The following is a 53,515-nucleotide window of genomic DNA, read 5'->3' on the forward strand; positions in this document are numbered from 1 at the left end:
TTGCGGCGGGCATTGCACTGCTGGAGCAAATGCTGCCGATTGCCAACCGCGCCACGCGCGAGCCGGTCAGCGCCCGGCACCTGACAGTGGGTCTGCAGTGCGGCGGCTCGGACGGCTACTCCGGCATCAGTGCGAACCCCGTGTTGGGCGCGGCGGTCGACCTGCTGGTGCGCCAGGGCGGCACGGCCATCCTGTCGGAAACCCCCGAAATCTACGGTGCCGAACACTTGCTGACCGCCCGAGCGGCGTCAAAAGCCGTGGCCGACCAGCTCATGGCACGGCTACAGTGGTGGGAGGCGTATACCCAAACCCACGGCGCCGACATGAACAACAACCCCTCGCCTGGCAACAAGGCCGGAGGCATCACCACGATTCTGGAAAAGTCGCTGGGCGCCGTGGCCAAGGCGGGCAGCACCGGTCTGATGGCGGTGTACGAATACGCCCAGCCCGTGCGTGCGCAGGGCTTGGTGTTCATGGACACGCCGGGCTACGACCCGGTGTCTGCCACGGGCCAGGTGGCGGGTGGCGCCAACCTCATTTGCTTCACCACCGGGCGTGGCTCTACCTACGGTTGCAAGCCCACGCCTTCGCTCAAGCTGGCCACGCATTCAGCGCTGTTCCAGCGCATGCGGCTGGACATGGACTTTGACGCCGGTACCGTGGTGGAAGGCACTCAAACCATTGCCCAGGCCGGGCTGCGGCTGTTCGAGCTCATGCTGGCCACGGCGTCTGGCCAGCCCACCTGCAGCGAGGCCAACGGCCTGGGCGACAACGAGTTTGTGCCCTGGCAGCTCGGGGCCGTAATGTGAGCGCGTTCGACGTATTGACCGTGGGTGAGGCCATGGCCTTGCTGGTGGCGCAAACGCCGGGACCATTGGCAGCGGTAGAGCACTTCAGCCGGGCCAGCGCGGGTGCCGAACTGAATGTGGCCACGGGCCTGGCCCGCCTGGGCTGGCGTGTGGGCTATGTAAGCCGGGTCGGGAAAGACCCGTTTGGCGACTACCTGCTGGCCACGCTGGACCGCGAAGGCATAGACCGCAGCCATGTGCGGGCGGATGCCCGCCACCCCACGGGGTTCATGCTCAAGTCGTGTGAACCCAACGGACGCGACCCGCAGATTGCCTATTTCCGGCAAGGCTCGGCCGCCAGCCATTTGGGGCTGGACGATGTGCCTGCGGAGGGGCTGCAGGGCCTGCGCTGGTTGCACCTCACGGGCATCAGCGTGGCCTTGTCGGACAGCGTGCGCGCGCTGGTGCAGGCGCTGGTGCAGCAGGCACGGGCCGCAGGTGCGGCCGTGTCCTTCGATCCGAATCTGCGGCCGCGTCTGTGGCCCTCGCAAACCGCCATGGTGTCCGGCCTCAATGCCTGGGCCACACAGGCCGATTTGGTCATGCCGGGCCTCTCCGAAGGCCAGCTGCTAACCGGACAGACAACGGCACAGGACGTTGCCAGCTGGTACCTGGACCGGGGCGCCAAGCAGGTCGTCATCAAGCTCGGCCCGCACGGCGCTTATGTGGCCGATGCCACGGGGCGTGCCACGGTGCCGGGCTTTCGGGTGCCGCATGTGGTGGACACGGTGGGGGCGGGTGACGGCTTTGCCGTGGGCGTGCTCAGCGCGCTGCTGGACGGCCAGAGCCTGGCAGATGCGGCGCTGCGCGGCAACGCCATTGGTGCGCGTGTGGTGCAGTTTGTGGGCGATAGCGAGGGGCTGCCGAATCCGGCGCAGCTGGCCCAAGCCTTGGAAGCGCCACGACGCAGTCCCGACGGCGCTTAGCCGCGCTGGGGTTCACGGCGCTTGCCACTATATTGGCAAGCTGCACGTGCATAACCAACCCTGCGAACCCCATGAACCTGCGTTTTGTAGAAGCCTTTTACTGGGTCGCTGCGCTCAAGAGCATCACCCTGGCGGCGGAAAAACTGTTTCTCACCCAATCGGCCATGTCCAGCCGCATAGCCACACTGGAGGATGAATTGGGCGTGCTGCTGCTGGACCGTAGCGGCAAACAGTTTCGGTTGACCGCTGCCGGTACCCGATTCCTGGTGTTTTCCGAAAAGCTGCTTGCCCTGCAGCGTGACGCCAAGGCGGAGATGGGTGCTGGCACCGTGACGGCAGTGGCCCTACGCATTGGGGCCATTGAATCGGTGCTGCACTCCTGGCTGATCCCCTGGTTGGAGAAGATGCGGACCGAACACCCGGGCTTGGAGCTGGAGCTGACCGTGGAAACCACGCCCATCCTGACCGACCAGATCCAGCGCGGTGCCCTGGACATGGTGTTTGCCGCGCTGCCCGCATCGGACGATGGTGTCCGAAATCACACATTGCCCTCCATGGAGATGGTGTTTGTGGGCAACCCTGCGCTGCACAAAAAGAAAAATTACCGCCTTGAAGAGCTGGCAGACATGGAGCTATTGACCTTCCAGAAGGGCTCGCAACCCCATGTCACGCTGCAGGACCTGTTCCGCCAGCACCGACTGGAACCCAAAAAGGTGCACGCTATTTCCTCCATCTCGGCCATGGTCCAGTTGGTCCAAGGGGGGTTTGGCGTGGCCTTGCTGCCGCGCATCGCGGTGCAACGGCTGGCGGGTTACGCCAAGCTCAAGGTGCTCTCGTGTGACACGCCACTCAAGGCCTTGCCCATCTATTTGAGCTATCGCACCGACCCCACAATTTCGACCGTGGAGCTTCTCGTGAAGTCGGCCGTAGTCTTCGCTGGCGGCAAACCGCTGGGGTCGGCAGGCACCAAAAAGGTCAGCAAGGCCGCTGTCAAAACAAACAAAATGGTGCATAAGGGTTAATACTTATCATCGAAAAATTCGATGGCTTAAGCGAAAAATTTCTCGTTTGATACCTCGGCTAGCAGCCGCCACACTCCGCCCCATGTCATCACATCATCATGTTTTACCAGGAGTGTTGGAATGAAACGATCCATGAAAGTCCGCTTGGCGGCGGTGTTGCTGGGCGCAGGCATCAGCATCGGCGTGCAGGCGCAACAAGAGGTCAAGATCGGGGTGCTGTACCCGTTGACCGGGCCTGGCGCGGCCGTCGGTGCCGAGTTGCGCAGTGCGCTGGAGCTGGCCGCTGACATCATCAATAACGGCGCGCCTGGCGTGCCCGAGCTGCCGCTGTCGGCCGGCAAGGGCCTGCCCAACCTGAAGGGCGCGAAGATCAAGCTGGTGTTTGCCGACCACCAGGCCAACCCGCAGACTGGCGCGTCGGAAGCCGAGCGCCTGATCACCCAGGAAAAAGTGGTCGCCCTGGTGGGTGCCTACAACAGCGCCGTGACCGCCACGGCCAGCCAGATTGCTGAGCGCGCCGGTGTGCCCTTTCTGAACCCCGAGTCTTCATCCGCATCGCTGACGCAGCGCAACTTCAAGTGGTTCTTCCGCACCACGCCGCATGACGACCTGTTTGTGCACAACGCCTTTGAGTTTTTGAAGGAGCTGGAAGCCAAGAAGGGCATCAAGCCCGCCGTGGTGGCTTCCCTGAACGAGAACGGCCTGTGGGGCACCGAGACCACCAAGCTGCAGACCAAGCTGGCCCCCGAGTACAAGCTCAACATCGCTAAGCAGGTGATGTACCCGGCCAAGACCACGCAGCTGACCTCCGAGGTGCAGACGCTGAAGGCCGCCAACCCGAACCTGGTACTGCAGTCGTCCTATACCGCCGATGCCATCCTCTCGATCAAGACCTACAAGGAATTGGGATTTTTGCCGGACATGATTCTGGCGAACAACGCGGGCTTTACCGACACCGACTTCGTCAAGACCCTGGGCAAGGACGCGGACTACGTGATCACCCGCGAAGTCTGGGCGCTGGACCTGGCCTCGCGCAACCCGCTTATCAAGCAGGTGAACGATTTGTTCAACAGTCGCTACAAGATCAACTTCACCGGCAACTCTTCGCGCACCTTCACCGGGCTGATGGTGATGGCCGATGCGATCAACCGCGCCGGCTCCACCGAGCCTGAAGCCATCCGCCAGGCGCTAGTGGCCACCGACATGCCGGGCAACAAACTCATCATGCCCTGGAAGGGTGTGAAGTTCGATGCCACCGGCCAGAACACCCTGGGCCAAGGCATCCTGACGCAGATCATCGACGGCAAGTACCACACGGTGTGGCCTTTCAACCTGGCCTCGCGCGAGGTGGTGTGGCCCATGCCCAAGTGGGACCAGCGCAAGTAAGCGCGCAACCCGCGCCCCAGGCCTTTGCCCTGATTTGAAAGAGAAAAATGACCACGGACATTCTGTTGCAGACGCTGGCCTCGGGCATCCTGATCGGACTGATCTACGCCCTGGTGGCGATCGGTCTGACCATGATCTTTGGCGTCATGGACATCGTGAACTTTGCGCACGGCGAGTTCCTCATGCTGGGCATGTACTCGGCCTTCTGGATGTTCTCGCTGTATGCGTTGGACCCGCTGCTCACGTTGCCCCTGACGGTGCTCATGCTGTTTGCATTTGGGGTGTTGCTCTACAAGCTGGTGATTGTGCGCATTGTCAATGCACCCATGCTGTCGCAGATCTTTACGACCTTCGGCATCATGATCTTGTTGCGTGGCGTGGCCCAGTTCCTCTGGAAACCAGATTTCCGCTCCATTGAAAACTCGTCGGTCAGCGGCTCGGTCAAGCTGTTGGGCATCCAGCTTGGTACTCCGCAGCTCGTGGCCGGTTTGGGCGCCATCGTGGTCACAGGGCTGGTCTATTTCTTCTTGAACCGCACCCGCCTGGGCGCCGCACTGGAAGCCACGGCCTCTGACAAGGAAGCCGCACGGCTGATGGGTATCGACTCCCACAAGATGTTCTCGCTCGCTTGGGGCATTGGCGCAGCCTGTGCCGGTGCCGCAGGTGGCTTGCTGGCTACTTTTTTTCCCATCTTCCCCGACGTGGGGGCCAGCTTCATTCTGCTGGCCTTTGTGGTGGTCAACCTGGGCGGCTTTGGCAGTGTCACGGGTGCCTTCTGGGCCGGCATTCTGGTCGGCGTGATCGAGGTCATGGGTGGCTTGCTGCTCGGGCCGCAGTACAAGACCGCCATCGTGCTGGTGCTGTTCCTGGGCGTGCTGATGTTCCGCCCGCAGGGCCTCATGGGCAAGGCATGAAACACATGAAACCTCTTCTCTTTCTTCTGCTCGCCATTGCGACGGCGCTGGCGGTGCCCGCACTCGTGGATGCCTCTCACCTCAACACCGTGATCCTGGTGCTCATGGCCGCCCAGCTGGGTGTGTCGTGGAACCTGGTGGGCGGCTACGCCGGTCAGGTGTCTCTGGGCCACGCTGCGTTCTACGGGCTGGGTGCCTACACCTCCACCGTGCTGCTGATCAACTTCGGCCTCAACCCCTGGCTGGGTGTGCTGGCCGGTGGTGTGGTGGCAGTACTGCTGAGCCTGGCGTTTGGCTGGTCGTGCTTCCGGCTCAAGGGCCACTACTTCGCCATGGCCACGATTGCCGTGGCCGAGCTGGTGCAGATCTTCTTCACCGAGTGGGAATATGGCGGTGCCGCTGTGGGCCTGTATGTGCCCATGGACAAGCAGGGCTGGCTGTGGATGAACTTCGCCACCAAGCTGCCCTACTACTGGCTGGCCCTGGGCCTGCTGCTGCTGACGCTGGCGGCCAACTGGTGGATCGAGCGCAGCTACCTGGGCTACTACTTCCGCGCCATCAAGGACGAGCCCGATGCGGCCCGCAGCATCGGCATCAACATCGCCCGCTACAAGCAGGTGGCCTTGTCGGTCAGCGCCTTCTTCACCGCACTGGGTGGCAGCCTGTATGCGCAGAAAGAGCTCTACATCGATCCCAACTCCGTGCTCTCCACCGCCCTGTCGGTGAAGATGGCGCTGGTGGCGATTCTGGGGGGCGTGGGCACCTTGCTCGGCCCGGTGGTGGGTGCGGTCATCCTTACCAGCATCGAGGAGTTCTCACGCATTCTGTTCGGCGGCAGCGGGCGCGGCACCGACGTCATCATCTACGCCAGTCTGATCATCGGCGTGGCAGTGTTCTACCCCACAGGCATCCTGGGCTGGTGGACTGCGCGCAAGGAGCGCCACGCCGCCCGTGCTGATGCGTCGCGCCAGATTGCGGCGCACGCGGCCTCGGCCAGCAAGGAAGGTGTATGAGCCTGCTCCAAGTCAACCAAGTCAGCAAACGCTTTGGTGGTCTGACCGCCAACCAGGATGTTTCGTTCAGTGTGGACGCGGGCACCGTGGTGGGTTTGATAGGGCCCAACGGTGCGGGCAAGACCACCATGTTCAACTGCGTGGCGGGCTACTACGTGCCCAGTGCCGGCAGCATCACACTGGACGGCCGCAACATCGGAGGCCTGCCGCCCGAGGCCTGTGCCCGTGCCGGTGTGGGCCGCACTTTCCAGGTGGCGCGCACCTTCACCAGCATGACGGCCTGCGAGAACGTGATGGCCGCGGCCATGCTGCTGCAGCACAACGTGGCCAAGGCGCGCAAGGCGGCCGTGGAGTGGCTGGCCTTTGCCAATCTGCAGCGCTTTGCCGACAAGCCTGCCGCCAGCATGACCATCAGCGAACAGCGCCGCCTGGCCGTGGCCCGGGCGCTGGCCATCGAACCCAAGATCTTGCTGATGGACGAGGTGATGGCGGGTCTGAACCCGTCTGAAGTGCGCGAGGCGGTGGACGTGGTGCTGAAGATCCGCGACCGCGGTATTGCCTGCCTGATCGTCGAGCATGTGCTCGAAGGCATCATGCCGATTGCTGACAAGATTGTGGTGCTGGACCGCGGCATGAAGATCGCCGAAGGCACGCCCCAACAGGTGTCGAACGACCCTGTGGTGCTCACCGCCTACCTGGGAGACTGATGATGCTGGAAATCACCAACCTCAAAGTCTGCTACGACGACGTGCTGGCCATCTCCGATGTCAGCCTGAAAGTCGAGCCCGGCAAGATCGTGGCCATGGTCGGCGGCAATGGCAATGGCAAGTCCACCACGTTGCGTGCGGTGGCGGGCTTGAATGCCGCGGCTGCCGGCAGCATCACCTTCAACGGCCAAGCCATCCACCGCATGCCCGCCCACCAGCGCGTGCCGCTGGGCCTGTCGCTGGTGCCCGAGGGGCGCCGCCTGTTCCCCGGGCTCACGGTGCTGCGCAACCTGGAGCTAGGCGCCTACACGCGCCAGGACAAGCACGAGGTGCAAAACAGCACCGAGGAAATGCTCACGCTGTTCCCCATCCTCAAGGAGCGCGCCACGCAGCTGGCCGGCACCATGAGCGGTGGCGAGCAGCAGATGCTGGCGATTGCCCGCGGCCTCATGGCCCGCCCCAAGCTGCTCATGCTGGACGAGCCCTCCTGGGGCATCGCGCCCAAGTTTGTGACCAAGGTGCTGGACGTGATCCAGCAGGTCAACGCCACGGGTGTGTCCATCCTGCTGGTGGAGCAGAACCTGCAGAAGGCCTTGGGCATTGCCCACTATGGTTACGTGATCCAGACCGGGCGCATCGTGATGCAGGGCAGTGGCCAGGACCTGCTGAACGACGAGCGCGTCAAGAAGGCCTACCTCGGCCTGTGAAGCCCCACTTTTGACGAATGGAGTTTTGATGACCACCCCCTTCACCACCCCGTCTGCCGTGCGGCAGGCCAGCCGCAGCGGCAGCTTTGTGCAGCCCACCGCGGGTTGCGCGCCCGGCTTCATCCAGGCCAACATGATGATCGTGCCGCAGGCGCAGGCGTTTGACTTCCTGCTCTTTTGTCAGCGCAACCCCAAGTCCTGTCCGCTGGTGGAGGTGCTGGCGCCGGGCCAGCTGGAACCCGCCTGCGCACCCGGTGCCAACATCGCCACCGACCTGCCCGGCTACCGCGTGTACCGTGATGGCGTGTTCACGGAAGAACGCAGCGACATTGCTGCGCTGTGGCAAGACGACTTCGTGACCTTTCTGATCGGTTGCAGCTTCTCGTTCGAGTCGGCCGTCATCCAGGCGGGCATACCGCTGCGCCATGTGGACCAGGGGCGCAATGTGGCCATGTACCGCACCAACCTGCCGTGCACCCCGGCGGGCATCTTCCAGGGCCCCACGGTGGTCAGCATGCGGCCCATCAAGAGCCGCGATGTGGCCAAGGTGGTGGAGGTGTCGGGCCGCTTTCCGCTCGCCCATGGGACGCCGCTGCACGTGGGCAACCCGCAGGCGCTGGGCATCCAGGACCTGGCGCACCCCGACTATGGCGATGCGGTGGACGTCCTGCCCGACGAGGTGCCGGTGTTCTGGGCCTGCGGGGTCACGCCCCAGGCCGTGGCCCAGGCCAGTGGCCTGCCGCTGTGCATCACCCATGCGCCGGGCAAGATGTTCATCACGGATATCCAGGGCTGAGCGTGTAAGCGGGCACAGTCGCTGGCCGGTGGGCCAGCCCCCTTTAACCCCCGGAGTTCGCCATGAAACACCTTTGGAAAACTGCACTCTGTGCAGTGTTGGTCACGCACGTCCCTGCGCTGCAGGCACAGCCATCTGCACCCACCGTGTGGAAGCTGGCGTCGGGCTACCGCGCCGAGTCCTTCCAGACAGAAAACCTGCTGCAGTTCGCCCGTGATGTAGAGGCCGCCACGCGCCAGCAACTGCGGGTGGAGGTGGCGCCGAATGGCAGCCTGTTCAAGCTGTCCGAGATTCGCCAGGCTGTGGAAGACGGCAAGGTGGAGGCGGGCGAAGCCATCATGACCGGCATGGTGCAAGCCCTGCCGCTGGCCGGGGCCGATGCGATTCCCTTTGTGGTGGGCTCCTACCAGGACGCCCAGCGCCTGTGGCAGCTGCAACGCCCGGTGCTGGAGCGGCAGCTGGCCCAGCGCGGCCTGCGGATTCTGTACGCCGTGCCCTGGCCGCCGCAGGGCTTGTACGCCACGCGGCCCATCAAGACCGCGGGCGATTTCAAGGGCCTGCGCATGCGCACCTACAACCAGACCACGGTGCGTATTGCCGAGATGCTGGGTGCCAGCTCGGTGGACCTGCCCATGGCCGACGTGGGCCCGGCCATCCAGGACGGCCGGGTGGACACCATGATCACCTCGGCGGTGACCGGCGTGGAGAACCAGGTTTGGGGCCCCATCAAGTACTACTACGACATCCGCGCCTGGTTCCCCAAGAACCTGGTGTTTGCCAACGCCAAGAATTTTGACGCGCTGGCCCCTGCTGTGCAGGCGCAGGTGCTGAAGGCCGCCACTGCGGCCGAACAGCGCGGCTGGGCCAGCAGCGAGGCCGAGGCCCGCAAGGCCGTGCAGACCCTGCAAAGCCACGGCATCAAGCTGGACCGCCTGCCCAGTGAGCTGGAGTACGAGCTTCAGCGCATGGGCGAACGTTTTTCCCGGGAATGGGTGCGCACTGTGGGCCACGAGGCCAGCGCCATCTTCGTTCCGTATTACTTCCACTAAACCACAGCCGTACGACTATGCAATACCAAAACCCCACCGTGGACACCAAACGCTGGCAATTCTGGATCGACCGGGGCGGCACCTTCACCGACATCGTGGCCAAGCGCCCCGACGGTTCGCTGACCACCCACAAGCTGCTCAGCGAAAACCCAGAGCAGTACAAGGACGCGGCCGTGGCCGGCATCCGCCATTTGCTGGGCCTGCAGCCCGGCGAGCCGGTGACGCCGGAGTTGGTGGAATGCGTGAAGATGGGTACCACCGTGGCTACCAATGCGCTGCTGGAGCGCCGCGGCGAACCCACGCTGCTGGTGACCACCCGCGGCTTCCGCGACGCGCTGCGCATCGCCTACCAGAACCGCCCGCGCCTGTTCGACCGCCACATCGTGCTGCCCGAGCTGCTGTACAGCGCGGTGGTGGAGGCGCAGGAGCGCATGGGTGCACAAGGTGAATTGGTCCAGGTGTTGGATGAGGCGCTATTAAAACAGGAGCTGCTCGCGCAATACCAACGGGGGCTGCGCAGTGTTGCGATCGTATTCATGCACGGCTACCGGTTCACCGCGCATGAGCAGGCCGCCAAGCGCCTGGCAGCTGAGGTGGGCTTCACGCAGATCAGTACCTCGCACGAGACCAGCCCGATGATGAAGTTTGTGAGCCGGGGTGACACGACGGTGGTGGATGCCTATCTGTCGCCCATCCTGCGCCGCTATGTCGAGCAGGTGGCGCACGAGATGCCGGGCGTGAAGCTGTTCTTCATGCAGTCCTCGGGCGGGCTGACGGATGCCAATGTATTCCAGGGCAAGGACGCCATCCTCAGCGGTCCGGCCGGCGGCATTGTGGGCATGGCACGCACCGCGGCCATTGCCGGGCATGAGAAGGTGATTGGCTTTGACATGGGCGGCACCAGCACCGACGTGAGCCACTACGCCGGCGCCTTCGAGCGCGAGTTCGAAACCCAGGTGGCCGGTGTGCGCATGCGGGCGCCCATGATGAGCATCCATACCGTGGCGGCTGGCGGCGGCTCGCTGCTGAAGTTCGACGGCGAACGCTTCCGCGTGGGGCCGCAGAGCGCAGGTGCCAACCCTGGCCCGGCCAGCTACCGGCGCGGCGGCACGCTGGCCGTGACCGATGCCAATGTGATGCTGGGCAAGGTGCAACCGCGCTACTTCCCCAAGGTGTTTGGCCCGAACGCCAACGAGGCGCTGAGCCTGGAGGCCGTGCAAGCCCAGTTCGCCGTGCTGGCCGACCAGACCGGCCGCCAGTCCGAGGAAGTGGCGGAGGGCTTTATCGACATCGCCGTGCAGCAGATGGCCAATGCGATCAAGAAGATCTCGGTGGCGCGCGGCTACGACGTGACGCGTTACACGCTGCAGTGCTTTGGCGGTGCCGGTGGCCAGCATGCGTGTCTGGTGGCCGACGCGCTGGGCATGACGCAGGTGTTTGTGCACCCGCTGGCCGGCGTGCTCAGCGCCTACGGCATGGGCCTGGCGGACCAGAACGTGATCCGCGAGCAGGCGGTGGAGCTGGCCTTGCAGGAGTCCAACCTGCTGAGCATCACCGCGCGGCTGCAGGTGCTGGCCGGCGCGGCCGAGGCCGAGCTGCAGCGCCAGCAGGTCAGCGCCGGCGCCATCCGCACCCAGCGCCGCGTGCATGTGCGCTATGACGGTAGCGACACCGCACTGGTCGTACCCTTCGGCACGGTGGCGCAGATCCAGGCCGGCTTTGAAGAGGCCTACCGCCAGCGCTTTGCTTTCCTCATGCAGGGCAAGTCATTGGTGGTGGAGGCCGTGTCGGTGGAGTCGGTGGTGGCGGGTGACGCGCCCGCCGAGCCGCGCCACACGCTGCAGGCAAGCCGCCCGGTGCCCAGCCGCGAGACGGTGCGCATGTACTCGGGCGGCCAGTGGCACGACGCGCTGCTGGTGGTGCGTGAGGATCTGCGCCCTGGTGACCAGATTCCCGGCCCGGCCATCATTGCCGAGAAAAACGCCACCACCGTGGTGGAGCCCGGTTGGACCGCCCGTGTGACGGCATTTGACCATCTGGCCCTGGAGCGCATTGCGCAACGCGCTATCAAATTCGCAGCAGGTACCACGGTGGACCCGGTGCTGCTGGAGGTGTTCAACAACCTGTTCATGAACATTGCCGAGCAGATGGGCCTGCAGCTGCAGAACACCGCCTACTCGGTGAACATCAAGGAGCGGCTGGACTTCAGCTGCGCGCTGTTTGATGCCGACGGCAACCTGATCGCCAACGCACCGCACATGCCGGTGCACTTGGGGTCAATGGGCGAGAGCATCAAGACCGTGATGCGCGAGAACGCCGACACCATGCGGCCCGGCGATGTGTATGCGCTCAACGACCCTTACCACGGTGGCACGCACCTGCCCGATGTGACGGTGATTACGCCTGTCTACCTGGATGGCCAGGTGGCCTTCTATGTGGGTAGCCGCGGCCACCATGCCGACATCGGCGGCACCACGCCTGGCTCCATGCCGCCGTTCTCCACCCGCATCGAGGAGGAGGGCGTGCAGATCAACAACTTCAAGCTGGTGGATGGCGGTGTGCTGCGCGAGGCCGAAATGGTGGCGCTGCTGCAAAGCGGTGAGTTCCCAAGCCGCAACCCGGCGCAGAACCTAGCCGACATGCGGGCCCAGATCGCCGCCAACGAGAAGGGCGTGCAAGAGCTGCGCCGCATGGTAGCGCAGTACAGCCTGCCCGTGGTGCAAGCCTATATGCGCCATGTGCAGGACAACGCCGAAGAATCGGTGCGCCGCGTGATCTCGCGCCTGAAGGATGGCCAGTTCACCCTGCCGCTGGACAATGGCGCGCAGATCCAGGTGGCCATCCGCGTGGACGCGGCCAGCCGCAGTGCCGAGGTGGATTTCACCGGCACCAGCCCGCAGCAGGTCAACAACTTCAACGCGCCCACCGCGGTGTGCATGGCGGCCGTGCTGTATGTGTTCCGCACCCTGGTGGACGACGACATTCCGCTCAACGCCGGTTGCCTCAAGCCCATCCATGTCATCATCCCGGCTGGCTCCATGCTCAATCCCAACCCGCCGGCCTCGGTGGTGGCGGGCAATGTGGAGACTTCCACCTGCGTGACCAACGCGCTGTTTGGTGCCCTGGGCGTGCTGGCCGGCGGCCAGTGCACCATGAACAACTTCACCTTTGGCAACGCCCGGCACCAGTACTACGAAACCATCAGCGGGGGTAGCGGTGCGGGCGAGGGGTTTGACGGCACCAGTGTGGTCCAGACCCACATGACCAACTCCCGCCTGACGGACCCCGAGGTGTTTGAGTTTCGCTTCCCGGTGCGGTTGGAGAGCTTCGAGATCCAGCCGGGTTCTGGCGGTGCAGGGCGCTGGAAGGGGGGCAACGGCGGTGTGCGCCGGGTACGGTTTTTGGAGCCCATGACCGCTAGCATCCTCAGCAATGGCCGGGTGCACGGCGCCTTTGGCATGGCCGGTGGCCAGCCCGGGCAGGTGGGGCTGAACCGCGTAGTGCGCGCCGACGGCCGGACCGAAGACCTGGGCCACATTGGCCAGGCCGAGATGGCGCCGGGCGACGTGTTCGAAATCCACACGCCGGGGGGGGGCGGGTTTGGTGTTGCGCAGGATTAACGTGGCGCCAGGATGGCCATGGTGATGCGCGAGACGCAGTTCAGCTCGCCTGCATCGTTGCGCATGTCGATCTGCCAGACGTGGGTGGTGCGGCCTATGTGCACCGGCCGTGCCACACCAGTGACCCAGCCGCTCTTCACGCCCTTGAGGTGGTTGGCGTTGATGTCCAGGCCTACCGCGTTATGGTCCGGCGGCGCGGCGAGGTTGGCACCACACGAGCCCAGCGTTTCCGCCAACACCACCGACACGCCACCGTGCAGCAGGCCAAGCGGCTGGTGCGTACGCGAGTCTACCGGCACCCTCGCGACCAAAAAATCATCGCCCACCTCCAGAAACTCGATGCCTAGATGGGGCACGGCCGTGTTCTCGCTGATGCGGGTCAGGATCTCGATAGAAGCCGGTTTTTGCCAAATGCGCATGGGAGTGTTCGCCTGAAGGTGGAGATGGCTTCACTATAAACACGGCCGCGCAGCGGCGCTGTCATCCCCGCGGCAGGGTGCTTTACAAACGGTTGCAAGCTGGTTTCTCACGTTTACGCACTTTTGCCAGCCCGCCACGCTGGCTTTACAGCCCCTCGCCACCATGAAGGCTCATTCACTTTGAGACCTTCTCATGAAAAAACTTCTCCTGACCACGTTCGTACTGGGCTCCATCGCGGCTTCCTCCGCCTTCGCGGCTGGCCCCAATGATCTGTCGGGCTTCAGCATCGGCACCACGGCCGAGTTCTCCCGGGGTGCGTCCAACGCCACCGACGGAACATCTGACACCGGACAGAGTACCGCCCTGGGTCTGCAGGCCCGCTATGACTGGTCTCTGGCCCCCAACTTTGCCTTGGGGCTGGGCGCGTCCTACAGCTCGGGTGTCCACCAGGCTGGTACTTATGCCAGCGGCGCCGCAGCCACCATCAACAACCGGTACTCGCTGGACATCATTCCCACCGTGGCCCTGGCCAACAACTTCCAGCTCTACGGCAAGGTGTCGTCCATCTACGGCGCAGCGTCGGCCGATGACGGTGCCAACACCGCCAACGTACAGGGCGTGGGCTACGGCCTGGGTGTGCGCCAGATGCTGGACAAAAACATGTACTGGCAGGCTGGCTACGACGTGAACCAATTCAGGGACGTGAGCTTCTCCACGGGCACCACCAGCAGCCTGAAGGAAAACGTGCTTTCCATCGGCATTGGCTACAAGTTCTGACGCCAACCGCGCCTTGCGCGGCCCCGGGGGTGAAAATTGGTATAGATTCGCGGTTTCCCGAAAAAGCTTGCTATGACCGAACCCACTCCCCGCCCCGACCTGCCAGACCACCTGTCCATCGACCCGCGCAGCCCCCACCACGTGGCTGCCGTGTTTGAACACGATATTGGCATCCGCTTCAACGACAAGGAGCGCATGGATGTGGAGGAATACTGCATCAGCGAAGGCTGGGTCAAGGTGCCCGCGGGCAAGACCGTGGACCGCAAGGGCAAGCCCCTGCTGATCAAGATCAAGGGCAAGGTCGAGGCGTTTTACCGTTAAGCGACTCGTTGCCGCCAGCCTCACTCAGCGGCGGAACTTGCCCGACGCCGAGATGATGGACAGGTCGGCAAAATCCAGCCCGGTGTGGTCGGTGGGGCTGAAGCTCAGCGTCAGTCCACCCAGGTCAAATTTGCCCAGGGATTCGAGTGCGGCCTGCAGCTTCTCGCGCGTGGGTTTGGGGCCGGCGCGGCGCAGGGCCTCCACCAGCACCTTGGCCGATGCAAAGCCCTCCAGCATGGCGGGGCTCACCTCCAGAATGTCATGGGCCTTGGCCAGTTGTGCGGCCTCTTGCACCAGTGCGTAGTTCAGCGATTGCGGCAGCACCTGGCTCACGATCACGCCGCGCGCGTTGTCACCCAGCAGCTTGACGAAGCCACTGGATGCGTTGTTCGACAGGGTCAAAAACTGCGCGCTGCTGCCCGCGTCTTTCATGGCCTTGATGCCGTCCACCACCGCGGTGCCTGAACCAATCACCATGATGGCCTGCGGCGCCAGCTTGGCCATGGCGGGGGCTATCTGCGTGAAGTCGGGTTTGCTGCGGTCAAACTTGGCCACCGCGGCGGCTGTGAGCTTGGCCGTAGTCAGGCCCTTCTGCGCGCCCTCCAGGCCGTCGGAGCCAAAGCTGTCATCCACGTGCACCACGGCAATGCGCGTCACGCCCACGGCGGCCAGGTGGGCAATGGCCCGCTCGGCTTCGCGCTGGTAGGTGGCACGCACGTTGAACACATGTTTTTTCAACGGCGTGTGCAGCACCATGGCGCCGGTGGAGGGTGCCAGCAGGGGCACACCGTGCTCGTCCAGCAGGGGGATGATGCCTTCGGTGTGGGGCGTGCCACGTGTCATGAACAGCGCCAGCACCTGGCGCTGTTCAATCAACTCGCGCGCATTGGCCGCGGTCAGCTTGGGGTCGAACTTGTCGTCTAGCGTGATGAGCTCGATCTTCTCGCCCCCCACACCGCCCTTGGCGTTGATGGCGTCCAGGTAGAGCTGTGCGCCGAAGCTAGACTCCTTCACCGTGGCGGCCACCGCACCGGTCACCCCCACGGTTTGGCCAATGCGGATTTGCGCCATGGCCGCCACGGTGGCGGTGGCCATGCAGAAGCCCAGAAGGGCAGAGCGAAAGGGGGCCATAGCGCGCTCCTGAAGTAGGGGCTACAACATGCCGAGCATGCGGGGGAACCACAGACTTAGGCCGGGCCAATAGGTCACCACGCCGAGGAAGCCCAGCATGGCCAGCAGCCACGGCCAGACGGCCACCGTCAGCTCGGTAATGCCCATCTTGGTAATGCCCGACGCCACGTACAGGTTCAAGCCCACTGGGGGGTGGCACATGCCTACCTCCATGTTCACCACCATGATAATTCCGAAGTGCACCGGGTCAATACCCAGCTTCATCGCCACCGGGAACAGGATGGGTGCGAAGATCAGCACGATGGAAGAAGGCTCCATGAAGTTGCCCGCCAGTAGCAGGATCACGTTCACTGCCAGCAGGAAGGTGACCATGCCCAGACCGTGGCCCAGCATCCAGTCGGCCAGGGCCTGCGGGATGTTTTCGTTGGTCATGATGAAACTGAACAGTACCGCATTGGTGATGATGTACAGCAGCATGGCCGACATGTTGGCCGAGTTCAGCAGCACACGGGGCACGTCCTTGAGTCGCATGTCCTTGTAAATGAACACAGCCACAAAGAAGGCGTACACGGCGCTCATGGCGGCGGCTTCGGTTGGTGTGAAGATGCCGGTGTAAATACCACCCATCACGATCACGATCAGCAGCAGGCCCCATACCGAGGCACGGAAAGCCTTGGCCCGTTCGCCCCAGGTGGCCTTGGGCAGGCGTGGGTAGTTGAACTTGCGTGCGCGGTACCAGGTCACTCCACCCAGTACACCGGCCAATGCCAGGCCGGGAATCACGCCGGCCATGAACAGAGCGCCCACCGATGTGTTGGTGGCCACCGAGTACATCACCATCACGATCGAGGGCGGGATCAGGATGCCTAAAGCGCCCGAGGTGGTGATAACGCCGGCGCCAAAGCTCTTCGGGAAACCGGACTTCACCATGGCGGGCAGCAGGATGGAGCCAATCGCCACCACGGTGGCCGGGCTGGAGCCCGACACTGCGGCAAACAGGGCGCAACCCAGCACACCCGCCAGGCCCAGGCCACCGTACCAGTGGCCCACCATGCTGGTGGCAAAGTTGATCATGCGCCGTGCCACACCGCCGTGGGTTAGAAAGTTACCCGCCAGGATGAAGAACGGGATCGCCATGATCTCGAACTTCTCGATGCCGGTGAACAGCTTGAGCGCTACCGATTCCAGTGGCACATGCGTGAAGCCGAACAGAAACGTCAGGACCGTGAGGCCCAGCGAGATGGAGATGGGCATGCCCGTGAGCATGAGCACCATCAGCAGGACAAAAATGATGGCTGCGTTCATGCAGTCTCTCCTTCCAGGCCGTCCACATGGCCGTGGTCGTGGTGGGGCAACTCACCGGTTTTCAGAAAATTCACCATGACTTGCAAGAAGCGAAAGCACATCAGGCTGGTACCCAGCGGAATGGCGCTGTAGACCATCCAGGTGGGCCATTCCAGGTCGGGCGTGGTGGGGCCTTCAAACAAGCCGTCCATCGGTTGGCCTAGGAACTTGAAGATGGCATGGTGCGCCCCGTTCTCCCAGACAAAACCCGCACCCAGTGCGGCCACAACGCCCGTGAACAGTGCGCCTGCGGCCAACCCAATCACCACAAACTTGCGGCGGTTGGCATCGCTCAGGCGGTTGATGAGCACATCCACGCCCACGTGAATGCCGGTGCGCACGCCATAGGCCGCGCCAAACTTGGCCATCCACACAAACATGATGATGGTGAGCTCTTGCGCCCAGGTCAGGTTGATGGACAGCAACCAGTCTTGCAGGCCGGGAATGGCCAGCCCGGCGGCATAGCGGTGCAGCACCGCCACAAAAATGATGAGCGTGGCCGCACCCATCAGGAAGGTGACCAGCCACTCTTCCAGGTGATCGAGGAACTTCATGGTGTGCAGCGCTTACAGCTTGGCGGGGTCGAAGCCGGTTTCCTTGTACACCTCGTCCAGCGTTTCCTTGCCCACGCGTTCCGCCATCTTGGCGTGCACAGGCACCAAGGCTTTCTTGAAGGCCATGCGCTCTTCCTTGGTGGGGATGTAGACCACGGTCTTGCCGCTCTTCTTCACGCCTTCCAGCGACGCATCGTTTTCCTCCTGGGCAATCTTGTTGGCATACACAGTGGTCTCTTTCATGGCCTGTTCCAACTGGCCGCGCACATCGGCCGGCAGGCTGTCCCAGAACTTCTTGTTCACGATGACCGCGTAACCCAGGTAGCCGTGGTTGGTAAGGGACAGGTGCTTTTGCACCTCATGCATCTTCTGCGTGTAGAAGTTGGAGATGGGGTTCTCGGTGCCGTCCACCACGCCAGTCTGCAGCGCCTGGTAGACCTCGGAGAATGCCATCACCTGTGGAATGCCGCCCAGAGCACGCACTTCTTCTTCCAGCACCTTGGAGGACTGGATGCGCAGCTTCTTGCCTTTGAGGTCGGCCGGGGTCTTGATGGGGGTATTGGCCGAGAACGACTTGAAGCCGTTGTCCCAGAAAGCCAGACCCTTGATGCCGCGCGGCTCCAGTTTGGCCATCAGGTTGGTGCCTACGGGCCCTGTGGTGACTTTGTGCAGGTCGGCGGTGTCGTCAAAGATGAAGGGGAAGTCAAAGATCTCGAATTCCTTCACACCCAGGGGGCCGAACTTGGCCAGCGACGGGGCGAGCATTTGCACCGCACCGATTTGCAGTGCCTCTAGCTCTTCCTTGTCCTTGTAGAGGGCGCTGTTGGCGTACACCTCCACCTTCACCTTGCCCTTGGTCAGCTCGGCCGCCTTCTTGGCGAAGAATTCCGAGGCCTTGCCCTTGGGCGTATCGGCGGCCACCACGTGGCTGAATTTGATGACGGTTTGGGCGCTCACGGCGCAGCCTGCGGCCAGCAGGGCGCTGGCCAGAATGAGTTTGAGTTTCATGGTGTCTCCTTGTGGAATCAATGTCAAAAACGAACCGGCGAAGGTTAGTCATGACGCCGCAAGGAGGTAACTGTGGCGTTCAACAGCTAGGGTTTACCCGGTCTAGGCTTGGGGCAAGGCCGCGCGCACCGCGTCCAGCCAGGGCTGGCCGATGCGCCGCGCCAGGTCGGCATGCACTGGCATGACGGCGGTTTTGAATCGCAGGCGTTGCGCGGCAGTGGGCGTGTGGATGCGCACGGCGCCGCTGACATGCAGGGCGGCCAGGGCCTTGTCGTTGTGGGCATCGGCAATGTCGTTGCCAAAGGCCAGGGCCTCGCGCAGCGCCTCTTGCACCAGTGCCCGGTCGGCCGCGGGCAGGCCCAGCCAGAAGCGCTGGTGTGCCACCACGGCGTAGCCCAGGTAGCCGTGCTCGGTCAGGCTCAGGTCGCTTTGCACGGCCTGCATGCCCTGGGTGTAAAAGTTGGAGACCGGGTTTTCGGTGCCATCCACCACACCAGTTTCCAGCGCGCGTCGAGTCTCACTGAAGGGCAGGGTGATGGGCCAGGCGCCCAGCGCCCGCATTTGCTGCGCAATCACGCGCGACGACTGCACCCGCATGCGCAGGCCCGCAAAGTGCGCCGGCTCCAGCAGCGGGTGGTTGGCGCTCATGTGCTTGAAGCCGTTGTCAAAGTAGCCCAGTCCCAGCAGCCGTTGGCGGCTCAGCCCTTCCAGCAGGCGCAGGCCCACCGGTCCCTGCGTGATGTGGCGGACATCGGCCACGCTGTTGAACAGGAAGGGCAGGTCAAACAGCTCGAACTCGGGGAAGCCAATGGGACCGAATTTGGACAGCGAGGGTGCCACCATGTCGATCGCGCCCAGCTGCAGTGCCTGCATCTCATCCTGGTCGCCATACAGCCGGCCCTGCGGAAAAATCTGCACACGAATGCGCTGCGCAGTGCGCTCTTCCACCAGGGTGCGAAAACGCTCCAGCGCCATGCCCTTGGGCGTGTCTTGTGTCACCACATGCGACAGGCGAATGGTGGTGCCCGCGGCGGCCCGGCCACGCAGCGGTGTGGCCGCTGCAGCCAGACTGACAGCCGTTTTCAGCCACTGGCGGCGGCACAGATCGGCGGGCGGTGACAGGGCAGGCATGGCCGCTATTATGCGAGTGCACCCCACTTTCCACCCATGCCCGATCACTCACCAGACCCCACCTTCGATTTCGCCCTGCTGCGAAACGACAGCCAGGGCGGCCCTGGACGCAATCCCTGGCCGGGCCTGTGGTTGCTGGGGTTTCTGGCGCTGGTGGTGGCTTCGGTGGTGGCGCTGGTGCTGTACCTGCAGCACTTTGAAACCGAAGAAGATGCGCGCCGCCAGGCGGCTGACGCCCAGTGGTTGGAGCAGAGCGTGCAGTTCCATTTCCGTCGCCTCGAAGAAGACCTGCGCGTAGCGGCGCGGCAGTCGGTGGACGTGCAAGGCGGCCTGCTCTGGCGTGAACCCGGTGTGCTGCTGGACCAGGGCTGGGTGGGTGCCGTGCAGACGCCCGTGCCCTCGCGCTGGCTGGTTGATGAGCGCACCCATGCGCAAAACGCCCAGGCCTTGGCCACCATGCAGGCCACCACGCGCGGCCTGCGCCGCTCGGCCTATGCGGGTCCCATGCTGGAGGCCAATGGCGCCATCACCGACACCGTGTGGCTGGGCGTGCCCTACTTCGAGCGCGGCCAGTTTGTGGGCAACTACGTGGCGGCACTGTCGCTCAACGAGGCGGTGCGTGCGCTGGTGCCAGACTGGTTTGCGAAGGACCACCGCGTGCGGTTGGTGCTGGATGAAGGCGTGCCGTCCGTGGCTCCGGCGGGGCTGCGTCCTTACCGCGCCGCCATGAACCTGGCGGGCTCCGATGTGTTTCTGGAAGTGACCCCGGTGCAGGAGCAACCTGCTACCGTGCCCCGCCTGTTCCTGCTGGTGGCCATGGTGTTTCTGGGGGGCATGCTGGTCAGCCTGTGGGCGCTGCGGCGCGACATTGTGAAACGCCAGCAGGTGCAGGCGCATTTGCAGGCCGAGGTGGCTCTGCGCACGGCCATGGAGAACTCGGTCACCATTGGCTTGCGTGCCTGGGACCTGGGTGGCCGGGTGCTCTATGTGAACGAGGCCTTTTGCCGCATGGTGGGCTATGCGGCACGGGAGCTGGTGGGCGAGTCGGCTCCTATGCCCTACTGGCCACAGGACCATAGCCGCCTGCAGCAGGTACACGACCACATCCTGGAGAAAGGCACACAGGGCCAGGGCATTGAGGTGCAGTTTCAGCACCGCAGCGGCCATCTGATCGACGTGCTGATCCACGAGGCACCGCTGCACGCGGCCGATGGCACGCACCTGGGGTGGATGAGTTCGGTGCTGGACATCAGCGAGCGCAAGCGCGCCCAGCGCCTGGCTGCGCAGCAGCAGGAGCGGCTGGAAGCCACAGGACGCCTGGTGGCTGTAGGCGAAGTGGCGTCCACGCTGGCGCATGAGCTGAACCAGCCGCTGGGCGCGCTGAACAGTTTTGCCACCGGCCTGCTGAACCGCCTGCACGCGGGCAGCATCAGCCCGCAGGAGACGGTGCCTGTGATCACCCGCATGGCGGGCCTGGCCGAGAAGGCCGGGCGCATCATCCAGCGCGTCAACGCGATTGCACGGCGGCGCGAGATTTCGCTGCAGCGGCTGGACCTGGTGGCCGTGCTGCAGCGTGTGGTGCCCGCGGGCGTGGACGCCGTAGGCCCGGTATGGATAGAGGCTGATGAGCTGCTGTTGGAGCACTTGGTGAACAACCTGGTGGGCAATGCGCAGGAGTCTGCGGCCCAGGGCAGCGTGCCTGCGCAAGTGCAGGTGCGTGTGCAGGCCGATGCGGCCCGGCAGGTAGCCGTGCTCAGCGTGGCCGACTCGGGCGCGGGCGTGCACGAGGAAGACCGTGAGCATGTGTTCGAGGCCTTTTACAGCACCAAGGACGGTGGCATGGGCATGGGGCTGGCGATCTGCCGCTCCATCGTCGAGGCGCACCATGGCCGCATTGCCGTGGACCGCGATCCGGTGCTGGGCGGCGCCCGCTTCACGGTAGAGCTGCCCCTGGCGGCACAATACAGGCCCGAGACAGACACCCCATGACCAGCGCAGCCATCCACATCGTTGACGACGATCCCGACGTGCGGGACGGTTTGGCGTGGCTGTTTGACTCGCGCGGCCACAAGGCCGCCACCTGGGACAGTGGCCCGCCGTTCCTGGAGGCCACCAAGGCCCTGCACGGCCAATGGCCGCAGGCCGTCGTGCTGTTGGACATCCGCATGGCGCCCATGACCGGGCTGCAGGTGTTCGAGCAGCTCAAGGCCCAGGCTTGCCCCTGGCCCGTGTTGTTTTTGACCGGCAATGGCGATGTGGGCATGGCCGTGGCGGCCGTGAAAAATGGCGCCTGGGATTTTCTGGAAAAGCCTTTTCAAGACAACGTGCTGGTGGATCGCGTGGAGCAGGCCCTGGCCGCCGCGGCTGCCGATGGCGACGCCAACCAGGAAGCGCACCGCCTGCGCTACGCGCTGGCGTCCCTCAGCCCGCGCGAGCGTGAGGTGCTGGACCAGCTCATCCTGGGCCACTACAACAAGAACATTGCCGATCACCTGGGCATCACCCCGCGCACGGTGGAGTTCCACCGCGCCAACATCTTTGAGAAGATGGGCGTGAGCTCGGCCATTGAACTGGCCCACAAACTGGGCCGTCTGCAGCCCATTGTCAAACCGCAGGCCTAGCGCGGCGCCCGCGGTCCCCGTACAAACCCCAGTGGTGTGACTGGCACGGAACTGGCTAGTATCGACCTATAACTTGACCAATTGGTTAGGTTGTGAGCGATGAATCGGTGGCCGTGACCTATTTTGGTGCGGCCATGACCCAACCCACTGCGTGTCAATGAACCATTCCGAAGCACTGAACGGGCAGCTCGCCCCCCCGCCCGCTGGCACGCCAGCGCGCAAAGCCGTGGAAGTGCGCAATGCCAGCGTGGTCTACCAAACGGCAGACACCCCGGTCCACGCCCTGAGCGACATCTGTTTCGATATCCACGAAGGCGAATTTGTCTCGCTGATCGGCCCCAGCGGCTGCGGCAAAACCACGCTCATGCGCGTGATTGCCGATCTGGAACACATCAGCGCCGGTGAAGTGCTGGTCAACGGCGTGAGCCCGCACGATGCCCGCCTGGCGCGCGCCTATGGCTACGTGTTCCAGGCGCCAGCGCTGTTCCCCTGGCGCAACGTGCTGGCCAATGTGACGCTGCCGCTGCAGATCCAGGGCAAAGGCAAAGCGGAAGCCAAGCGCATCGCCATGGAGCACCTGGAGCGCGTGGGCCTCAAGGGCTTTGAGGGCAAGTACCCCTGGCAGCTCTCGGGCGGCATGCAGCAGCGCGTGTCGATTGCGCGTGCGCTGTCGTTCGAGCCCAAGATTCTGATGATGGACGAGCCCTTTGGCGCGCTAGACGAAATCACGCGCGACCGGCTCAACGAGCAGCTGCAGCAGCTCTGGCAGCGCGAACGCCGCACGGTGGTCTTTGTGACGCACAGCATTGCCGAGGCGGTCTACTTGTCCACCAAGATCGTGGTCATGTCGCCGCGCCCCGGGCGCATCGTCAAGGTGATTGACTCCACGCTGCCGAACGAGCGCCACCTGGGCCTGCGTGACACGCCGGAATTTGTCGCACTGGCCCATGAAGTACGTGAAGCCCTAGCCGATGGCCACCACTAAAACCCTGACGCAACGCATCTTCCACGACTGGCTTCCGGTCGCCGTGGTGTTGCTGGCCGTGGTACTTGCCTGGTACGGCGCGGCCTGGGCGCTGAACGCGCCCGGCGCCATCGAACGTGTGCTGGACGAAGAGGCCGGCTACACGCAGATGGAGCTGTTCGAGGCCACCATGACCATGGAGCGCCCGCTGATGCCCGCGCCCCACCAGGTGGCCATGGACTTCTACGAGAGCCTGACCGAGTGGCCCGTGGACTCGCCCCGCAACCTGATTTACCACGTCGTCGTCACCGGCCAATCCACGCTGTTGGGCTTTGTGATGGGTACGGCGCTGGGGCTGCTGCTGTCAGTGCTCATCGTGCACAGCCGCACGTTGGACAAGGCGCTGCTGCCCTGGATCGTGGCCTCACAAACCGTGCCGGTGCTGGCCATTGCGCCCATCGTGCTGGTGGTGCTGGGCAGCCTGGGCTTTTCGGGCACAGCGCCCAAGGCCTTTATCGCCATGTACCTGTGCTTCTTCCCGGTCACTGTGGCCATGGTGCAGGGCCTGCGTTCGCCGCAGAAGATTGAGACTGAAATGATGCACACCTACGCGGCGTCGCGCTGGCAGTCGCTGTGGTTGCTGCGCTTGCCAGCGGCCTTGCCTTTCCTTTTCCCTGCGCTGCGCGTGGGTGTGGCGGCTGGCCTGGTGGGTGCCATGGTGGCCGAGCTGCCCACGGGTGCGCAGGCCGGCTTGGGTGCGCGCCTGCTCACGGGTTCGTACTACGGGCAGACTGTGCAAATCTGGTCGGCGCTGGTCATGTCGGCCCTGTTGGGCTTGGCGCTCACCGGCATCGTGGCCGGTGTGGAGCGCTTGGTGCTGCGCAGCCGGGGGGGCGTATGACCAACGGTGTGACTCCCCTGTGGTTCTGGCCCGGCATGTTGCTCCTGGCCTTGGTGGCGGGCTACAGCGTGTACCGCATGGCGGCCGTCAATGGCAGCCGCTGGGTGGGCATGGCCACGGCCGCGCTGTTTGGCGTCTGGGTGGTGGTGTTCTGGGAGATTCTGGTGCGCGCGCTTGATGTGCCGCGCGTGCTGCTGCCTGCGCCCAGTCTGGTGATTGGTTCCATTGGCGACCATGCGCCCAAGCTCTGGGGCGACTTTGTGCAGACCGTGGGCAAGGCCGTGCTGATCGGCTGGGCGCTGGGCTGCGGTTTGGGCTTTGCGGTGGCGGTGGCGATTGACCGCATGCCCTTTCTGCAGCGCGGCCTGTTGCCTGTGGCCTCGCTCACCAGTGCCATCCCGCTGGTCGGTGTGGCGCCCATCGCGGTCATGTGGTTTGGCTTTGACTGGCCCTCCAAGGCGGCCGTCGTGGTGCTCATGACCTTCTTCCCCATGCTGGTTTCCACGCTGGCGGGCCTGCAGGCCGCGGGCAAGCTGGAGCGCGAGCTGATGTACAGCTACGCCGCCAGCTATCCGCGCACGCTGCTGGCGCTGCGCCTGCCCGCCGCGCTGCCCTTCATCTTTGGCGCGCTCAAGGTGAATGCCACGTTGGCACTCATTGGCGCCATCGTGGCCGAGTTTTTTGGCTCGCCCACCTCGGGCCTGGGCTTTCGCATCAGCACCGAGGCCGCGCGCATGAACATGCCGCTGGTCTGGGGCGCGATTGTGGTGGCGGCGGTGACCGGTTCGGTGGCCTACGCCTTGCTAGTACAGCTGGAGCGCCGCGCGGCGTTCTGGCATCCCTCAGTGCGCGAAGGGTGAGCCCGCGCTTGGTCTGTGTTGCGTTTTTCCATTAACCCGTAGAAGGAGCTTTCCATGATTCGTTCTTCCCAATGTGCCAAGACCTTGTTGGTCCTGGCGCTGGCCGCTGCCGGCTTTGCCGCACAAGCCGCCGACAAGGTGACTGTGCAGCTCAAGTGGGTGCCGCAAGCCCAGTTTGCCGGCTACTACGTGGCCGCAGCCAAGGGCTTCTACAAAGACGCCGGCCTGGACGTGACCATCAAACCCGGTGGCCCTGACATTGCACCCACGCAAGTGATCGCCGGCAAGCAGGCCGACATCGTGGTGGACTGGATGCCCTCGGCCCTGGCCGCGCGCGAAGCCGGTGTGCCTCTGGTCAACGTGGCCCAGGTGTTCAACCAGTCCGGCCTGATGCTGACTTGCAAAAAGTCCAGCGGCGTGGCCAGCCCCAAAGACTTCAAGGGCAAGACCCTGGGCGTCTGGTACGGTGGCAACGAATACCCCTTCCTCAACTGGATGGGCAAGCTGGGTCTGAAGACCGACTCCGACATCAAGATCCTCAAGCAGGGCTTCAACGTCGACCCGCTGCTGCAAAACCAGGCCGCCTGTATTTCCACCATGATCTACAACGAGTACTGGCAAGTGGTAGACGCCGGTGTGAAGGAAAAAGACCTGGTCACCTTCTTCTATGAAAAAGAAGGCGTGGCCACGCTGGAAGACGGCCTGTATGTGCTGGAAGACAACCTGAAAGACCCTGCCTTTGTCGCCAAGATGGGCAAGTTCCTGAAGGCCACGCTCAAGGGCTGGGACGCCGCGGTGAAAGACCCTGAAGGTGCCGCCAAAGCCGTGGTGGCTGCGGACACATCGGGCAGCGCCAGCCTGAAGGTGCAAAAGCGCCAGATGGAAAACGTGGCCAAGCTGATCACCAATGCCGGCACCAAGAAGATTGGTTACCTGGAACCTGCAGCCTATGAGCGCACCGTCAAGGTGTTGCTGGCCGGTGGCAGCGACCCCGTGATCAAGAAAGACCCAGGCAAGGCTGCGTACTCGCACGCCATCTATGACGCTGCGCAGAAGTAACTGAATAATCGGCGACATGAACCACGTTGCCGATGCTCCCAAGGGCCTCATTCGCCAGACGAATGAGGCCCTGATACTTTCTGCCGCCGAGAAGGTGTTTGCGCGCGCCGGCTTCGGCGGCGCCACCATGGCCGCCATGGCCGAGGCCAGTGGCCTGCCCAAGGCGAACCTGCACTACTACTTTGGCAGCAAGGAAGTGCTGTACCGCGAAGTACTCGCCCGCATCCTCAACGACTGGCTGGTGCCCACACACGGCATCACCGTAGACGCCGACCCCAAGACTGCGCTGTCCCAGTACATCCGCGACAAGATGGAACTGTCTGCCCAGCGACCCGATGGCTCCAAGGTCTGGGCCAATGAGTTGCTGCACGGCGCCCCCGTGGTGAAAAGCCTGCTGGCCAACGAGCTGCGCACTCTGCTGCTGGAAAAAGCAGCCGTGGTGCAAGCCTGGGTGGACGCCGGGCGCATGGCCCAAGTGGATGGCATACACCTGTTCTTCACCATCTGGGCCGCGACCCAGACCTATGCCGACTTTGACGTGCAGATCTGCGCCGTGCTGGAGCAGGAGGCACTGACCCCCAAAGACTTTGAGCGCGCCACCGAGCATGTGGTGTCGCTGATCTTGCGCGGCTGCGGTTTATAAGACAAATAGGCATCTAGCCCGCGTAGATATTGCGCAAGCAGCTATTTAATTCATAGCGAATGAGGCGTGCCAACCCTGTGTGGCAACGCCGACCAAGCCTCGAAGCACGGGCCTACAAACCATGCGGGCCGACTCCTTACACTCTAGCCCTGCTGGGTGTCTTCAGGGAGAAGGTTTGTTTCAGGAACTGGTTTTCGACAGGGCCACGGTGTCCGCCATGCTGGTGCTCTACCTCGTGCTGGGCGCGGCGTCTGCCATGGTCACCTGGCTGGGCCGTGCGTCGCCTACCGGCACGCTGCGTTTGCAGGTCAACGCCTGGTGGCGGATATTCCCGGTGTTTAGCCTGGCCTGGGCGTTGTACCCGTGGGGACCCCTGCTGCTACTGGTCCTGATCGCCGTACTTGCTTGGCGTGAACTGGCCCAGCACCACGACACTGCACCACAACGTTTTCAGTGGGCCTGCGCCGCTTTGCTGGTGCTGCAGTTGTTGCTGGTGGGCACGGAAGTGCCGGGCGCCATCGTGTTGGTGCCGGCACTAGCCCTGTTGCAGGCGTTGCTGTTGCGCTGGCGGCCCGACCGCCAGCGGTTGCTGTGGCTGTTGTTCTTGTTGCTGTGTGCGGGGCTGGCCTTTGTGCTGCAACTCGATCGCCTGCCTGTGGATGCGCCGGTGCGCAGGGCCTGGTTCTTCTACCTGTTTGCCGTGACAGCGCTCAACGATGTGGCGCAGTTCATCAGCGGCAAAAGCCTGGGGCGGCACAAAATTGCCAAAACCATCAGCCCCAACAAGACCTGGGCCGGCCTGGCGGGCGGCGTGTTGGTCAGCGCACTGGTGTCGCTGGCATTGGGCCTACACCTGCAGCTGGCGCCCGCCCCCTTTCTGCTCATGCTGGGGGTGTTGTTGTCGCTGGCTGGCTTTCTGGGTGACCTGATGTTCTCTGCGGCCAAGCGGTTTCTGGGCCTCAAGGATTTCTCGAACCTCATCCCCGGGCACGGCGGCATACTCGACCGGGCTGACAGCCTGGTGTTGACGGCCCCTTTGCTCTACTGCGTACTGCGCTGGTCACTGTATTGACCGTGGCCACCGCGATCTCTTCTCCCTCACTCAGGAACTCCATGACGAATGCAACGCCTTCTACCGGCTGGACGTGTAGCGAAGCCGGGTTTGACACCCAAGACCAGACCCGGCTTTTCTACCGCGCATGGCAACCACAGCAGCCACGCGTGCAGGCAGAGGGTGGCCCCCGGGCGCTGATCTTTCTGCACCGCGGGCATGAGCATTCGGGCCGCATCCAGGCGCTGGTGGAGCAACTGGGCTGCACGCAGGACTGGGCCTTTGCCTGGGACGCACGAGGCCACGGGCATTCGCCCGGCGAACGGGGTGACGCGCCCGGCTTTGAGACCCTGGTGCAGGACTTTGACGACTTTGTGCGCCATGTGCAGGCTCGCCATGGCATTGCGCCGCACAACACGCTGGTGGTGGCCAACAGCGTGGGTGCGGTGGTGGCAGCCACCTGGCTGCACGACTACGCACCGGGTGTGCGCGGGGTGGTGATGGCGGCTGCGGCCTTTGACATCAACCTCTATGTACCGCTGGCCAAGCCGGCATTGCGCCTGGCCATGGGTTTCAAGAAGGACCTGTTTGTGACCAGCTACATCCGCGCTTCCATGCTCACGCACTCCAAGGAGCAGGCGCTGGCCTATGACGCGGACCCCCTCATCACCAAAAACATTTCGGCCCGCGTGTTGCTGGACCTGGCCGACACTGCGCAGCGCGTAGTGCACGACGCCAGCGCCATTGACACGCCCATCCTGATGCTGGTGGCCGACCAGGACTATGTGGTCAAGCAGGCGCCGCAAAAACTGTTCTTTGAACGGCTGTCCTCCAGCCTCAAGCGCATGGTGGTGCTCAAGGACTGCCGCCACGCCATCTTTTACGAGAGCGATGCAGTGCGCAACCAAGCCGTGCAGGAAGCGCGCACCTTTGTGGACGCCTGTTTTGCGCAGGCTCCGTTGGCCGCCGCACGCCACCACGCGGCTGATACCCAGAGTGCCAGTGCGCGCCAGTACCAGGCGCTGCTGCGCGACGAGATCGGCCCCTGGCCGCTGCGTGCGTTCTATGCCGTGCAGCGGCTGCTGCTGGGTACCCTGGGGCGGCTCAGCAAGGGCATGCGCATTGGGCTGGAGCACGGGTTTGATTCGGGGGCCTCGCTCGACTATGTGTATGGCAACCAACCCCAGGGCGACTGGGGCGTGGGCAAGGTGGTGGATGGCGGCTACCTGGGCGCCATTGGCTGGCGCGGCATTCGTTTGCGCCGCTGGCAGATGCAGGAGGCGCTGGCACAACGGATCGCCCAGCACCCTGTTGGCACGCCGCTGCGCATCCTGGACATTGCCGCGGGCGGTGGCCGCTATGTGCTGGAGACGGTGAAACGGTTTCAGGACCGCGATATTCACGTCACTCTGCGCGACTTTGCCCAGCACAACCTGCAGCAAGCCCAGCGTTTGGCCGATCAATTGCAGTTGAAACACGCCCCCGAATTGCAGCTGCGTGACGCCTTTGCAGATGCCAGCTATGACGACGGTGCTGCGCCCTATGACATCGTCATCGTGTCAGGCCTGTACGAGCTGTTCAACGACAACGCGGCCGTGCTGCGCTCCCTGCGCGGTGTGGCCCGCCAGCTCAAGCCCGGTGGCCATCTGATCTACACCGGGCAGCCTTGGCACCCCCAGTTGGTGCTCATTGCCAAGACGCTGAACAACCACCTGGGCCGGCCCTGGACCATGCGGCCGCGGCCGCAGGCCGAGATGGATGCGCTGGTGGCCAGTGCGGGTTGTCGCAAGGTGGCCACGCAGATTGGGCTGGAGGGGATCTTTACGGTGTCCGTGGCGCGCAAAGAGGCGGAGCCGCCAAGCATTCCGGCTTGAGGCGAGCGGTTCAGTTCCCTGCGCTTACTGCCGCGCGCAGGCGGTTGCGCAGGGTCCAGCCCAGCAGCGCCAGCACCACCACCAGCACGCTGTGGGTCCACGCAGGCGTGGCCGCGCAGCCCACCATCAGCCCCAGCAGGCCAAAGGCGACTGCGCGGTCGCTTTTGCCCATGGGTCCGTCAAAGCGGCGCTGTGCGCCAGCCGCCAGGGCGGCCAAGCCTGTGAATTCGACCCAGGACGCCACGATCACCACCACCACCGCCAGCCCTGCGTGGACGCCGGGCGCCAGTGCAAAAGGCAGGTAGAGCGCCGCGTCGGAGACCTGGTCGCACAGCTCGTTGAGCACAGCGCCCAGCCGGGTTTTCTGGCCCGTGGCATTGGCCAGCATGCCATCCAGCGCATTCAGCGCCATGCGCACCAGCAGCACCAACGGCAAGCCAACCCACAGCGCGGGGTTGCCGGGGTATAGCGCCAGCGCGGTGCCGTACAGCAGCATCAGCCCTGTGGTGGCCAGTGTGAGCTGGTTGGGGCTGATGCCCCAGCGCGCCAGGCGTTGCAACAGGGGCTGCAGCAGTTGTTGAAAACGGGGTTTGAGCTGGTAGACGGAAAAGCGCATGGGCGGAGTGTGGAGTGGTCAGTGGAGGGCGCCCGTTTGCGGGTGCCGGGCCAAATACGCGTGGGCCAGGCGCCGGCTGCGGCTATAGCCCATGGCGCAATGCACGTAGATAGGGTGCCCGGACTGTAGCGCGTCGTGCACCAGGGCCAGCACACGTTCCACATCGGTGTTGCCAGGCGGCGCCAGGTCCAGCAAAGGCACATGGTGGTAGCGCCGTGTGCGCAGCAACGGTGTTTCGCTGAGCTCGTTGCCCAGGTCTAGCACCGTGCAGTCCGCAGGCAGCAGGCGTGCTTGCGCGGTCGTCAGACGCCGCCCCACCCACAGACCTGGGGCCACTTGGGCAAAGGGTGGGCGTTTACGCTCCCGCCATTGCACGCACAGCCAGGTTAGCCGGTAGCCCAGCAGGTAGGGGGCATAGAGCAGCCAGGCCCACCAGGCAAAGCGACCCCGAGTCTTGTGCAGAAAATGTGCGTCGCCCATGGCATAGGCCCGCGCCACCAGCAGCAGGCTTGCCGCGCCATACGCGGTAAGCCACCAGGGCCACCACGCAAGGCCCAGCACCACCACCACGCCAGCACCCAGTGCGTAGTACAGGGCCACCCAGGGTTCGTGCCGCCGGGGCTGCACTACCCGCGTGCAGGCCCAACCCAGCAGGCCCCCGGCCAACACATCCAGCGCGTGGTGCTGGTAGGTGAACAGCGTGGCCACCGCAACCAGGCTCAGTGTCAACAGCAGCGCGATGCGGGCGGCACGGCTTGCACAGCAGGGCCGCAATGCACACCAGAAAATAAGGCAATAGGCCACATGCAGCGAAGGCAGTTGGTTGTAAGGCTGGTCCACCACACCCAGTGCCGCGTACCAGGGCGCCCACAGAGAAGGCGCCACCCCAGGGCGGACAAAGCTGAAGTGCAGCGGATACAGCACAAACACCAGGCAGGCCAGCACCGTGGCCAATAGCAGGCGCTGGCTCAGCACGCGCAGCGCATCCATGGAGTCCACCGCCCAGAAGCTGGCGACAAAGAATACGCCCGACAGCATGTAGGGCAGCACCATCCAGGGCACAAAGGCCAGGTGCGTGTCCAGCGCGATGGCCACGGTGCGATGGATGTCCAGGCGTTGTGCCAGCAGATTGGCGCTGGTGTAGCACAGGCCAAAGACTGCGGCATTGAGCAGCAGGTGGCGCAGGCGTTGCTGCCAGGTGGCGCGTGTTGCGGTCAAGAGCGGCGTAGGCATGTGCTATGTTGAAGCCATGACACAAGCGCAGAAATACCAACGTTGCATGGTGATGGCCGGCGGAGGTTTTCGGTATGGCATTTACCTGGGCATGTACGCCGCCGCGTGTGAGGTGGGCCAGCAGCCCGATGTGGTGCTGGCGAGTTGTGGTGCTTCGATTGCGGCGGCACTGATCCACAGTGTGCCAGACGATGCCGAGCGCCGGGCTTGGCTGGCGTCGCCGGAGATGTACCAGTTTTGGCGCAGTTTCCGACCCGCAGCCCGTGCCACGCTGCCACGTACGTTGGGAGGTGTGGCCCGTCGTGCGTTGCGCCGCGCAGCGGCACCTACCGTGCCCGATCTCTTCGGTGACTATTTGTTCGTTCCGCCCGCAGAGCTGCCCACCTTCCCGGTGCCATCGCGCCATGGAGGAACCGATATCGCCATCGTCGGCAGCCGTCTCTTGTTCACGGAAGAAGAGGTGGGCCAGCGGCGCGGTTCGCGCAAACTGCTGGAGGAGACGGTGTTTTGCGCGCCACGCACCGCAGAGCTGTTGCAAGGGGCGCCGTCTCCTTTTGACAGCTTGCAGTGGGGTAACACGGTGGTTGCGCCCACAGTGGCCACCGATATCGGCATGCCCCTGAGCGAAGCGGTGCGCATCTCGGTGTCCGACATGTTTTATTTTCCCGCCCATCGGCACGGCTCGGCGTACTACACGGGTGGGGTGGTGGACCTGTTTCCCATCGAGCTGGCGCAGTGTCTGGCGCATGAGGTGGTCATGGAGTTCAAGTCTGAGTTTGAGCAGCTCACCTCGGCCCCCGCATGGCGGGCTGTGCTGGGCATCGATGCCAACCAGCGCCTGCGCCACGTGCATGCGCAGCAGGCCAGCGTGTGGATCGACACGTCCGACATCAGCCAAGCGCTGGCCAGGCAGACCTTGCAGAAGAAGATTGCTTGGCGCAAGAACCGCGTGGACCTGCTGCCGCCCGTCAGCCATGCCGTGTTTGCCCAGCACATGCAAGACCAGTGGGACTACGGCTATCAGCGGGGCCTGGAAGCATTTGCCCGTGTGCCGCGCGGTGCGCAGACGGGCATGCGCAACATCAATCGCTACAACCGGGGGCACCGATGAAGGTCATGGTCATTGGCGGCACCAGCGGCATCGGCTTGGCGCTGGCCCGGCATTATCTGGAGCAGGGTGACGAGGTTGCCGTGTGCGGCCGTGACACCGGTCGCCTGCAAGGCACGGCGGTGGACGGCCTCCCACGGTTGCAGGCCTATGCCCTGGACATTGCGGATCGATCTGCATTGGCCGCTGCCATGGGGGCGTTTGCCCCGGACCGTCTGGACCTGCTCATCGTCACCGCCGGCCTGTACTTCAACACGCGCACCCATCCGATGGACGCCACCACCACTCTGCGCCTGCTGCAAACCAATGTGAGCGGCCTGAGCCACGCCTTTGAATTGGCCGCAGCGCAGATGCTGGCGCAACGCAGCGGTCACCTGGTGGCGGTGTCGTCGGTGGCCGGTTTGCTCAAAGACTATCCCGGTGCATCGGTCTACAGCGCCAGCAAGCGCACGGTGCTGAGCGTGTGCCAGACCTACCGCATGGCACTGGCACCGTTCTCGATTGCCGTGACCGCCGTGGTGCCGGGCTATATGGACACCGCCAAACTGCGTGCCCTGAACGGCGGCGATGCCAGCCACAAGCCCTTTTTGTGGTCCGAGGAACAGGCAGTGGCGCGCATCGTACAAGCCATCGACCGCAAAGACGCCGTCACCGTGTTCCCCTGGCAAATGCGCTGGGCCATTGCGGTACTCAACCGCTTACCGCTCTGGCCGCTGCTGCGGCGAGTTTTGCCTAAAGCAAGAGCCAAATAGGCCTCTAGCCCACGTAGAATATGCGCGAGTAGCTCCTAATTCAGGAGCATTCTGAGGCACAACACTCCATGAACTGGCTTGACTTCTTGCTCGGCCGGCGCAAGCCACCCACCGCCGAACAACGCGCCCAGGCCCTCATCAAGGCCGTGGATGCCGGAGGCCTGCCGCTCAACGCTGCCATCGTCAACGACATCGCCCGCCAACTGGGGCTGGAGGTGTCCAGCCACGCGCGGATGGAGGAGACGATTGAGCGGATTCGGGCAGCGCTGGGGCGCGTTTAACTCTCACACACAGGTACCCATGCAAGTCAATTTAGTTTCTCAGCCTCAGCACGAATCGCTCATCGCGCTACTGTGCGAGCTACACGCCTACTACAACGACGGTGCCTCCGTGGCGCCGGACACCGTGCGTGCCCATCTCATCAACAATCTCCTGGGCCCGGATTCGCCCCTTCGCTTGGTCGTGGCCTGCGATGGAGCCGGACAGGTATTCGGTTTTGCCGCCATCTCATTGACCTACTCGCTGGTCGAGCCTACGCCTGAGCAGAACCGACATTGCCAGTTGAAAGAGCTGTATGTTCGGTCGTCGCAGAGAAGCAACGGCGTTGGCAAGGCCCTCATGTCTTGGGTTGCGCGCTATGCCGTGGATAACGGTTGCAGTCGCATGGATTGGCCGGTCAAGGCAAGCAATGCCAAAGGCATTGCTTTCTACCAAGGGCTTGGGGCACAGCAGGTCATCGAGAGGCTGAGCTTCAGGTTGTCAGAACCAGGTCTTGGCGCCTTGGCAAGCAGTTAGAGAAGGCGCGTGTGCAGCGCCATGCTTTACCATCGCACCCCATGAAAACCACCTACATTTTTGGCGCCATCCTCGCTTGCAGCATCGCAGGCACCTTGATCGGCGCGCGCGCCACCAAAACGGTCTTGTTGGTCGTCAGCGGTGTGCTTTCGGCCTACGGCCTGTTCCGCATTCTGGGCTGATCTTTACGACGTCGGGCACACACCAGAAACGCCCCTTGCGCACACTGCTGTTGGCACGCCACTCCAAGCTGGTGGAGCGGCTGGAAGGCATGGACGCCGACGAGAGAAAAGCTCTGCGCCAGAGCCTGAAAGAACGCGGACACCGATCGACCGAAAAGTAGAGATACCGGCGCTGGCACCCATGCGCCAGCTTGGCAAGATCACCCAAGTTCCCCAGTGGGATATGGCGGCTCCTACCCAACACGGTACGGATTTGCTGGGACAATCAGCACTGTCTGAAAACATCTTTTTGTGAGTGGTTAGGTACAACGATGTACAGGGTAGTAACGAAGGCCATGCGCCAGTTCAAGGGAACGTGGCAACAGGTCATAGACACCGGGCCATGGCATCCCGTTGAAGATCGCGCGCTGCAATGGGCGAACTACTTGTCTTCCACGGGTCTCTACGACATCGTGGAGATCGAATCCAATCTGCGTGATTCGGCCGACAGCCGCCGCTACCGGGTTTAGCGCTAGCCGCCGTCCCGTCGGGACCCGTAGGTGTTGGCATAGGTCCAGGTGAATTCCGCGCCGATGAGAAAAATCTGCGCCGAGTAATACACCCACAGCAAAATCATTACCAGCGAACCCGCAGCGCCAAAGCCGCTGACGATGCCACTGCGCCCGATGTAGAGGCCGATCAGGTACTTGCCGAAGCTGAACAGCAGGGCGGTGAAGATGGCACCAATCCAAACGTCGGCCCATTCCACACGGGCCCGCGGCATGACCTTGTAGATCAGCGCAAACAGAACCGATACCAGGGCGAACGCGCCGATGGCGTTGGTGATGGCGGCCAGTGCATACCAACCGCCGAAGACTGGCTCGGCCCAGCGCCCCAGGGTGGCTAGTGCGGCGCTGAAGACCAGCGACACGGTCAACAAAAATCCGATGGCCAAAATCATGCCGAACGACAGCAGCCTGGCGCGCACCAGCGAGAGCCAGCCACTGGCACGCTGCCGCAGCGGAACACGCCAGATGCGGTCCAGCGCGTCCTGCAGTTCGGCAAACACGGTGGTTGCACCGAGAAACAGTAGTACCACGCCCAGCGCTGTCGCTAGGGAGCCTTCTGCGGGGCGGCGCACACTGGCCAACAGGTCTTCCACGGCCTTGGCACCACCGTCGCCCATCAAGGCACGCAGTTGTGATGCGATCTCGCCGCGGGCCGCGTCCTCGCCAAACAGCAACCCTGCCACCGCGATGACGATGAGCATCAGCGGTGCCAGGGAAAACAAGGTGTAGTAGGCGAGGGCGGCGCCCATACTGGGCGCGTAGTCGCCCAACCACGATCTGGTGGTTTGCACCAGCAAGCCCCATGCGGCGGCAAACGTCAGCAGGGGAGGTGTAGAGGTACGAGCCCCCATACGCCCAGGCTAGTGGTTCAGGCCGTCCGAGTAGGGCGTGGTGCCGTAGTAGGTGTGCAGGCTGTTGGTCCAGGTGGTGTCCGCCATGTCAGGCCAATGGTCCTTATCAAAGCCTGGTGCGTTCTCCAGTTTTTCCTTGGCCACGTCCAGCGTGAAGCGCTTGTTGGTGGTGTCCAGCTTCAGGGCTTCCCATGGCACGGCAAACAGTTTGTCGCCCAGGCCCAGGAATCCGCCAAAGGCCAGCACGGCGTAGGCCACGCGTCCGGTGTGCATGTTCAGCAGGATTTCCTTGACGTCGCCCAGGTCGTCGCCAGCGGGGTTGTACACATCGTTGCCGATCAGGGTGTCTGCACCCATGAGACCAGGGCCCGGGCCATGGTCAAAGCCTTGGGGTAGGTTGCCGTGTTGGGGGCTCTTGTAGATGCCGTAGGTATCTCGGTCGAGGTAGTTCATATGCGTCCGATCTGTGGAATGGTTGCGGTCCTGCCCCGGCTTGCGCTGGGGCACCTGAGGAAGGCGGGGCACTTACTTGTGTTGTGCGTTGCCGTTGCGGTGCTGCGCGTTTTGGTCGGTCGACTTGTGGTCGCCCGAGCCTTGCAGCTTGCCGCCGTCCTTCTGGCTTTTGCCGATCTGCTCCACATTGGAGCCTGCTTGCTGGTGCTGCGGCTGTGGCTTGCTCTTAGGGGTGCTACTGGAGGTCTTGCTCTGTGTCATGGTGAGTTCCTTGGAGAGTAGGTTGCAGTTGTGTGAACGCCCTGCGCGCCCACAACCACATCCTAAAAATCCAACCACCATCACTCTGTGCGGTAGCCTACGCTCGGATGTAACGCTTTGCTACCCGGGGTTGTGAATCCGCCCCTTAGGGCGACACAAACACCCGCGCCTTGCGCGGTGTGAGTACTACCACTTCGCCGTCCTTCAACGCCAGCGCTGCGAACTCTTGTGCGCCAATCTGGGCCTCGATGATGTCGCCGCTGCCCGCCGCACTGCTGTCTTGCGGCAGCAGTTCCAGGCGTGCAATAGGCCCCACCACAATGGCACGCACCAGCTTGGCGGCGATGCCGTTCTGGCCCGTACCTGCGGCGTAGCGTTGCACGTCCAGGTCGTGCGGGCGCACATAGGCAAAGGCCTTGGCGTCTTGCGCCTGCGCATGCTCTGGCGTGGCCAGGCGCACACCGTGCTTCGCTTCGCCAATCAGCATTTCGCCTTCATGGGCGCGGCCATGGAACAGGTTCACATCGCCCAAAAAGCCGTACACAAAGGGGCTGGCGGGGTGGTCCCACACCTGCTGGGGCGAACCGATCTGCTCGATGTTGCCGCTGTTCATCAGCACCACGCGATCGGCCACTTCCAGGGCTTCTTCCTGGTCGTGCGTCACAAAAATGCTGGTCACGTGCAGGTCATCGTGCAGGCGGCGCAACCAGCGGCGCAGTTCCTTGCGCACCTTGGCGTCCAGCGCGCCAAAGGGTTCGTCCAGCAGCAGCACCTTGGGCTCCACCGCCAGGGCGCGGGCCAGCGCAATGCGCTGGCGCTGTCCACCCGACAGTTGCGCGGGGTAGCGGTCCGACAACCAATCCAGTTGAACCAGGCCGAGCAGTTCATGCACCTTTTGCTTGATGACGGCCTCTGACGGGCGCGTTGCGCGCGGCTTCATGCGCAGACCAAAGGCCACATTGTCAAACACGGTCATGTGGCGGAACAGCGCGTAGTGCTGGAACACAAAGCCCACGTTGCGCTCGCGCACGTCCACGTCGGTGGTGTCTTCGCCGCTGAACAGAATGTTGCCCCGGTCGGCCGTTTCCAGCCCGGCGATGATGCGCAACAGAGTGGTCTTGCCGCAGCCCGAGGGGCCAAGCAGGGCGACAAGTTCGCCGGACTCGATGTCCAGGCTCACATCCTTCAGGGCCTTGAAGGTCCCGAAGTCTTTGCTGACGTTGCGGATGGCAATGCTCATAATTTTTCTCGAAGGAAGGGGGGGTCAGGCCGGCATGGTGGCAATGGGGCGTTCAGGGGGCAACTCGGCGGCGGCCTTCTGGTCGCGCTCAAACTGCCATTCCACAAACGACTTGATCACCAGCGTGACCAGGGCCAGCAGTGCCAGCAGGCTGGCCACGGCAAATGCGGCCACCGATTGGTACTCGTTGTACAAAATTTCGACGTGCAGTGGCATGGTGTTGGTCTGGCCGCGGATGTGGCCCGACACCACCGACACCGCGCCAAACTCGCCCATGGCGCGTGCGTTACACAAGATGACGCCGTAGATCAAGCCCCACTTGATGTTGGGCAGGGTCACATGCCAGAAGGTCTGCCAGCCCGTGGCGCCCAGCACCATGGCGGCCTGCTCTTCTTCGGTGCCCTGCGCCTGCATCAGCGGGATCAGCTCGCGCGCGATGAAGGGGAAGGTCACAAAGATGGTGGCCAGCACAATGCCCGGCACCGCAAACACGACCTTGATGTCATGCGCCTGCAGCCAGGGGCCAAACCAGCCATGCGCGCCAAACATCAGCACATAAATCAGACCCGCCACCACGGGTGACACCGAAAATGGCAGGTCCACCAGTGTGGTGAGGAAGGCCTTGCCACGGAACTCGTACTTGGCAATCGCCCAGGCGGCGGACACGCCAAACACCAAGTTCAGCGGCACCGCGATGGCGGCGGTGATGAGCGTGAGGCGGATGGCGCTCCAGGCGTCGGGTTCCTTGAAGGCTTCCAGGTAGGCGCCCAGGCCCTTGCGCAGGGCTTCGGTGAACACGGCCGCCAGCGGCAGCAGCAGGAACAGGAAGATGAAGGCAAGTGCGGTGCCGATCAGCGTCCACTTCACCCAGGTGGGTTCGGTGGTGCCGGCCTTGGCGCGGCGGATGGTGCGGGAGTTACTCATGGTCAGGCTCCCGAGCGTTTGCGCTGCCAGGCTTGCAGTGCGTTGATGACGAGCAGCAGAACGAAGGAAATGACCAGCAGCACCGTGGCCACGGCGGTGGCACCCGCGTAGTCGTACTGCTCTAGCTTGCCAATGATGATGAGTGGCGTGATTTCGGACACCATGGGCATGTTGCCGGCGATGAAGATCACTGAGCCGTACTCGCCAATCGCCCGGGCAAACGCCATGGCAAAGCCGGTGAGCAGCGCGGGGGCGATGGTGGGAAAGATCACATGGCGAAAGGTCTGCCAGCGCGTGGCGCCCAGGCAGGTGGCGGCTTCTTCCAGCTCTTTCTCGGCGTCTTCCAGCACGGGCTGCACGGTGCGCACCACAAAGGGCAGGCCGATGAAGATGAGCGCGATCACCACGCCGTTGCGGTTGAACGCGAGCTGGATGCCATAGGGCTCCAGCAAGCTGCCCACCCAGCCATTGCTGGCCAGCAGCGCGGTGAGCGAAATGCCAGCCACGGCGGTGGGCAGCGCAAAGGGCAGGTCCACCAGCGCGTCAATGATCTTCTTGCCCGGAAAGGTGTAGCGCACCAGCACCCAGGCCACCAGCAGGCCAGCCACGGCGTTGACCAGCGCCGCGATGAACGCGGCGCCAAAGGTCAGCCGGTACGAGGCCATCACGCGGGGGCTGCCCACCGCGGTGATGAACTGGTCCCAGGTGAGGGTGAAGGTCTTGAAGAGCAGTGCCGACAGGGGGATCAGCACAATCACGCAGAGGTAGAACAGCGTGAAACCCAGCGTGATGTTGAATCCGGGCAGTACCTTTTTCGCAGCACGCATTTACTTGACGGTGTAGAGCTTGTCGAACTGGCCGCCGTCGTTGAAGTGCACTTTCTGTGCTTCTGCAAACGAACCAAAGTAGTCCTCCACGCGGAACAGGCTGATGGGCTTGAACACGTTGCTGTACTTCTTCAGGATCGCCTGGTTGGTCGGGCGAATGGCGTGTTTGGCGGCAATTTCCTGGCCTTCTTCGGAATACAAGAAGTTCAGGTAGGCCTTGGCCTGCTCGGCGGTGCCCTTCTTGGCCACGGTGCGTTCCACCACCGCCACGGGGTTTTCGGCCACCATAGAGCTGCTGGGGTGCACGGCGTCCACCTTGCCTGCGCCAAATTCGTTGTCCACGCTCACCACTTCCGATTCAAACGTGATCAGCACATCGCCAATATTGCGTTGCAAAAAGATCGTGGTCGCATCGCGGCCGCCCTTGGCCAGCACAGGCACGTTTTTGTACAGCTTGCTCACGTAGTCCAGAGCCTGGGCGTCAGTGCCGCCCTTTTTGCGCACCTGGCCCCAGGCGGCCAGATAAGCCAGGCGGCCGTTGCCACCGGTCTTGGGGTTCACCACCACGACCTGCACGCCTGGCTTGATCAGGTCGTCCCAGTCCTTGATGCCCTTGGGGTTGCCGTTGCGCACCAGAAACAGCATGGTGGAGCTGGTGGGGGACGCGTTGTTGGGGAATTTCTTGGTCCAGTCCTTGGCCACCACGCCGGTGCTGGCCAAAAAGTCCACATCGGTGCTGGTGTTGAAGGTGACCACATCGGCCTCCAGCCCATCATTCACCGCACGGGCCTGGGCGCTGGAGCCACCGTGGGCCTGGTCGATCTTGATGTCCTTGCCCGTGGTTTTCTTGTAGTTGGCAATGAAGGCGGTGTTGATGTCCTTGTAGAACTCGCGCGCCACGTCATAGGACGCATTGAGCAGCGTCGTGGTCTGGGCTGCTACCAAATTGCTAGCTGTCAGCGCAATGACGGCGATGGCTAGCGTGGCTTTTTGCTTGAAATTCATGAAGGACCTCACAAAGGGAATGTGCAACAAAATGTGCAGAACTGCGATTCTGGGGAAGCGGCGATAAAACCACAACGAATAGTTCGTTGTTTGTATATGCGGCAATCAGTCTAAGCAAGACTTAGTTGGCGACTTTGGCAGTGGAACGGCCCAGTGTCCATAGCAGGCCCAGCCCGGCCGAAGTGCCGTTGGACTGCTGGTACAGCGGGCTCGCGGTGTTGGCCGAGCCGGCATAGCTCTCCATCCGCACGTAGGCAAACACCCGCACGTCGGGGCCCAGGTTGCGCGAGGCGTTGAACGTCAGCCGCGTGGCGATCAGCCCCGCCTGTGCCGTGTAGGTCGGGCGCTGGGCCGTGGCCAGGTCGGAGGGCACGCCGTAAAAGTACTGGTTGAGCCGGCTGTCGCCCAGCACCAGGCTGGCGCTAGTGGAGAAGCGCCAGTTGCCGTTGCGTACGTCGTAGCTCAGTTCCGGCTCCATCGCAAAGCCCTGGTTGTGCACGCCGCCGTTGATCTCCAGCACCATGCGCAGCGGCAATTCGTAACGCAACTGACTGTCGGGGGTGGGGCGTGCCAGCGTGCCCTTGAGCCGCGGCCCGAACTCGATCAGCGTGCCCAGGTCCGGCATGCCCTGGCGGGCCGGGATGTCTTGTGAACTGGCGGGCAGCGAGGCGGCAAAGCCCACGTCCAGCTCTGTGTTGTCGGTGTGCAGCAGGCGCGCGCCCACGCCGCCCCGGTCGGAGCGGAACACCTCGCCGCGGTAAATCAGGGTGGGCAGCACCAGCGCGCGCGTGCTGCGCTCGCTGGACGCCGGGTAGGCCGGTGCGGAGAAGCCCCCGGCAAACATGCCTACCTCCCACAGGGGCAGGCCTTGCTCCTGTTCTTGCGCCTGGGCAGCCAACGCCATGCAGCTGCCCAGCAAGGCCCATACCGCTCGCACGGCCATCAGGCCAGCAGCTTGACGGCGGCAATCGCTAGCCAGCCCAGGCAGAAGTTGGTGATCACCAACCCATGGATTTGGGCTGCGGCCTTGGCCGCCACCGGCCATTCACCCGCCGCTACGGCGCGTTGGTATTTCTTGAAGCCGGCAAAGTAAATGTGCCCAAAGATCAGGAACATCAGCACGCCCACACCAGCCATGATGTCCCACCCCAGCGGCACCACGCCCGCGCCCACGACGGACTTGGACGCGCGGAACGCGCTGGTGTACAGGTGCCCGCCCGTGGCCAGCAAACCCACGATGGCGATGCACACCGCCAGAAAGAAGCGCCGCATCACCGCCACCATGAGCCGCGCGCGCGGCTGGGCCTCCAGCGTGGCCATCGCGGCGGGGCGCAGCGCCAGCAGCATGAAAGCCATGCCCCCCATCCAGACAATGGCGCAGACGAGGTGGATGAAAACGAGGGCGTTGTACATGGAATATCTCGGTTAAGGGATGGTTTTGCCGGGGGAGCGTTGTGCTTCCAGCCAGGCACGGTCTTCGTTCAGCGACTGGTAGGCCTTGCGTTGTTCTTCGGCATCCAGAAACTGCGTCTCGCGCATTCTGTACTCGATGGTGGGCAAAGACAGTATGCCGCCGCGCAGACCTGCGCTTACCCATTCCCGGTCCTTGGGTTCGGATCGGGCCAGTTTGGAGATGGCGCAGTCATTGGGGTCCAGAAACTGCACCTTCACGCCCGATGGCAGCACCTGGTGGATCGTCCGGTTCTTCCAGCCCTCTGGCAGGGTGGGCAGCGCCGGGCTGATGGCGTCGAAATAGAAACCGTTTTCCCTGTGGAAGGCACTGTCCTCCCCAAACTTTTTTGAAAACTCTGGTGCCCGGCCCGGATCTTTGGCCGGGTAGGCATCGACCTCCATGGACATGGTCATGCGCGCAGGCCGGTTCGCGCCAGCAACGCCCAAGGCCGCCAGGCTTCCCACAATGACAAACTCATCCAGGCCGCTGTCGTCGCGTATCTGGCTCAACACCTTGTCGACGTCTTCGAGGTTCATGACGATGGCAATGCAAACGGGGTGTTTTGGCGCAAGGCCGGCCCCCATTCCTCATCCATGGCCAGGATGTTGCGTGCCAGCTCTTTGGGTTCGGCTTGCAGAATGTGCGTCCAACGTTCGATGTATACCGGGCTGCACAAATCTCTCTCTTTCCAAAGCGCCACCATCTGCAACGCTTGCAACTGCATCGCGCGTGCAGGGGCGTCGTCCAGCGCCATAAGGGCTGCAATCTTCAGGTGTTTTTCCCGCGAGGTGGCCAGTTTGGCCTGGTTCTCCAGGCGTGCCTTGCGGCGCTCCGCCAGTTCTGGCGAATCGCTACCCAAGCCCAACGCGATCCCCAGCTCCCGCGCCACCGCCAGGTAGCTGGACATTTGTGCGTCCATACCTTTTTCGATCTGGACCAGGGTGGTGCGGCTGATGCCAGCGGCTTTGGCGACCAACATTTGCGACTTCCCCTGCGCTATACGCAAGGTGCGCAGCTGCGTTCCGATCAGGTTGGGGTTGGTTGGCATGTACAGAATTCTAGTCATGTACAGAATTACGGTCAAATCAGGCGCTGGATGATCAACCAAACAACTCGCCACGCGCCGCGTTGGTGATGGCCACCACGCAGGGGTGGGTGATGCGCCGCTCTACCGACACGGCAAAGAACTCCTCCACCAGCTCGTCGGTGCGGCCAACCAGCTCTACGCCAAACTGCTCCATGATGTCCGCCTCCATGACCGAGGGCGCCATGAACACGCCGCGGCCCTGGCGGCCAAAGGCGTTCATCAGCGCGCCGTCGTCAAATTCCCCAATCGTGCGGGGGTGGATTTGATGGCGGCTCAGCCAGCCCTCCCACTGCTGGCGCACCGAAGCCTGGGCGCCCTGGATCAGCATGGGCGCGCCGTTCAGGCAGGCGGGGAAGGGGCCTTGCAGTTGCGCCTTGAGCTCAGGCGCGCAGAAAAAGCTCATGGCGGTGCTACCCAGCGGGTGGTTGAAGGCCTTCACGCTGATGCGCTTGGACATGGGCTCATCGGCAATCACCAGGTCCAGCTGGTTCAGTGCCAGCTTGGCCAGCAGGTCGGGGAACTTGCCTTCGCTGCAGATCAGCCGCACCGGCTCTTCCACCGAGAGCGCCGGCTCCAGCAGCCGGTAGGCCAGCGACTTGGTCACCGAATCGGCCACGCCCACCTTGAAATCCAGCACCTTCTGGGCACCGGTGGACTGGCGCACCGCGTTCTCCAGCTCGGCCCCCAGCGTGAAGATCTGGTCCGCATAGCCCAGCGCCAGGCGGCCATCCTCGGTCAGCTCCAGGTTGCGCCCGCTTTTCTGGAACAGTTTGCGGCCCAGCCAGTCCTCCAGCAACTTGATCTGGCCCGACAGCGTTTGCGGCGTGGTGTGCAGCTGCTCGCCCGCCCGCATCACGCCGCCAGCCTTGGCCGTGACCCAGAAATAGTGGAGATGTTTGAAGTTCATGGTGCGCCCCCGAATGAAACAAACCGAAACACTGCGAAATAATCGAAGAAAAAAATTACAAAATACGAATTTACGCGAAGCATACAGCGGCCTACAGTTCGAGTCTTCCAGTCAATTACTCAAAGGAGTAAACCTATGCGACTCAGTACCCGAGGCCGTTTTGCCATTACCGCCATGATCGACCTGGCCCTGCGCGAAAGCGGCCAACCCGTGCCGCTGCAAGACATCGCGCTGCGCCACCGCATTTCGTTGTCGTACCTGGAGCAGGTCTTTGCCAAGCTGCGCGAGCACGGCCTGGTGGAGAGCACGCGTGGCCCCGGCGGCGGCTACACCCTGGGCTTTCGCGGTGACACCATCAGCGTGGCCGACATCATTGGCGCGATTGAAGACAGTGAAGACAACGCCGCACGCCGCGAACAGGGTGAAGACATGACCAAGGAGCTGTGGGCCGCGCTGCAGTCCACCATCGTGGCGCACATGAAGACCATCACGCTGCAAAGCTTGGCGGCCGAACAGCGCGCCAAGGGCTTTCAGGTGCAGGAGCGCAAGACGACCAAGAAGGGCGTGTTGCAAAAGCTCAAGCCGCTGGCACCGGTGCGTACCAATGCGCCCAACTCGGTGTTTGCGCTGGGCCAGTCGCTGGCGCTGCGCGGCTGAACTTCAAGCCAAATGGGGCGCTGGCCCCCGTAGACACTGCGCTAGCAGCTATCAAATCGATAGTGCTTCGGTAGCGGTGGGCAGTTGAAACGGCGCGCCCAGCAGCGACTGCAGCAGCGCCAGGCCCAGCGGCCAAGGGCCAAAACCGGCTTCCACGTTGATGTGGCCGGCACCTTGCAGCCGCACAAACTCGCTGCCCCAGGCGCGCGCATAGGCGCCTGCGGTGCGTACCGGGCAAAACGGGTCGTTGCTGCTGGCCACCAGCACGCTGCGGTAGGGTAGGGGCTGGTAGGGCACCGGCGCAAAGTCCGCCAGAATGCCGCGCCGCTCGGGGTCGGCCGGCGCCACCAGCAGCGCGCCCTGGATCTTGGCTGCCACCTCGGGTGGCAAGTGGGTGGTGGCAATGCAGCCCAGGCTGTGGGCGGCAATCACCACCGGGCCGGGTGCGTCGAGGACGGTTTGCCCGATGGACGCCACCCAGGCTGTGCGCACCGGGGTAACCCAGTCGTCTTGGTGCACGCGCACCGCGCCGGGAATTTGCTCGGCCCACAGGGTTTGCCAGTGGCCGGGGCCGGAGTCGCGCCAGCCGGGAACGATGACAAGGGTGACCATGGGAGTTGCGCCAGAGCGCCAAATGCTGAACAGAGGGGCATTGTCAGAACCCCGTCTTAAAACCCAAACTACTTATTTTCCATTTACATATAGCGAATTGAACCTTAGGGACTCTGCCAATGCGGGTCGGTTTGGCGGTCAGTCGCCATAAATGCGTCGTGCACGCTCCGAAACAAACGCCCCTGCAGCCGCTGCCCGAGTGCCGTGGGCTGCAGGCGGTCCATCACCGGGCCCTTGACTTCGGCCAACTCCAGGCGGATGCCGCGTTGGCTCAGGCTCTGCTCCAGCTCGGTCAACATGGACAGGGCCGTGGCGTCTATCTGGTTCACGGCCGAGCACACGAGCAGCAGGCGCCGGATGCTGGGGTCGGCCTGCACCAGCGCCTCGATGCGTTCTTCGAGCGCCGTGGCGTTGGCAAAAAACAGGCTTTCGTCCACGCGCAGCGCCAGCAGGCCCGGCACGGTTTCTACCGCGTGGCGCTCCACGTTGCGGAAGTGCTCGGTGCCAGGCACGCGGCCCACCACGGCAATGTGCGGGTGGCTGCTGCGCCACACCAGCGCTGCCAACGACATGGCCACGCCCATCACAATACCGGCCTCCACGCCCAGCACCACGACGCCCACCGCCGTGGCCAGGAGCGACAACGCATCGGCCCGGTCGTAAGCCCAGCTGGCTTTCAGGGTGGCCACATCGACCAGCGACGTTACGGCCACCACGATGCTGGCCGCCAGCACCGCCAGCGGCAGGTAATAAAAGAGGCCGGTGAAGAAGTAAATGATGACGACCATGAAAGCTGCGGTGATGAGCGAGGCCAGCGGCGTCTGCGCGCCCGCCGCAAAGTTGATGACCGAGCGCGACAGCCCGCCGTGCACCGGATACGCGCCCGAGAGCGCCGCCGCCACATTCGCGGCGCCCAGGCCCCACAACTCGCGGTCGGGCACGATGCGCTGCTGCCGCTGCATGGCAAACGACTGCGCCACCGACACACTGCCCACAAACCCCACCAGCGAAATCAGCAGCGCGGGCAGCCACAGCTGGCCCAGCTCGGTCAGCCCCGGCAGCGACAGGCTGAGCGCGGGCAAACCGGCTGGCACCGTGCCCACCACGGCCACATTCCGGGCCACGTCCCAACCGCCCCAGGCCACCAGGCTGGTGCCCAAAGCGACGGCGGCAACGGGGGCCATGCGCGCCAGCAGGTCGGCGGCTTGGCTGGCCACGCCCAAGCGGCGCAGGCCGTTGGCCAAGTACCGTTTGCTCCAGAACAAAAACACCATGCTGCCCAGGCCCAGCGCCAGGCTGGTGAGGTTAGTTTGTGGCAGGGCGCGCCACAGGCCCTCTAGCGTGGCCCAGCTGGAGCTGTTGGGCGCGGCCACCCCCATGATGTATTTGAGCTGACCCAGCGCAATCACCACGGCAGAGCCCGACACAAAACCGCTGACCACGGGATGGCTCAAAAAGTAGGCCAGCCAGCCCAACCGTAGCGCGCCAAAGGCCAGAAACATCAGCCCCGAGATCAGCGCCAGGTGCATGGCCAGCTGCGTGTACTCAGTGGTGTTGGCGATGGCAAAGGGCTGCAGTGCGCTGGCCGTCATGAGGGCGGCAATGGCCACCGGCCCCACGGCCAGCGTCATGCTGGAGCCAACCAGCGCATAAGCCACCACAGGCAAGATGCTGGCGTACAGCCCCATCTCGGCCGGCAGGCCGGCCAAGAGTGTGTAGGCCAGGCTTTGCGGAATCACCAGTACCGCGACGATGAGCCCGGCCGACACATCGCCGCCCAACCAGGCGCGCTGGTAGTGGCGCAGCCAGTGCGGCAACCAGGCGAAGCGGGTGGCGGCGGGCGGCATGGTGTGGCGCTTATTCGGCCTGGGTCAACGAATACAGTTGGGCCGAGCGTGCGCCTGAGCGGCAAAACGCCAGTACGGGCTGGGGCGCATCTTTCATCGCCTCGCGCATGGCCTGCACCTGTGCGGGCGTGATGGCGCCGCCCACCACGGGCAGGTAGACATAGTGCAGGCCGGCAGCGCGGGCCGCGGCCTCCACGCTGCTGCTCAGGGGCTGGTCGGGGCCGCCTTCACCATCGGGGCGGTTGTTCACCAGGGTCTTGAAGCCTTGGGCCACGGCGTCGGCCACCATGCTGGCGTCCATCTGGGCGGCCACGGCAAAGTGGGGGGTGAGGGCTTGGGTGCGAAGGGTCATGTCATGCGTCTCCTGTCAAAGTGCGGTGCTTGCGATGTTCGGCCCATTCAAAAATAGCCATGCCGGCCACCATGGCCAGCACAAACACCGCTGCCTTGGATTGTCCTGCCCCCAACGACACAATGGCCGGCCCCGGGCAAAAACCTGCCAGGCCCCAGCCGACACCAAACAGCAGGCTGCCCACCACGAGGCGGCGGTCGATCACGGTAGCGGTTGGCAGCTGTATCGGGCCACCCAGAAAATTGCTGCTGCGGCGCTTGGCCAGCGCAAACGCGCCCAGGCCCACGAGAATGGCGCCGCCCATGACAAAGGCCAGCGACGGGTCCCAGGCTCCGGCTAGGTCCAGAAAACCCAGCACTTTGCTCGGGTCGGTCATGCCCGCCACGATGAGGCCCAGGCCAAACAGCAGGCCCACGGCGAATGCGGCAATACGGTCTTTCATTGGAGGCTCCTTGAGTCAGGCCAGCAGGTGGCGCAGGACGAACACAGTGACAAAGCCCGCCGCCATGAAGGTCAGCGTGGCCACCAGCGAGCGCGGTGACAGGCGCGAGAGCCCGCACACGCCGTGGCCGCTGGTGCAGCCTGCGCCATAGCGCGTGCCCACGCCCACCAGCAGACCGGCCAGCACCACCGTGCCCCAGCCGGCGTCAATGGTGGCGGGAACCGCGGCGCCGGTCAGCAACAGGTACAGCGCGGGCGCCACCAGCATGCCCAGCACAAACGCGATGCGCCATGCGGTGTCGCCGCGTGCGGGTCGCAGCAAACCACCCACGATGCCGCTGATGCCCAGCACGCGGCCATTCAACAAGATAAACAGGGCTGAGGCCAGGCCCAGAATGAGCCCACCGGCCAGCGCGGTCCAGGGGGTGAAGTGGTTCCAGTCAATCGTCATGGTGTGTCCTCAAGGGTGGTGCCTACTTGCCGCAGAACTCAGCGTACAAAACGCCCATCACCGCCAGCGCCTGCGGGCTGTCTATGCAGTAGTAGATGGATTTGCCCTCGCGCCGGGTGCTCACCAGGCCCTCATCACGCAGCACGCCGAGCTGCTGCGACAGCGTGGGCTGCGCAATGCCCACTAGCTCTTCCAGTTCGCCCACACGCTTTTCGCCCTGGCTCAACTGGCACAGCAGCAGCAGGCGGTCGGGGTTGGACAGGGCTTTCATGAGGCGGCAGGCCGCATCGGCCGACTGGCGCAGCACGGCCAGGTCCAGCGCGGGGGCGGTTGGGGTGTCGGGGGTGGCCAGCATGGTGGGGCTCCGGGTCGTTTGCAATGTCGATAGTTTATTGACTAACAATATATAAGTCAATAAACTATCTGTGTCGAAACTGAAACAACGACCTTTACAAGGAGTTTTCCATGATAGCCACTGCCTCCCCCATCCTTTCTGCCACCGCCGCACCCCAGGTGCAAGCCTTTTTTGACCCCGCCACCTGGACCGTGAGCTACGTGGTGTTCGACCACGCCGGCGGCCACTGCGCGCTGGTCGACTCGGTGCTGGACTTTGACCCCAAGTCCGGCCGCACCAGCACCCGGTCGGCCGATGCACTGGTGGCCTTTGTCAAAGACAAGGCGTTGACCGTGCAGTGGATTCTGGAAACCCATGCCCATGCCGACCACCTGTCCGCCGCCCACTACCTGCGCAAGCAGCTGGGCGGCCAGATCGCCATTGGCGCCGCCATCACCGGTGTGCAAAACGTTTTCAAAGCCGTCTTCCACCTGGAGCCCGAGTTCCACCCCGATGGCCGCCAGTTCGACCATCTGTTCCAGCCCGACGAGGTATTTGCCATTGGCGACCTGCGTGCCCAGGCGCTGTCGGTGCCGGGCCACACGCCCGCCTGCATGGCCTACCAGGTGGGCAATGCGGTGTTTGTGGGCGACACCCTGTTCATGCCCGACGTGGGCACTGCGCGTTGCGACTTTCCTGGTGGCAACGCCCACCAGCTCTACGCCAGCGTGCGCAAGCTGCTCGACCTGCCGGGCGACACGCGCCTCTACATGTGCCACGACTACCCGCCCGAAGGGCGTGACGCAGCATGGGTCAGCACGGTCGCGCAGCAGCGCGCCAGCAACATCCATGTGCATGACGGCGTGAGTGAAGATGCCTTTGTGGCCATGCGCAGCCAGCGCGACGCGGGCCTGGCCATGCCCACCCTGATCCTGCCCTCGGTGCAGGTCAACATCCGTGCCGGCGCCATGCCACCGGCCGAGTCGGACGGCCGGGTCTACCTCAAGGTACCGGTTAACGTCTTATAAGAAAACAGCCGGTGGCCCCGTCAATATTGCGCCAGCAGCTATCAAAAATATAGTGGGTGTATCAGGGCGCAACCATCGCGTCCCACGCCTGCATGGTCTCTGCTGCGTACATCAGCGCCGGCCCGCCGCCCATGTAGACGCACACACTGAGCATTTCCTCCAGCTCGGTACGCGTGCACTGCAGCTTGTGCAGCGCTTTGACGTGAAAACCGATGCAACCTGAGCAATGCTGGGTGATGCCAATGGCCAGCGCCATCAGCTCCTTGTGTTTGGCGCTGATCTGGCCTTCGGCCATGGCCGAGCGCGCGAGCTGCCCAAACGCCTGCATGGCTTCGGGCTGCGATTTTTTGAGTGGCAGCAGGCCGGCGTTAATGTTCTGAATCAGCCCCGCATGGTCAAAGCTGCTCATGGTTTGGTGGAGCAGGTGCTCCAGCCCAACATGGCATATGGCGGGCACCAGCCAATGGCACCGGTGGCCAGCGGCAGCAGACCCAGCCAGCCCCATGCGCCCACGGTGCCGGTTGCGGCCAACCCTACTAGCACCACACCTACCGCAATACGCGCTATGCGGTCCAGGCCGCCCACATTGGTTTTCATGTCCCACTCCTTGCATGAATGAAGAATCGCTGTCCCTGCCAAGCATCGTAGGGCGGCGAACAACCTGCAGCATGATCTGGGTCAAACCTTGGTGCTGCAGTGCGGTGCCCTCGCTACCATCAGGCGCATGCCGCATTTCTTCTCTCGCCTGCAAGAGGGCAACCCGCGCAGCATCACCGCCATGCTGCTGGCCGTGATGCTGTTCTCCGCCATGGACACCCTCATCAAGGCGTTGTCCGCCCACTACCCGCCGCTGCAGATTGCCGCCATGCGCGGCGCGCTCACCCTGCCGCTGATTGCGATCTGGATCCAGTGGCGCGGTGCCTGGGCTGCCGTGTGGCAGGCACGTTGGCCGCTGCACCTGCTGCGCGGCGGCTTGGTCATTGCCATGCTGGTGCTGTTCACCTACGGCGTGCGCGGCCTGCCGCTCACCAATGCTTACACCCTCATGTTTTTTGCCCCGTTGCTGATCACGGTGCTGGCTTGGCCGGTGCTGGGCGAGCGTGTGCCGCGTGCGCACTGGTGGGCCGTGGGCGGCGGGCTGCTGGGCGTGCTGGTGGCTCTGCGCCCCAGTGCCGAGGGCTTTGCCAGCTGGTCGGGGCTGGCAGTGCTGGGGGCGGCGGTTTGCTATGCGGTGTCGGCCGTGGTCACGCGGCTGTCTAGCCGCACCGATTCGAAAGACAGCCTTGTGCTGTGGGTCATGGTGATCCTGACCGCGGTGGCCGGTGCGCTGGCCGCGCCCCAGTGGCAGCCGCTGCAGGCGCATCATCTGGCGCTGTGGGCTGGGCTAGCGGCGTCGGGCTTTCTGGCGCAGCTGGCCATTACCGAGGCCTTTCGCCACGGCCAGGCCAGTGCCGTGGCCCCGTTTGAATACACCGCTTTGGCGTGGAGCTTGGGTATCGACTGGCTGGTGTGGCAGCAGCTGCCCGACGCCTTCACCCTGCTGGGTGGCGCCATCATTGTGGGCAGTGGCTTGTATGTGCTGCGGCACGAACAGGTGCACGCCACGGCAGAGCACCCCTAGGCGCCAGCGCCAGGCGCGGCACGCGAGCCAGTGCGTGCGGGGGCTAGTCCGCGCTCCATTGGCGCCAGGTCACCTTGCGGATGCGCAGCCACTGTTGTTGTGGCGTGAACGCAGCCACTTCACACCCCCTGCACGGGCAAGAGCAGCAGCTGGATAGCGCCCATGGACACGGCCACCCACAGCAGCGCCCCACCCAGTGACACCAGCAGCTCGCGCGGGCTGAATGGGCCCTCCTGGTTCAGGTCGGCAATATCGTAGTCTTGCATGCACCACCTCCTTTACATCGTTGTTATAGATGGCTTCATTGTGCGAAGCGGGAGGTGGTTCGGGAAGGAAGGAAATGGCAGTTGGTTGTGCTGAAAACGTTTAAGTACGCAACTTGAATTGAATCGTGGGCCTTTACCAGCAAGTCAGAACTCCAGACATCACGAGATGTCTTATGCACTAGCTAGCGCTCGCGCAGTTGCTCGCAATATTCGGTCTCTTGGAACGGAAATGCCGAAGTCGAGCCAATGAATGACGTTGTAATAGAACTGATCTGCAGCCATGTACTCGTCGAGAAATTGTTTCACTTGTTGGCGTGAAAAGGCGCGCACGTACTTGACCGAAACCATCTTCCTCAAAGTGTCATTCTCCGAACGCATGAGTCTATCGATTGCCACTTTGGCTAGTTCATGAAATGCTTTGTCAGGAATTAGCGGAATGATGCGTGCCAAAAGGGATTGGGGCATTGGAGTGGACAGGAGGTCATTGAGTCTATGCTTACCAAGTGCATAGAGCGTACGCGCTGCATCCTCGTACTTTGTGTTGTTTCCAATAGAAAGAATTGACACACTGCTGCGACCGTACTCGGGGCGATCGAGTGCCGCGAGTACCAAAGGAATGTCGCACCACTGACCAACTTTTGCGAGGTACAAAAGATCTTTGGTTGAGTAGTCGAGATCTCCGCTCGCCAGCATTGATCGAACTAATGGCAAGTCAGTTGCGTCCAGTCTGTTGCAAATGAGGTCCAAGCCTTGGCGTGTGAACCTGCTGCACAAGTGCTTTCCAAGTGAGCGAGTTCTTTCGATTAGATCTGTTTGGGGCCCATGTCGCCTATTCATTTCCACCAGCAACGATTCAAAACGATTTGCAAAGCGATTGGCAATGGTCGCGCGCAGTTCGTCACCACGTAACCTGAAGTCGCGCCGAATAAGAGTGAAATAGGCATTTTGGTCAAAGATTTCTGAGCGAGATTCTTCTTCAAGTTGCGCGACAGTCAAGCCGTTAAAGAACTGCTCCGTGTAACGTTTTAATGCGGCTTCACCTTCCGTGTCTGTCCGTTTCATTCCGAATGATGCGAGCCCCAAGGGAGTTGGGGTGTTATTGACAAGGACGGTTTTCGCTTGTGCAATGGAATAACTACGTCCGCTTGCGACAAGTACCTGCAGTGCGATATAGCGTATCTCGGCGTCGCTGTCGTTCAGTAGTGGCTCTGAGATGTTTGCGGTAAGAGCCTCTCTTTTTTGCAGCAACTTGATTACAGTAAATCTGACTTGCTCGCTGCGATGACTGAGCCCGCGGAGCAGAATTTCATCGTCAAACTCAGTCTCTTTGCTAAGCAATTGGTTCAGTAGATTCTGGCTCACCGTGCTGGGCTGCAGGGTGTAGAGCATTTCTAGCGCGCCGCGACGATCATCCCGCAACGTGATACGGATCATCGCGTTGGCAGCTGCGCTGATTGTTTGTGTCTCGTTTCGAGAAAACTCTTCGCGAATACAGGTTAGATCCAAGGGTTGACCATATTCGCTCAGATACTCTAGGGCAGCCATTCTTACAGTGGTATCGGCATCCTTGGCAAACCACAAAGGAACAATCTGTTGGCGACCAAAGTGCTCCTCTTCGACGATTGGTTCAGCAATCAGGAGCATCGCTTTGAGCGCGCCAACTCGCCGATCGGTAGTGCCGACAATAGAGTTCAAAGGCAGTAGGTTGTTCTTGAAGCCGTCCACTGCGGACACCCAATGCCAAAGAGGTGCATTCTCATGTTTAAAGTGCGCCAGACTGTTTTCAAGCAGCCCGCGACGCTCACGCCGACCAAACTCAAACTTCGTTCGTGCTTTGAAAAGAAGATTCGAATCGTGTGACCCCAGCGATTGCTGATCATTTCCGTGTACCGCTGCAATGATGGAAAGTAACCTAACCCGAGCCACGTCGTCGGCTGCGAGAGGATGTTCATCGCTCGCCTTTTCGGCCATGATTAAAAAATTTCGTAGGAATTTTGCACCTTCAACGGACAACGGC

The 53,515-nt window shown here is 63.3% G+C and carries 62 protein-coding genes (2 of these 62 only partly in view); 32 read left to right on the forward strand and 30 right to left on the reverse strand.

Features of this window, described 5'->3' with window-relative positions:
* The 11 genes from AC1DZ5_RS04775 to AC1DZ5_RS04825 form a co-directional block, all read left to right on the forward strand.
* Positions 1-809, forward strand: the 3' portion of a protein-coding gene (locus tag AC1DZ5_RS04775; protein ID WP_477886594.1) for a UxaA family hydrolase. The gene continues 721 nt to the left of window position 1, outside the view; the window shows 809 of its 1,530 coding nt (coding positions 722-1,530); its start codon lies beyond the left edge, outside the window; the stop codon is at positions 807-809.
* Positions 806-1,774: a sugar kinase gene (locus AC1DZ5_RS04780; protein WP_477886596.1), complete on the forward strand. Its 969-nt coding sequence runs from the start codon at positions 806-808 to the stop codon at positions 1,772-1,774. Before AC1DZ5_RS04775 ends, AC1DZ5_RS04780 begins: the two co-directional genes overlap by 4 nt.
* Positions 1,775-1,845: 71 nt before the next feature.
* On the forward strand, positions 1,846-2,796 hold the full coding sequence (locus AC1DZ5_RS04785; protein ID WP_477886598.1) for a LysR family transcriptional regulator: 951 nt from the start codon (positions 1,846-1,848) through the stop codon (positions 2,794-2,796).
* 120 nt (positions 2,797-2,916) lie between these two features.
* Positions 2,917-4,182: an ABC transporter substrate-binding protein gene (locus AC1DZ5_RS04790; protein ID WP_477886600.1), complete on the forward strand. Its 1,266-nt coding sequence runs from the start codon at positions 2,917-2,919 to the stop codon at positions 4,180-4,182.
* Between the two features lie 47 nt (positions 4,183-4,229).
* Positions 4,230-5,096: a branched-chain amino acid ABC transporter permease gene (locus AC1DZ5_RS04795; RefSeq protein WP_477886602.1), complete on the forward strand. Its 867-nt coding sequence runs from the start codon at positions 4,230-4,232 to the stop codon at positions 5,094-5,096.
* Positions 5,097-5,101: 5 nt separating this feature from the next.
* Positions 5,102-6,109 carry a branched-chain amino acid ABC transporter permease gene (locus tag AC1DZ5_RS04800; protein WP_477886604.1) on the forward strand — a complete coding sequence of 336 codons (1,008 nt, stop codon included), beginning with the start codon at positions 5,102-5,104 and terminating at the stop codon, positions 6,107-6,109.
* Entirely contained in the window at positions 6,106-6,816 is a 711-nt protein-coding gene (locus AC1DZ5_RS04805) for an ABC transporter ATP-binding protein (protein ID WP_477886606.1), read from the forward strand. The genes AC1DZ5_RS04800 and AC1DZ5_RS04805 overlap by 4 nt, the downstream gene beginning before the upstream one ends.
* A gap of 2 nt (positions 6,817-6,818) precedes the next feature.
* The gene (locus AC1DZ5_RS04810) at positions 6,819-7,523 is read left to right on the forward strand and encodes an ABC transporter ATP-binding protein (protein WP_477886608.1); all 705 of its coding nucleotides are present in this window, start codon (positions 6,819-6,821) and stop codon (positions 7,521-7,523) included.
* Between the two features lie 28 nt (positions 7,524-7,551).
* Positions 7,552-8,319 (forward strand): putative hydro-lyase, encoded by a 768-nt coding sequence (locus tag AC1DZ5_RS04815; RefSeq protein ID WP_477886610.1) that lies wholly within the window; start codon positions 7,552-7,554, stop codon positions 8,317-8,319.
* A gap of 62 nt (positions 8,320-8,381) precedes the next feature.
* Positions 8,382-9,368, forward strand: a complete 987-nt coding sequence (locus AC1DZ5_RS04820; RefSeq protein WP_477886612.1) for a TRAP transporter substrate-binding protein — start codon at positions 8,382-8,384, stop codon at positions 9,366-9,368.
* Between the two features lie 17 nt (positions 9,369-9,385).
* Positions 9,386-12,988 (forward strand): hydantoinase B/oxoprolinase family protein, encoded by a 3,603-nt coding sequence (locus AC1DZ5_RS04825; protein ID WP_477886614.1) that lies wholly within the window; start codon positions 9,386-9,388, stop codon positions 12,986-12,988.
* On the opposite strand, the gene AC1DZ5_RS04830 is transcribed toward AC1DZ5_RS04825, so the two are convergent.
* A complete protein-coding gene (locus AC1DZ5_RS04830; protein ID WP_477886616.1) occupies positions 12,985-13,407 on the reverse strand; it encodes a hotdog fold thioesterase in 423 nt (140 codons plus the stop codon). The genes AC1DZ5_RS04825 and AC1DZ5_RS04830 overlap by 4 nt on opposite strands.
* Before the next feature lie 193 nt (positions 13,408-13,600).
* Here AC1DZ5_RS04830 and AC1DZ5_RS04835 point away from each other — a divergent pair, with 193 nt between their 5' ends.
* Positions 13,601-14,185: an outer membrane protein gene (locus AC1DZ5_RS04835; protein WP_477886618.1), complete on the forward strand. Its 585-nt coding sequence runs from the start codon at positions 13,601-13,603 to the stop codon at positions 14,183-14,185.
* A gap of 72 nt (positions 14,186-14,257) precedes the next feature.
* On the forward strand, positions 14,258-14,506 hold the full coding sequence (locus AC1DZ5_RS04840) for a DUF3297 family protein (RefSeq protein ID WP_477886620.1): 249 nt from the start codon (positions 14,258-14,260) through the stop codon (positions 14,504-14,506).
* Positions 14,507-14,530: 24 nt separating this feature from the next.
* Here the strand turns inward: AC1DZ5_RS04840 and AC1DZ5_RS04845 are convergent, their stop codons facing one another.
* The 5 genes from AC1DZ5_RS04845 to AC1DZ5_RS04865 form a co-directional block, all read right to left on the reverse strand.
* Positions 14,531-15,637 carry an ABC transporter substrate-binding protein gene (locus AC1DZ5_RS04845; protein ID WP_477886622.1) on the reverse strand — a complete coding sequence of 369 codons (1,107 nt, stop codon included), beginning with the start codon at positions 15,635-15,637 and terminating at the stop codon, positions 14,531-14,533.
* 21 nt (positions 15,638-15,658) lie between these two features.
* Complete coding sequence (locus AC1DZ5_RS04850) at positions 15,659-16,942, reverse strand: TRAP transporter large permease (RefSeq protein WP_477886624.1); 1,284 nt, start codon at positions 16,940-16,942, stop codon at positions 15,659-15,661.
* On the reverse strand, positions 16,939-17,535 hold the full coding sequence (locus AC1DZ5_RS04855; protein ID WP_477886626.1) for a TRAP transporter small permease: 597 nt from the start codon (positions 17,533-17,535) through the stop codon (positions 16,939-16,941). Before AC1DZ5_RS04855 ends, AC1DZ5_RS04850 begins: the two co-directional genes overlap by 4 nt.
* A 12-nt stretch (positions 17,536-17,547) precedes the next feature.
* Positions 17,548-18,543: a TRAP transporter substrate-binding protein gene (locus tag AC1DZ5_RS04860; RefSeq protein WP_477886628.1), complete on the reverse strand. Its 996-nt coding sequence runs from the start codon at positions 18,541-18,543 to the stop codon at positions 17,548-17,550.
* A 102-nt stretch (positions 18,544-18,645) separates the two neighbouring features.
* Positions 18,646-19,674, reverse strand: coding sequence for a DctP family TRAP transporter solute-binding subunit (locus AC1DZ5_RS04865; protein WP_477886630.1), 1,029 nt, complete (start codon positions 19,672-19,674; stop codon positions 18,646-18,648).
* Positions 19,675-19,710: 36 nt separating this feature from the next.
* Between AC1DZ5_RS04865 and AC1DZ5_RS04870 the strand changes: the two genes are divergently transcribed.
* From AC1DZ5_RS04870 to AC1DZ5_RS04910, 9 genes are all read left to right on the forward strand, one after another.
* Positions 19,711-21,663, forward strand: a complete 1,953-nt coding sequence (locus AC1DZ5_RS04870; protein ID WP_477886632.1) for a two-component system sensor histidine kinase NtrB — start codon at positions 19,711-19,713, stop codon at positions 21,661-21,663.
* A complete protein-coding gene (locus AC1DZ5_RS04875) occupies positions 21,660-22,295 on the forward strand; it encodes a response regulator transcription factor (RefSeq protein WP_477886634.1) in 636 nt (211 codons plus the stop codon). The genes AC1DZ5_RS04870 and AC1DZ5_RS04875 overlap by 4 nt, the downstream gene beginning before the upstream one ends.
* Before the next feature lie 157 nt (positions 22,296-22,452).
* Positions 22,453-23,280, forward strand: coding sequence for an ABC transporter ATP-binding protein (locus tag AC1DZ5_RS04880; protein WP_477886636.1), 828 nt, complete (start codon positions 22,453-22,455; stop codon positions 23,278-23,280).
* On the forward strand, positions 23,267-24,160 hold the full coding sequence (locus AC1DZ5_RS04885) for an ABC transporter permease (protein ID WP_477886638.1): 894 nt from the start codon (positions 23,267-23,269) through the stop codon (positions 24,158-24,160). Before AC1DZ5_RS04880 ends, AC1DZ5_RS04885 begins: the two co-directional genes overlap by 14 nt.
* Positions 24,157-25,020, forward strand: a complete 864-nt coding sequence (locus tag AC1DZ5_RS04890) for an ABC transporter permease (protein WP_477886640.1) — start codon at positions 24,157-24,159, stop codon at positions 25,018-25,020. Before AC1DZ5_RS04885 ends, AC1DZ5_RS04890 begins: the two co-directional genes overlap by 4 nt.
* Before the next feature lie 54 nt (positions 25,021-25,074).
* Positions 25,075-26,079, forward strand: coding sequence for an ABC transporter substrate-binding protein (locus tag AC1DZ5_RS04895; RefSeq protein WP_477886642.1), 1,005 nt, complete (start codon positions 25,075-25,077; stop codon positions 26,077-26,079).
* A 16-nt stretch (positions 26,080-26,095) separates the two neighbouring features.
* Positions 26,096-26,722, forward strand: coding sequence for a TetR family transcriptional regulator C-terminal domain-containing protein (locus tag AC1DZ5_RS04900; protein ID WP_477886644.1), 627 nt, complete (start codon positions 26,096-26,098; stop codon positions 26,720-26,722).
* 175 nt (positions 26,723-26,897) lie between these two features.
* Positions 26,898-27,794, forward strand: coding sequence for a phosphatidate cytidylyltransferase (locus AC1DZ5_RS04905; protein ID WP_477886646.1), 897 nt, complete (start codon positions 26,898-26,900; stop codon positions 27,792-27,794).
* Positions 27,795-27,835: 41 nt separating this feature from the next.
* Complete coding sequence (locus tag AC1DZ5_RS04910) at positions 27,836-29,647, forward strand: bifunctional alpha/beta hydrolase/class I SAM-dependent methyltransferase (RefSeq protein WP_477886648.1); 1,812 nt, start codon at positions 27,836-27,838, stop codon at positions 29,645-29,647.
* A gap of 10 nt (positions 29,648-29,657) precedes the next feature.
* On the opposite strand, the gene AC1DZ5_RS04915 is transcribed toward AC1DZ5_RS04910, so the two are convergent.
* Positions 29,658-30,263, reverse strand: a complete 606-nt coding sequence (locus AC1DZ5_RS04915; protein WP_477886651.1) for a CDP-alcohol phosphatidyltransferase family protein — start codon at positions 30,261-30,263, stop codon at positions 29,658-29,660.
* Between the two features lie 18 nt (positions 30,264-30,281).
* The gene (locus AC1DZ5_RS04920; protein WP_477886653.1) at positions 30,282-31,496 is read right to left on the reverse strand and encodes a phosphatase domain-containing putative toxin; all 1,215 of its coding nucleotides are present in this window, start codon (positions 31,494-31,496) and stop codon (positions 30,282-30,284) included.
* Between the two features lie 16 nt (positions 31,497-31,512).
* On the opposite strand from AC1DZ5_RS04920, the gene AC1DZ5_RS04925 reads away from it, so the two are divergent.
* The 7 genes from AC1DZ5_RS04925 (at position 31,513) to AC1DZ5_RS04955 (ending at position 34,842) form a co-directional block, all read left to right on the forward strand.
* A complete protein-coding gene (locus AC1DZ5_RS04925) occupies positions 31,513-32,607 on the forward strand; it encodes a patatin-like phospholipase family protein (RefSeq protein ID WP_477886655.1) in 1,095 nt (364 codons plus the stop codon).
* Positions 32,604-33,356: an SDR family NAD(P)-dependent oxidoreductase gene (locus AC1DZ5_RS04930; protein WP_477886657.1), complete on the forward strand. Its 753-nt coding sequence runs from the start codon at positions 32,604-32,606 to the stop codon at positions 33,354-33,356. The genes AC1DZ5_RS04925 and AC1DZ5_RS04930 overlap by 4 nt, the downstream gene beginning before the upstream one ends.
* A 68-nt stretch (positions 33,357-33,424) precedes the next feature.
* Positions 33,425-33,637: a hypothetical protein gene (locus tag AC1DZ5_RS04935; protein WP_477886659.1), complete on the forward strand. Its 213-nt coding sequence runs from the start codon at positions 33,425-33,427 to the stop codon at positions 33,635-33,637.
* 19 nt (positions 33,638-33,656) lie between these two features.
* Entirely contained in the window at positions 33,657-34,151 is a 495-nt protein-coding gene (locus tag AC1DZ5_RS04940) for an N-acetyltransferase family protein (protein ID WP_477886661.1), read from the forward strand.
* A gap of 41 nt (positions 34,152-34,192) precedes the next feature.
* A complete protein-coding gene (locus tag AC1DZ5_RS04945) occupies positions 34,193-34,333 on the forward strand; it encodes a hypothetical protein (RefSeq protein WP_477886663.1) in 141 nt (46 codons plus the stop codon).
* Between the two features lie 35 nt (positions 34,334-34,368).
* Positions 34,369-34,494: a hypothetical protein gene (locus AC1DZ5_RS04950; protein WP_477886665.1), complete on the forward strand. Its 126-nt coding sequence runs from the start codon at positions 34,369-34,371 to the stop codon at positions 34,492-34,494.
* A gap of 150 nt (positions 34,495-34,644) precedes the next feature.
* Complete coding sequence (locus AC1DZ5_RS04955; protein WP_477886667.1) at positions 34,645-34,842, forward strand: hypothetical protein; 198 nt, start codon at positions 34,645-34,647, stop codon at positions 34,840-34,842.
* A gap of 2 nt (positions 34,843-34,844) precedes the next feature.
* Here the strand turns inward: AC1DZ5_RS04955 and AC1DZ5_RS04960 are convergent, their stop codons facing one another.
* The 12 genes from AC1DZ5_RS04960 to nhaR all read right to left on the reverse strand — a co-directional run bounded on the left by AC1DZ5_RS04960 (position 34,845) and on the right by nhaR (position 43,889).
* A complete protein-coding gene (locus AC1DZ5_RS04960; protein WP_477886669.1) occupies positions 34,845-35,732 on the reverse strand; it encodes a YihY/virulence factor BrkB family protein in 888 nt (295 codons plus the stop codon).
* A 9-nt stretch (positions 35,733-35,741) separates the two neighbouring features.
* A complete protein-coding gene (locus AC1DZ5_RS04965) occupies positions 35,742-36,185 on the reverse strand; it encodes a PRC-barrel domain-containing protein (protein ID WP_477886671.1) in 444 nt (147 codons plus the stop codon).
* Between the two features lie 72 nt (positions 36,186-36,257).
* On the reverse strand, positions 36,258-36,446 hold the full coding sequence (locus AC1DZ5_RS04970) for a hypothetical protein (protein WP_477886673.1): 189 nt from the start codon (positions 36,444-36,446) through the stop codon (positions 36,258-36,260).
* Positions 36,447-36,591: 145 nt separating this feature from the next.
* Positions 36,592-37,686 (reverse strand): sulfate/molybdate ABC transporter ATP-binding protein, encoded by a 1,095-nt coding sequence (locus AC1DZ5_RS04975; RefSeq protein WP_477886675.1) that lies wholly within the window; start codon positions 37,684-37,686, stop codon positions 36,592-36,594.
* Between the two features lie 24 nt (positions 37,687-37,710).
* Positions 37,711-38,610, reverse strand: a complete 900-nt coding sequence (gene cysW / locus AC1DZ5_RS04980) for a sulfate ABC transporter permease subunit CysW (protein WP_477886677.1) — start codon at positions 38,608-38,610, stop codon at positions 37,711-37,713.
* A 2-nt stretch (positions 38,611-38,612) separates the two neighbouring features.
* Positions 38,613-39,437: a sulfate ABC transporter permease subunit CysT gene (cysT, locus tag AC1DZ5_RS04985; RefSeq protein ID WP_477886679.1), complete on the reverse strand. Its 825-nt coding sequence runs from the start codon at positions 39,435-39,437 to the stop codon at positions 38,613-38,615.
* Entirely contained in the window at positions 39,438-40,442 is a 1,005-nt protein-coding gene (locus tag AC1DZ5_RS04990; protein WP_477886681.1) for a sulfate ABC transporter substrate-binding protein, read from the reverse strand.
* Positions 40,443-40,563: 121 nt separating this feature from the next.
* Positions 40,564-41,385, reverse strand: a complete 822-nt coding sequence (locus tag AC1DZ5_RS04995; protein ID WP_477886683.1) for a MipA/OmpV family protein — start codon at positions 41,383-41,385, stop codon at positions 40,564-40,566.
* On the reverse strand, positions 41,385-41,855 hold the full coding sequence (locus AC1DZ5_RS05000; RefSeq protein WP_477886685.1) for a hypothetical protein: 471 nt from the start codon (positions 41,853-41,855) through the stop codon (positions 41,385-41,387). The genes AC1DZ5_RS04995 and AC1DZ5_RS05000 overlap by 1 nt, the downstream gene beginning before the upstream one ends.
* A gap of 12 nt (positions 41,856-41,867) precedes the next feature.
* Positions 41,868-42,431, reverse strand: coding sequence for a DUF6036 family nucleotidyltransferase (locus AC1DZ5_RS05005; protein WP_477886687.1), 564 nt, complete (start codon positions 42,429-42,431; stop codon positions 41,868-41,870).
* Positions 42,428-42,943: a helix-turn-helix domain-containing protein gene (locus AC1DZ5_RS05010; protein ID WP_477886689.1), complete on the reverse strand. Its 516-nt coding sequence runs from the start codon at positions 42,941-42,943 to the stop codon at positions 42,428-42,430. Before AC1DZ5_RS05010 ends, AC1DZ5_RS05005 begins: the two co-directional genes overlap by 4 nt.
* A gap of 52 nt (positions 42,944-42,995) precedes the next feature.
* Positions 42,996-43,889, reverse strand: a complete 894-nt coding sequence (gene nhaR, locus AC1DZ5_RS05015) for a transcriptional activator NhaR (protein ID WP_477886691.1) — start codon at positions 43,887-43,889, stop codon at positions 42,996-42,998.
* Positions 43,890-44,024: 135 nt separating this feature from the next.
* Between nhaR and AC1DZ5_RS05020 the strand changes: the two genes are divergently transcribed.
* Positions 44,025-44,546: an Rrf2 family transcriptional regulator gene (locus AC1DZ5_RS05020; RefSeq protein WP_477886693.1), complete on the forward strand. Its 522-nt coding sequence runs from the start codon at positions 44,025-44,027 to the stop codon at positions 44,544-44,546.
* 51 nt (positions 44,547-44,597) lie between these two features.
* On the opposite strand, the gene AC1DZ5_RS05025 is transcribed toward AC1DZ5_RS05020, so the two are convergent.
* The 6 genes from AC1DZ5_RS05025 to AC1DZ5_RS05050 form a co-directional block, all read right to left on the reverse strand.
* Positions 44,598-45,158 carry an RBBP9/YdeN family alpha/beta hydrolase gene (locus AC1DZ5_RS05025; RefSeq protein ID WP_477886695.1) on the reverse strand — a complete coding sequence of 187 codons (561 nt, stop codon included), beginning with the start codon at positions 45,156-45,158 and terminating at the stop codon, positions 44,598-44,600.
* A gap of 104 nt (positions 45,159-45,262) precedes the next feature.
* Positions 45,263-47,005 (reverse strand): SulP family inorganic anion transporter, encoded by a 1,743-nt coding sequence (locus AC1DZ5_RS05030; RefSeq protein WP_477886698.1) that lies wholly within the window; start codon positions 47,003-47,005, stop codon positions 45,263-45,265.
* Positions 47,006-47,015: 10 nt separating this feature from the next.
* Positions 47,016-47,357: a protein tyrosine phosphatase family protein gene (locus tag AC1DZ5_RS05035; protein WP_477886700.1), complete on the reverse strand. Its 342-nt coding sequence runs from the start codon at positions 47,355-47,357 to the stop codon at positions 47,016-47,018.
* 1 nt (position 47,358) lies between these two features.
* Positions 47,359-47,799, reverse strand: coding sequence for a DUF6691 family protein (locus AC1DZ5_RS05040; RefSeq protein WP_477886702.1), 441 nt, complete (start codon positions 47,797-47,799; stop codon positions 47,359-47,361).
* A gap of 15 nt (positions 47,800-47,814) precedes the next feature.
* The gene (locus AC1DZ5_RS05045) at positions 47,815-48,249 is read right to left on the reverse strand and encodes a YeeE/YedE family protein (RefSeq protein ID WP_477886704.1); all 435 of its coding nucleotides are present in this window, start codon (positions 48,247-48,249) and stop codon (positions 47,815-47,817) included.
* 22 nt (positions 48,250-48,271) lie between these two features.
* A complete protein-coding gene (locus tag AC1DZ5_RS05050; RefSeq protein ID WP_477886706.1) occupies positions 48,272-48,604 on the reverse strand; it encodes an ArsR/SmtB family transcription factor in 333 nt (110 codons plus the stop codon).
* Positions 48,605-48,714: 110 nt separating this feature from the next.
* On the opposite strand from AC1DZ5_RS05050, the gene AC1DZ5_RS05055 reads away from it, so the two are divergent.
* On the forward strand, positions 48,715-49,611 hold the full coding sequence (locus AC1DZ5_RS05055) for an MBL fold metallo-hydrolase (protein WP_477886708.1): 897 nt from the start codon (positions 48,715-48,717) through the stop codon (positions 49,609-49,611).
* A 61-nt stretch (positions 49,612-49,672) separates the two neighbouring features.
* Here AC1DZ5_RS05055 and AC1DZ5_RS05060 read toward each other — a convergent pair whose 3' ends face one another.
* Positions 49,673-50,020: a carboxymuconolactone decarboxylase family protein gene (locus tag AC1DZ5_RS05060; RefSeq protein ID WP_477886710.1), complete on the reverse strand. Its 348-nt coding sequence runs from the start codon at positions 50,018-50,020 to the stop codon at positions 49,673-49,675.
* On the reverse strand, positions 50,017-50,208 hold the full coding sequence (locus AC1DZ5_RS05065) for a YgaP family membrane protein (protein WP_477886712.1): 192 nt from the start codon (positions 50,206-50,208) through the stop codon (positions 50,017-50,019). The genes AC1DZ5_RS05060 and AC1DZ5_RS05065 overlap by 4 nt, the downstream gene beginning before the upstream one ends.
* A 127-nt stretch (positions 50,209-50,335) precedes the next feature.
* Between AC1DZ5_RS05065 and AC1DZ5_RS05070 the strand changes: the two genes are divergently transcribed.
* Positions 50,336-51,232, forward strand: a complete 897-nt coding sequence (locus AC1DZ5_RS05070) for a DMT family transporter (RefSeq protein WP_477886714.1) — start codon at positions 50,336-50,338, stop codon at positions 51,230-51,232.
* 119 nt (positions 51,233-51,351) lie between these two features.
* On the opposite strand, the gene AC1DZ5_RS05075 is transcribed toward AC1DZ5_RS05070, so the two are convergent.
* Both AC1DZ5_RS05075 and AC1DZ5_RS05080 read right to left on the reverse strand, forming a co-directional pair.
* Entirely contained in the window at positions 51,352-51,498 is a 147-nt protein-coding gene (locus tag AC1DZ5_RS05075) for a hypothetical protein (protein ID WP_477886716.1), read from the reverse strand.
* Between the two features lie 171 nt (positions 51,499-51,669).
* A protein-coding gene (locus AC1DZ5_RS05080) for a DUF4062 domain-containing protein (protein WP_477886718.1) crosses the window boundary here: on the reverse strand, positions 51,670-53,515 show its 3' portion. The gene runs 587 nt beyond the window's last position; the window shows 1,846 of its 2,433 coding nt (coding positions 588-2,433); its start codon lies beyond the right edge, outside the window — the gene reads right to left on this strand; its stop codon occupies positions 51,670-51,672.

The sequence above is a fragment of the Rhodoferax sp. P1_F3 genome, from assembly GCF_056405715.1.

What these genes read in the sequence shown, in the direction of transcription:
- AC1DZ5_RS04875 (WP_477886634.1), top strand. Translation starts at nt 21,660, where the DNA reads ATGACCAGCGCAGCCATCCACATCGTTGACGACGATCCCGACGTGCGG.
- AC1DZ5_RS04795 (WP_477886602.1), top strand. Translation starts at nt 4,230, where the DNA reads ATGACCACGGACATTCTGTTGCAGACGCTGGCCTCGGGCATCCTGATC.
- AC1DZ5_RS04925 (WP_477886655.1), top strand. Translation starts at nt 31,513, where the DNA reads ATGACACAAGCGCAGAAATACCAACGTTGCATGGTGATGGCCGGCGGA.
- AC1DZ5_RS04920 (WP_477886653.1), bottom strand. Translation starts at nt 31,496, where the DNA reads ATGCCTACGCCGCTCTTGACCGCAACACGCGCCACCTGGCAGCAACGC.
- AC1DZ5_RS04995 (WP_477886683.1), bottom strand. Translation starts at nt 41,385, where the DNA reads ATGGCCGTGCGAGCGGTATGGGCCTTGCTGGGCAGCTGCATGGCGTTG.
- AC1DZ5_RS04845 (WP_477886622.1), bottom strand. Translation starts at nt 15,637, where the DNA reads ATGGCCCCCTTTCGCTCTGCCCTTCTGGGCTTCTGCATGGCCACCGCC.
- AC1DZ5_RS04945 (WP_477886663.1), top strand. Translation starts at nt 34,193, where the DNA reads ATGAAAACCACCTACATTTTTGGCGCCATCCTCGCTTGCAGCATCGCA.
- AC1DZ5_RS04815 (WP_477886610.1), top strand. Translation starts at nt 7,552, where the DNA reads ATGACCACCCCCTTCACCACCCCGTCTGCCGTGCGGCAGGCCAGCCGC.
- AC1DZ5_RS04930 (WP_477886657.1), top strand. Translation starts at nt 32,604, where the DNA reads ATGAAGGTCATGGTCATTGGCGGCACCAGCGGCATCGGCTTGGCGCTG.
- AC1DZ5_RS05070 (WP_477886714.1), top strand. Translation starts at nt 50,336, where the DNA reads ATGCCGCATTTCTTCTCTCGCCTGCAAGAGGGCAACCCGCGCAGCATC.
- AC1DZ5_RS04915 (WP_477886651.1), bottom strand. Translation starts at nt 30,263, where the DNA reads ATGCGCTTTTCCGTCTACCAGCTCAAACCCCGTTTTCAACAACTGCTG.
- AC1DZ5_RS04800 (WP_477886604.1), top strand. Translation starts at nt 5,102, where the DNA reads ATGAAACCTCTTCTCTTTCTTCTGCTCGCCATTGCGACGGCGCTGGCG.
- AC1DZ5_RS04855 (WP_477886626.1), bottom strand. Translation starts at nt 17,535, where the DNA reads ATGAAGTTCCTCGATCACCTGGAAGAGTGGCTGGTCACCTTCCTGATG.
- AC1DZ5_RS04910 (WP_477886648.1), top strand. Translation starts at nt 27,836, where the DNA reads ATGACGAATGCAACGCCTTCTACCGGCTGGACGTGTAGCGAAGCCGGG.
- AC1DZ5_RS04960 (WP_477886669.1), bottom strand. Translation starts at nt 35,732, where the DNA reads ATGGGGGCTCGTACCTCTACACCTCCCCTGCTGACGTTTGCCGCCGCA.
- AC1DZ5_RS04820 (WP_477886612.1), top strand. Translation starts at nt 8,382, where the DNA reads ATGAAACACCTTTGGAAAACTGCACTCTGTGCAGTGTTGGTCACGCAC.
- AC1DZ5_RS04790 (WP_477886600.1), top strand. Translation starts at nt 2,917, where the DNA reads ATGAAACGATCCATGAAAGTCCGCTTGGCGGCGGTGTTGCTGGGCGCA.
- AC1DZ5_RS04870 (WP_477886632.1), top strand. Translation starts at nt 19,711, where the DNA reads ATGCCCGATCACTCACCAGACCCCACCTTCGATTTCGCCCTGCTGCGA.
- AC1DZ5_RS04990 (WP_477886681.1), bottom strand. Translation starts at nt 40,442, where the DNA reads ATGAATTTCAAGCAAAAAGCCACGCTAGCCATCGCCGTCATTGCGCTG.
- AC1DZ5_RS04810 (WP_477886608.1), top strand. Translation starts at nt 6,819, where the DNA reads ATGCTGGAAATCACCAACCTCAAAGTCTGCTACGACGACGTGCTGGCC.
- AC1DZ5_RS04885 (WP_477886638.1), top strand. Translation starts at nt 23,267, where the DNA reads ATGGCCACCACTAAAACCCTGACGCAACGCATCTTCCACGACTGGCTT.
- AC1DZ5_RS04785 (WP_477886598.1), top strand. Translation starts at nt 1,846, where the DNA reads ATGAACCTGCGTTTTGTAGAAGCCTTTTACTGGGTCGCTGCGCTCAAG.
- AC1DZ5_RS05020 (WP_477886693.1), top strand. Translation starts at nt 44,025, where the DNA reads ATGCGACTCAGTACCCGAGGCCGTTTTGCCATTACCGCCATGATCGAC.
- AC1DZ5_RS04805 (WP_477886606.1), top strand. Translation starts at nt 6,106, where the DNA reads ATGAGCCTGCTCCAAGTCAACCAAGTCAGCAAACGCTTTGGTGGTCTG.
- AC1DZ5_RS04975 (WP_477886675.1), bottom strand. Translation starts at nt 37,686, where the DNA reads ATGAGCATTGCCATCCGCAACGTCAGCAAAGACTTCGGGACCTTCAAG.
- AC1DZ5_RS05060 (WP_477886710.1), bottom strand. Translation starts at nt 50,020, where the DNA reads ATGAGCAGCTTTGACCATGCGGGGCTGATTCAGAACATTAACGCCGGC.
- AC1DZ5_RS05000 (WP_477886685.1), bottom strand. Translation starts at nt 41,855, where the DNA reads ATGTACAACGCCCTCGTTTTCATCCACCTCGTCTGCGCCATTGTCTGG.
- AC1DZ5_RS04835 (WP_477886618.1), top strand. Translation starts at nt 13,601, where the DNA reads ATGAAAAAACTTCTCCTGACCACGTTCGTACTGGGCTCCATCGCGGCT.
- AC1DZ5_RS05025 (WP_477886695.1), bottom strand. Translation starts at nt 45,158, where the DNA reads ATGGTCACCCTTGTCATCGTTCCCGGCTGGCGCGACTCCGGCCCCGGC.
- AC1DZ5_RS04900 (WP_477886644.1), top strand. Translation starts at nt 26,096, where the DNA reads ATGAACCACGTTGCCGATGCTCCCAAGGGCCTCATTCGCCAGACGAAT.
- cysT (WP_477886679.1), bottom strand. Translation starts at nt 39,437, where the DNA reads ATGCGTGCTGCGAAAAAGGTACTGCCCGGATTCAACATCACGCTGGGT.
- AC1DZ5_RS05065 (WP_477886712.1), bottom strand. Translation starts at nt 50,208, where the DNA reads ATGAAAACCAATGTGGGCGGCCTGGACCGCATAGCGCGTATTGCGGTA.
- AC1DZ5_RS04830 (WP_477886616.1), bottom strand. Translation starts at nt 13,407, where the DNA reads ATGCGCATTTGGCAAAAACCGGCTTCTATCGAGATCCTGACCCGCATC.
- AC1DZ5_RS05030 (WP_477886698.1), bottom strand. Translation starts at nt 47,005, where the DNA reads ATGCCGCCCGCCGCCACCCGCTTCGCCTGGTTGCCGCACTGGCTGCGC.
- AC1DZ5_RS04955 (WP_477886667.1), top strand. Translation starts at nt 34,645, where the DNA reads ATGTACAGGGTAGTAACGAAGGCCATGCGCCAGTTCAAGGGAACGTGG.
- AC1DZ5_RS04840 (WP_477886620.1), top strand. Translation starts at nt 14,258, where the DNA reads ATGACCGAACCCACTCCCCGCCCCGACCTGCCAGACCACCTGTCCATC.
- AC1DZ5_RS04935 (WP_477886659.1), top strand. Translation starts at nt 33,425, where the DNA reads ATGAACTGGCTTGACTTCTTGCTCGGCCGGCGCAAGCCACCCACCGCC.
- AC1DZ5_RS04965 (WP_477886671.1), bottom strand. Translation starts at nt 36,185, where the DNA reads ATGAACTACCTCGACCGAGATACCTACGGCATCTACAAGAGCCCCCAA.
- AC1DZ5_RS04865 (WP_477886630.1), bottom strand. Translation starts at nt 19,674, where the DNA reads ATGCCTGCCCTGTCACCGCCCGCCGATCTGTGCCGCCGCCAGTGGCTG.
- AC1DZ5_RS04940 (WP_477886661.1), top strand. Translation starts at nt 33,657, where the DNA reads ATGCAAGTCAATTTAGTTTCTCAGCCTCAGCACGAATCGCTCATCGCG.
- AC1DZ5_RS05050 (WP_477886706.1), bottom strand. Translation starts at nt 48,604, where the DNA reads ATGCTGGCCACCCCCGACACCCCAACCGCCCCCGCGCTGGACCTGGCC.
- AC1DZ5_RS04850 (WP_477886624.1), bottom strand. Translation starts at nt 16,942, where the DNA reads ATGAACGCAGCCATCATTTTTGTCCTGCTGATGGTGCTCATGCTCACG.
- AC1DZ5_RS04890 (WP_477886640.1), top strand. Translation starts at nt 24,157, where the DNA reads ATGACCAACGGTGTGACTCCCCTGTGGTTCTGGCCCGGCATGTTGCTC.
- AC1DZ5_RS05005 (WP_477886687.1), bottom strand. Translation starts at nt 42,431, where the DNA reads ATGAACCTCGAAGACGTCGACAAGGTGTTGAGCCAGATACGCGACGAC.
- AC1DZ5_RS04860 (WP_477886628.1), bottom strand. Translation starts at nt 18,543, where the DNA reads ATGAAACTCAAACTCATTCTGGCCAGCGCCCTGCTGGCCGCAGGCTGC.
- AC1DZ5_RS05055 (WP_477886708.1), top strand. Translation starts at nt 48,715, where the DNA reads ATGATAGCCACTGCCTCCCCCATCCTTTCTGCCACCGCCGCACCCCAG.
- AC1DZ5_RS04970 (WP_477886673.1), bottom strand. Translation starts at nt 36,446, where the DNA reads ATGACACAGAGCAAGACCTCCAGTAGCACCCCTAAGAGCAAGCCACAG.
- AC1DZ5_RS05045 (WP_477886704.1), bottom strand. Translation starts at nt 48,249, where the DNA reads ATGACGATTGACTGGAACCACTTCACCCCCTGGACCGCGCTGGCCGGT.
- nhaR (WP_477886691.1), bottom strand. Translation starts at nt 43,889, where the DNA reads ATGAACTTCAAACATCTCCACTATTTCTGGGTCACGGCCAAGGCTGGC.
- cysW (WP_477886677.1), bottom strand. Translation starts at nt 38,610, where the DNA reads ATGAGTAACTCCCGCACCATCCGCCGCGCCAAGGCCGGCACCACCGAA.
- AC1DZ5_RS04895 (WP_477886642.1), top strand. Translation starts at nt 25,075, where the DNA reads ATGATTCGTTCTTCCCAATGTGCCAAGACCTTGTTGGTCCTGGCGCTG.
- AC1DZ5_RS04825 (WP_477886614.1), top strand. Translation starts at nt 9,386, where the DNA reads ATGCAATACCAAAACCCCACCGTGGACACCAAACGCTGGCAATTCTGG.
- AC1DZ5_RS05075 (WP_477886716.1), bottom strand. Translation starts at nt 51,498, where the DNA reads ATGCAAGACTACGATATTGCCGACCTGAACCAGGAGGGCCCATTCAGC.
- AC1DZ5_RS05035 (WP_477886700.1), bottom strand. Translation starts at nt 47,357, where the DNA reads ATGACCCTTCGCACCCAAGCCCTCACCCCCCACTTTGCCGTGGCCGCC.
- AC1DZ5_RS04880 (WP_477886636.1), top strand. Translation starts at nt 22,453, where the DNA reads ATGAACCATTCCGAAGCACTGAACGGGCAGCTCGCCCCCCCGCCCGCT.
- AC1DZ5_RS05010 (WP_477886689.1), bottom strand. Translation starts at nt 42,943, where the DNA reads ATGCCAACCAACCCCAACCTGATCGGAACGCAGCTGCGCACCTTGCGT.
- AC1DZ5_RS05040 (WP_477886702.1), bottom strand. Translation starts at nt 47,799, where the DNA reads ATGAAAGACCGTATTGCCGCATTCGCCGTGGGCCTGCTGTTTGGCCTG.